Annotated in this window: 47 protein-coding genes (2 of these 47 cut by a window edge); 38 read left to right on the top strand and 9 right to left on the bottom strand. The window is 73.0% G+C overall.

The features are described 5' to 3' along the window. A protein-coding gene (locus BLT97_RS02040; protein ID WP_093606883.1) for a lactate utilization protein B crosses the window boundary here: on the bottom strand, positions 1 to 431 show its 5' portion. Its footprint begins 1,054 nt before the window's first position; the window shows 431 of its 1,485 coding nt (coding positions 1-431); the start codon lies at positions 429 to 431; its stop codon lies beyond the left edge, outside the window. Then, positions 428 to 1,204: a (Fe-S)-binding protein gene (locus BLT97_RS02035; protein ID WP_093606882.1), complete on the bottom strand. Its 777-nt coding sequence runs from the start codon at positions 1,202 to 1,204 to the stop codon at positions 428 to 430. The genes BLT97_RS02040 and BLT97_RS02035 overlap by 4 nt, the downstream gene beginning before the upstream one ends. Before the next feature lie 207 nt (positions 1,205 to 1,411). On the opposite strand from BLT97_RS02035, the gene BLT97_RS02030 reads away from it, so the two are divergent. The 4 genes from BLT97_RS02030 (at position 1,412) to BLT97_RS02015 (ending at position 5,251) form a co-directional block, all read left to right on the top strand. Further along, a complete protein-coding gene (locus BLT97_RS02030) occupies positions 1,412 to 2,152 on the top strand; it encodes a PIG-L deacetylase family protein (protein WP_245769092.1) in 741 nt (246 codons plus the stop codon). Between the two features lie 100 nt (positions 2,153 to 2,252). Then, positions 2,253 to 3,086: an enoyl-CoA hydratase/isomerase family protein gene (locus tag BLT97_RS02025; RefSeq protein ID WP_093606881.1), complete on the top strand. Its 834-nt coding sequence runs from the start codon at positions 2,253 to 2,255 to the stop codon at positions 3,084 to 3,086. A gap of 170 nt (positions 3,087 to 3,256) precedes the next feature. Beyond that, entirely contained in the window at positions 3,257 to 4,741 is a 1,485-nt protein-coding gene (locus BLT97_RS02020; RefSeq protein WP_093606880.1) for a GMC oxidoreductase, read from the top strand. A 27-nt stretch (positions 4,742 to 4,768) separates the two neighbouring features. After that, positions 4,769 to 5,251 (top strand): GNAT family N-acetyltransferase, encoded by a 483-nt coding sequence (locus BLT97_RS02015; RefSeq protein ID WP_093606879.1) that lies wholly within the window; start codon positions 4,769 to 4,771, stop codon positions 5,249 to 5,251. 40 nt (positions 5,252 to 5,291) lie between these two features. Here the strand turns inward: BLT97_RS02015 and BLT97_RS02010 are convergent, their stop codons facing one another. Together BLT97_RS02010 and BLT97_RS02005 are read right to left on the bottom strand one after the other, a co-directional pair. After that, positions 5,292 to 6,212: an SDR family oxidoreductase gene (locus BLT97_RS02010; RefSeq protein WP_093606878.1), complete on the bottom strand. Its 921-nt coding sequence runs from the start codon at positions 6,210 to 6,212 to the stop codon at positions 5,292 to 5,294. A 376-nt stretch (positions 6,213 to 6,588) separates the two neighbouring features. Next, positions 6,589 to 7,623, bottom strand: a complete 1,035-nt coding sequence (locus BLT97_RS02005; protein WP_093607705.1) for an NAD(P)/FAD-dependent oxidoreductase — start codon at positions 7,621 to 7,623, stop codon at positions 6,589 to 6,591. Between the two features lie 113 nt (positions 7,624 to 7,736). Here BLT97_RS02005 and BLT97_RS02000 point away from each other — a divergent pair, with 113 nt between their 5' ends. The 12 genes from BLT97_RS02000 to BLT97_RS01945 all read left to right on the top strand — a co-directional run bounded on the left by BLT97_RS02000 (position 7,737) and on the right by BLT97_RS01945 (position 19,600). After that, entirely contained in the window at positions 7,737 to 8,318 is a 582-nt protein-coding gene (locus tag BLT97_RS02000) for a helix-turn-helix domain-containing protein (protein ID WP_093607704.1), read from the top strand. 136 nt (positions 8,319 to 8,454) lie between these two features. After that, positions 8,455 to 9,423, top strand: a complete 969-nt coding sequence (locus tag BLT97_RS01995; RefSeq protein WP_093606877.1) for an NADPH:quinone oxidoreductase family protein — start codon at positions 8,455 to 8,457, stop codon at positions 9,421 to 9,423. After that, positions 9,420 to 10,604 (top strand): acyl-CoA dehydrogenase family protein, encoded by a 1,185-nt coding sequence (locus BLT97_RS01990; RefSeq protein WP_093606876.1) that lies wholly within the window; start codon positions 9,420 to 9,422, stop codon positions 10,602 to 10,604. The genes BLT97_RS01995 and BLT97_RS01990 overlap by 4 nt, the downstream gene beginning before the upstream one ends. Next, entirely contained in the window at positions 10,601 to 11,701 is a 1,101-nt protein-coding gene (locus tag BLT97_RS01985) for an acyl-CoA dehydrogenase family protein (RefSeq protein WP_093606875.1), read from the top strand. Before BLT97_RS01990 ends, BLT97_RS01985 begins: the two co-directional genes overlap by 4 nt. Before the next feature lie 297 nt (positions 11,702 to 11,998). After that, a complete protein-coding gene (locus BLT97_RS01980) occupies positions 11,999 to 12,862 on the top strand; it encodes a LolA-like protein (protein ID WP_093606874.1) in 864 nt (287 codons plus the stop codon). 220 nt (positions 12,863 to 13,082) lie between these two features. Next, positions 13,083 to 14,675 (top strand): ABC transporter substrate-binding protein, encoded by a 1,593-nt coding sequence (locus BLT97_RS01975; protein ID WP_093606873.1) that lies wholly within the window; start codon positions 13,083 to 13,085, stop codon positions 14,673 to 14,675. A 32-nt stretch (positions 14,676 to 14,707) separates the two neighbouring features. Beyond that, the gene (locus BLT97_RS01970) at positions 14,708 to 15,673 is read left to right on the top strand and encodes an ABC transporter permease (RefSeq protein WP_093607703.1); all 966 of its coding nucleotides are present in this window, start codon (positions 14,708 to 14,710) and stop codon (positions 15,671 to 15,673) included. A 28-nt stretch (positions 15,674 to 15,701) separates the two neighbouring features. Then, complete coding sequence (locus BLT97_RS01965; protein ID WP_425442655.1) at positions 15,702 to 16,577, top strand: ABC transporter permease; 876 nt, start codon at positions 15,702 to 15,704, stop codon at positions 16,575 to 16,577. Continuing rightward, on the top strand, positions 16,577 to 17,608 hold the full coding sequence (locus BLT97_RS01960) for an ABC transporter ATP-binding protein (protein ID WP_093606871.1): 1,032 nt from the start codon (positions 16,577 to 16,579) through the stop codon (positions 17,606 to 17,608). Before BLT97_RS01965 ends, BLT97_RS01960 begins: the two co-directional genes overlap by 1 nt. Then, entirely contained in the window at positions 17,601 to 18,257 is a 657-nt protein-coding gene (locus BLT97_RS01955; protein ID WP_093606870.1) for an ABC transporter ATP-binding protein, read from the top strand. Before BLT97_RS01960 ends, BLT97_RS01955 begins: the two co-directional genes overlap by 8 nt. 136 nt (positions 18,258 to 18,393) lie before the next feature. Then, positions 18,394 to 19,263 (top strand): phosphatidylinositol-specific phospholipase C/glycerophosphodiester phosphodiesterase family protein, encoded by an 870-nt coding sequence (locus tag BLT97_RS01950; RefSeq protein WP_093606869.1) that lies wholly within the window; start codon positions 18,394 to 18,396, stop codon positions 19,261 to 19,263. 142 nt (positions 19,264 to 19,405) lie between these two features. Continuing rightward, positions 19,406 to 19,600 (top strand): hypothetical protein, encoded by a 195-nt coding sequence (locus BLT97_RS01945; RefSeq protein WP_093606868.1) that lies wholly within the window; start codon positions 19,406 to 19,408, stop codon positions 19,598 to 19,600. 36 nt (positions 19,601 to 19,636) lie between these two features. On the opposite strand, the gene BLT97_RS01940 is transcribed toward BLT97_RS01945, so the two are convergent. Then, the gene (locus tag BLT97_RS01940; protein WP_093606867.1) at positions 19,637 to 19,996 is read right to left on the bottom strand and encodes a DUF779 domain-containing protein; all 360 of its coding nucleotides are present in this window, start codon (positions 19,994 to 19,996) and stop codon (positions 19,637 to 19,639) included. Between the two features lie 339 nt (positions 19,997 to 20,335). Here BLT97_RS01940 and BLT97_RS01935 point away from each other — a divergent pair, with 339 nt between their 5' ends. The 4 genes from BLT97_RS01935 (at position 20,336) to BLT97_RS01920 (ending at position 25,256) form a co-directional block, all read left to right on the top strand. Beyond that, positions 20,336 to 21,568 (top strand): hypothetical protein, encoded by a 1,233-nt coding sequence (locus tag BLT97_RS01935; protein ID WP_245769170.1) that lies wholly within the window; start codon positions 20,336 to 20,338, stop codon positions 21,566 to 21,568. Between the two features lie 154 nt (positions 21,569 to 21,722). After that, complete coding sequence (locus tag BLT97_RS01930) at positions 21,723 to 22,976, top strand: AAA family ATPase (protein WP_093606866.1); 1,254 nt, start codon at positions 21,723 to 21,725, stop codon at positions 22,974 to 22,976. Continuing rightward, a complete protein-coding gene (locus BLT97_RS01925) occupies positions 22,973 to 24,220 on the top strand; it encodes a vWA domain-containing protein (protein ID WP_093606865.1) in 1,248 nt (415 codons plus the stop codon). The genes BLT97_RS01930 and BLT97_RS01925 overlap by 4 nt, the downstream gene beginning before the upstream one ends. Positions 24,221 to 24,323: 103 nt before the next feature. Further along, on the top strand, positions 24,324 to 25,256 hold the full coding sequence (locus BLT97_RS01920; protein WP_093606864.1) for a GNAT family N-acetyltransferase: 933 nt from the start codon (positions 24,324 to 24,326) through the stop codon (positions 25,254 to 25,256). Positions 25,257 to 25,283: 27 nt separating this feature from the next. Here the strand turns inward: BLT97_RS01920 and BLT97_RS01915 are convergent, their stop codons facing one another. Further along, positions 25,284 to 27,113: an ABC transporter ATP-binding protein gene (locus BLT97_RS01915; protein ID WP_093606863.1), complete on the bottom strand. Its 1,830-nt coding sequence runs from the start codon at positions 27,111 to 27,113 to the stop codon at positions 25,284 to 25,286. Then, complete coding sequence (locus BLT97_RS01910) at positions 27,110 to 28,972, bottom strand: ABC transporter transmembrane domain-containing protein (RefSeq protein ID WP_093606862.1); 1,863 nt, start codon at positions 28,970 to 28,972, stop codon at positions 27,110 to 27,112. The genes BLT97_RS01915 and BLT97_RS01910 overlap by 4 nt, the downstream gene beginning before the upstream one ends. A 265-nt stretch (positions 28,973 to 29,237) precedes the next feature. On the opposite strand from BLT97_RS01910, the gene BLT97_RS01905 reads away from it, so the two are divergent. From BLT97_RS01905 to BLT97_RS01895, 3 genes are all read left to right on the top strand, one after another. After that, positions 29,238 to 30,521 carry an amidohydrolase family protein gene (locus tag BLT97_RS01905; protein ID WP_093606861.1) on the top strand — a complete coding sequence of 428 codons (1,284 nt, stop codon included), beginning with the start codon at positions 29,238 to 29,240 and terminating at the stop codon, positions 30,519 to 30,521. Positions 30,522 to 30,633: 112 nt separating this feature from the next. After that, positions 30,634 to 31,962: an amidohydrolase gene (locus tag BLT97_RS01900; protein WP_093606860.1), complete on the top strand. Its 1,329-nt coding sequence runs from the start codon at positions 30,634 to 30,636 to the stop codon at positions 31,960 to 31,962. A gap of 111 nt (positions 31,963 to 32,073) precedes the next feature. Beyond that, the gene (locus BLT97_RS01895) at positions 32,074 to 32,733 is read left to right on the top strand and encodes a TOPRIM nucleotidyl transferase/hydrolase domain-containing protein (RefSeq protein ID WP_176953601.1); all 660 of its coding nucleotides are present in this window, start codon (positions 32,074 to 32,076) and stop codon (positions 32,731 to 32,733) included. A gap of 6 nt (positions 32,734 to 32,739) precedes the next feature. Here the strand turns inward: BLT97_RS01895 and BLT97_RS01890 are convergent, their stop codons facing one another. Next, positions 32,740 to 33,612 (bottom strand): endonuclease/exonuclease/phosphatase family protein, encoded by an 873-nt coding sequence (locus BLT97_RS01890; protein WP_425442630.1) that lies wholly within the window; start codon positions 33,610 to 33,612, stop codon positions 32,740 to 32,742. 406 nt (positions 33,613 to 34,018) lie between these two features. Here BLT97_RS01890 and BLT97_RS01885 point away from each other — a divergent pair, with 406 nt between their 5' ends. From BLT97_RS01885 to BLT97_RS01870, 4 genes are all read left to right on the top strand, one after another. Beyond that, entirely contained in the window at positions 34,019 to 35,524 is a 1,506-nt protein-coding gene (locus BLT97_RS01885; protein ID WP_176953600.1) for a xanthine dehydrogenase small subunit, read from the top strand. Between the two features lie 3 nt (positions 35,525 to 35,527). Continuing rightward, positions 35,528 to 37,984: a xanthine dehydrogenase molybdopterin binding subunit gene (gene xdhB / locus BLT97_RS01880; protein WP_245769091.1), complete on the top strand. Its 2,457-nt coding sequence runs from the start codon at positions 35,528 to 35,530 to the stop codon at positions 37,982 to 37,984. Between the two features lies 1 nt (position 37,985). Further along, positions 37,986 to 38,795, top strand: a complete 810-nt coding sequence (gene xdhC / locus BLT97_RS01875) for a xanthine dehydrogenase accessory protein XdhC (protein WP_093606857.1) — start codon at positions 37,986 to 37,988, stop codon at positions 38,793 to 38,795. 256 nt (positions 38,796 to 39,051) lie between these two features. Continuing rightward, complete coding sequence (locus tag BLT97_RS01870; RefSeq protein WP_093606856.1) at positions 39,052 to 39,396, top strand: DUF8129 domain-containing protein; 345 nt, start codon at positions 39,052 to 39,054, stop codon at positions 39,394 to 39,396. Positions 39,397 to 39,587: 191 nt separating this feature from the next. On the opposite strand, the gene BLT97_RS01865 is transcribed toward BLT97_RS01870, so the two are convergent. Further along, a complete protein-coding gene (locus tag BLT97_RS01865) occupies positions 39,588 to 40,613 on the bottom strand; it encodes an NAD-dependent epimerase/dehydratase family protein (RefSeq protein ID WP_093606855.1) in 1,026 nt (341 codons plus the stop codon). 167 nt (positions 40,614 to 40,780) lie between these two features. On the opposite strand from BLT97_RS01865, the gene BLT97_RS01860 reads away from it, so the two are divergent. The 11 genes from BLT97_RS01860 to BLT97_RS01810 form a co-directional block, all read left to right on the top strand. Continuing rightward, positions 40,781 to 41,590 carry a class I SAM-dependent methyltransferase gene (locus BLT97_RS01860; RefSeq protein ID WP_093606854.1) on the top strand — a complete coding sequence of 270 codons (810 nt, stop codon included), beginning with the start codon at positions 40,781 to 40,783 and terminating at the stop codon, positions 41,588 to 41,590. 306 nt (positions 41,591 to 41,896) lie between these two features. Beyond that, positions 41,897 to 42,613 (top strand): methyltransferase domain-containing protein, encoded by a 717-nt coding sequence (locus BLT97_RS01855; protein ID WP_093607701.1) that lies wholly within the window; start codon positions 41,897 to 41,899, stop codon positions 42,611 to 42,613. Between the two features lie 460 nt (positions 42,614 to 43,073). Next, a complete protein-coding gene (locus tag BLT97_RS01850) occupies positions 43,074 to 44,552 on the top strand; it encodes a sugar transferase (protein WP_093607700.1) in 1,479 nt (492 codons plus the stop codon). 72 nt (positions 44,553 to 44,624) lie between these two features. Then, the gene (locus BLT97_RS01845) at positions 44,625 to 45,950 is read left to right on the top strand and encodes a nucleotide sugar dehydrogenase (RefSeq protein ID WP_093606853.1); all 1,326 of its coding nucleotides are present in this window, start codon (positions 44,625 to 44,627) and stop codon (positions 45,948 to 45,950) included. Between the two features lie 34 nt (positions 45,951 to 45,984). Continuing rightward, entirely contained in the window at positions 45,985 to 47,259 is a 1,275-nt protein-coding gene (locus tag BLT97_RS01840; RefSeq protein WP_093607698.1) for a glycosyltransferase family 4 protein, read from the top strand. Further along, positions 47,249 to 48,616: a YveK family protein gene (locus tag BLT97_RS01835; RefSeq protein WP_093607699.1), complete on the top strand. Its 1,368-nt coding sequence runs from the start codon at positions 47,249 to 47,251 to the stop codon at positions 48,614 to 48,616. The genes BLT97_RS01840 and BLT97_RS01835 overlap by 11 nt, the downstream gene beginning before the upstream one ends. Continuing rightward, the gene (locus tag BLT97_RS01830) at positions 48,613 to 50,166 is read left to right on the top strand and encodes a Wzz/FepE/Etk N-terminal domain-containing protein (protein WP_425442629.1); all 1,554 of its coding nucleotides are present in this window, start codon (positions 48,613 to 48,615) and stop codon (positions 50,164 to 50,166) included. The genes BLT97_RS01835 and BLT97_RS01830 overlap by 4 nt, the downstream gene beginning before the upstream one ends. 2 nt (positions 50,167 to 50,168) lie before the next feature. Beyond that, the gene (gene asnB / locus BLT97_RS01825) at positions 50,169 to 52,085 is read left to right on the top strand and encodes an asparagine synthase (glutamine-hydrolyzing) (RefSeq protein ID WP_093606852.1); all 1,917 of its coding nucleotides are present in this window, start codon (positions 50,169 to 50,171) and stop codon (positions 52,083 to 52,085) included. A gap of 67 nt (positions 52,086 to 52,152) precedes the next feature. Further along, a complete protein-coding gene (locus BLT97_RS01820) occupies positions 52,153 to 54,345 on the top strand; it encodes a bi-domain-containing oxidoreductase (RefSeq protein ID WP_093606851.1) in 2,193 nt (730 codons plus the stop codon). Beyond that, a complete protein-coding gene (locus BLT97_RS01815; RefSeq protein ID WP_093606850.1) occupies positions 54,342 to 56,288 on the top strand; it encodes an alginate lyase family protein in 1,947 nt (648 codons plus the stop codon). Before BLT97_RS01820 ends, BLT97_RS01815 begins: the two co-directional genes overlap by 4 nt. A 19-nt stretch (positions 56,289 to 56,307) precedes the next feature. Then, a protein-coding gene (locus tag BLT97_RS01810) for a right-handed parallel beta-helix repeat-containing protein (protein ID WP_245769090.1) crosses the window boundary here: on the top strand, positions 56,308 to 57,671 show its 5' portion. It continues 202 nt past the right edge of the window; the window shows 1,364 of its 1,566 coding nt (coding positions 1-1,364); its start codon is at positions 56,308 to 56,310; its stop codon lies beyond the right edge, outside the window.

The raw sequence follows: 57,671 nt of genomic DNA, 5'->3' as shown, positions 1-57,671 counted from the left end.
ACGATGAGTTCGGCGAGGTCCGTCTCGTACGCGCGGATCCCGGCCTCCTCCAGCGCCTCGTTGAGCCCGATCTCCTGCGTGGCCATCGACTTGACCTTGACGACCTCGCGTTCGCCGGTCGCCCGCACGAGCTCCGTCACGATCGCATTGGCCTCGTCCGCGTCGGCCGCCCAGTGCACGGTGCCACCCGCGGCCGTCACCGACTCCTCCAACTGCACCAGATACGTGTCGAGATGACGCAGCGTGTGGTCCTTGATGCGCCGGCCGGCCTCGCGCAGCGCGGCCCAGTCGTCGAGTTCCGCGACTGCGCGGGCCCGCTTGTCGCGGATGGTGTGCGTGGCGTGGCGCAGATTGGCGCGCAGCGTCGCGTCGCCCACCGCTTCGCGCGCCGCCGCAGGGAAAGCCGGCATGCCGACGAACGTCCCGCTCATACCCCTGCCTCCTCGATGTCGCCGCCCGTGTCCGCCGCCGTGCCCGCCAGGATCTCCGCGAGGTGCACGGGCTCGATCCCCGTACGCAGCCGGCTCATCGTGCCACCGAGGTGCATCAGACAGGAGTTGTCCGCTGCACACAGGCGCTCGGCGCCCGTGGACTCGGCGTTGCGGACCTTGTCCAGGCCCATCGCCGCCGAGACGTCCGGGTTCTTGACGGCGAAGGTGCCGCCGAAACCGCAGCACTCCTCCGCCCCCGGCAGCTCCACCAACTCCAGCCCCCGCACCGCTTCCAGGAGACGCCTCGGCCGGTCGCCCAGGCCGAGGGAGCGCAGCCCGTGACAGGTCGGGTGGTACGTCACGCGATGCGGGTAGTACGCGCCCACGTCGACCACACCGAGCACATCGACCAGGAACTCGGTGAGTTCGTAGGTCTTCGGCACCACCGGGGCCAGCACGCGCGCGAGTTCACCGCCCCGGCCCTCGGCCGCGGCCCGCGCGCCCAGCCGCGGATACAGCTCGCGCACCATCGCCGCACAGGAGCCGGACGGCGTCACGATCGCCTCGTACCCGCCGAACACCTCGGCGTAGTGCCGCGCAAGGGGCTCTGCCCCGTGCCGGTACCCGGTGTTGTAGTGGGCCTGGCCGCAACAGGTCTGCGCCATCGGGAAGTCGACCTCGACACCGAGCCGCGTCAGGAGCTTCACCACCGCCCGTCCGGTGCCGGGATAGAGCGTGTCGTTGACACACGTCAGGAACAGGGCGACGCGCATCGCGGCTCCTCCTCAGTCGGCCGGTCGGCCGGTCCGTGGTCGTTCGGTCGGACGGTCGGGTGCAGCGTACGCGTCGCGCGCCTCGGGGCAGGGACGGAGGCGTCGTGCGGCAGACGGGCGCGCAGCCGTCCGCGGGCCGGCCTGAACGGTTCCCACCGCTTGCGGAATCACCGGTGCCCTGTCGGTGGCGGGCGTTACATTGCGGCCATGGCCGAAGAGACGCAACAGCTCGCTCCCATGCCCGAGGACTGGCAGCGCGCCCTCGCGGTGGTCGCGCACCCCGACGACCTGGAGTACGGGTGCGCGGGTGCGATCGCCCAGTGGACCGATGCCGGCAAGGAGGTCGTGTATCTGCTCGCCACCCGGGGTGAGGCCGGGATCGACACCCTGGAACCGGACAAGTGCGGTCCGCTGCGCGAGCAGGAGCAGCTGGCGAGCGCGGCGGCCGTGGGTGTGCAGACGGTCGAGTTCCTCGACCACAAGGACGGCGTCATCGAGTACGGCACGGCGCTGCGCCGTGACATCGCGGCCGCCATCCGCCGCCACAGGCCCGAGCTCGTCATCACCCTCAACCACCACGAGTCGTTCGGCGGCCGCTTCCTCAACACCCCCGACCACCGCGCCGTCGGCCAGGCCGCCATCGACGCCGTGGGCGACGCGGGCAACCGGTGGATCTTCCCCGAGCTCGGCGAGCAGGGTCTGGCCCCGTGGGGCGGCGTGAAGTGGATCGCCATCGCGGGCTCGGACACGCCCACGCACGCCATCGCCGCGGAGCCCGGCTTCGAGCGCGCGGTCGCCTCGCTGCTCGAACACCGCGCGTACATCGAGGCGTTGACCGACGAGGACCCCGAGGCGTACGCGCGCGGGATCATCACCATGACGAGCAGCTTCGTCGGCGACCGCTTCGGCGGGAAGCCCGCGATCGGGTTCCACGTGTACGAGCGCTGAGCGCCGCGAACGGGGCCCGGGCGCAGTGGCGTCCGGGCCCTTCATAGTCCGACTCCCGCCCCCTACCCTGACGCGACGTCAGAAACGGTAGGGGGCGCGGATGATCGACACCACGAGCACGGAGATCGCCGAGGGCGAGGAGCGGATGCGCCTGGAGGTCGAGGACGGCCTCGGCATCCTCACGCTCTGCCGGCCCGACAAGCTCAACGCCTGGAGCTGGGAGTCCACGCGCCAGCTCGGCCTGTTCGCCGACCGGATCCGCTTCGACGACTCCATCAGGGCGGTGCTGCTGCGCGCCGAGGGCCGGGCGTTCTGCGCGGGCATCGACATCACCGCGCCCGGCGGCGCGATCACCGGCCGCTCCGGCGCCGAGCGCGCCCGCAACTACTACGAGGGCATCCGCTGGGTGCACGAGCGCATGCGGGTGTTCGCCGGACTGCCCCAGCCGGTCGTGGCCGCCGTGCAGGGCTACTGCCTCGGCTTCGGCTTCGAGCTCGCGCTCATGGCCGACATCCGCGTGGCCGCCGATGACGCGGTGTTCGCCCTGCCCGAGGCCCAGATCGGGGTGGCCGTGGACGCGGGCGGCGATCTGCGGATCGCGCGGGACGCGGGCGCGGGCTGGGCGAAGTTCCTCGCCCTGACCGGCCGGAGGATCGACGCGGCCACCGCCGAGCGGCTCCGGCTGCTCCAAATGGTCACTCCGCGCGAGGAGTTGGAGAAGACCGCACGGTCCGTCGCCGCGGAGATCGCTGCCAACGCGCCGCTCGCCGTCCAGGGCATCAAGCGCGACATCGACCTCTTCGCGGACGCGGGCCTCGCGGACGCGCTCGAACGCACCGCGTTCGCGGCAGCCCTCACCCTGACCTCGGAGGACTCCCGCGAGGGCTACACGGCGAAGGCGGCGCGGCGGGCGGCTCAGTTCGAGGGGAAGTAGCGGAGGGGCGGGAGGCGGAGTTCGAGGGAGGTGTCGGAGCGGCGGTAGGCGGAGTTCGGGGGAAGTGGCGGAGCGGCGGGAGGCGGAGTTCGAGCTCGGCTTTGTTACGTTTCGTCCGCATCTGCGGACCGGCCTGCCGGCGCCGGGCCGCCCGACCCCGGAGCGGACGTATGTCACCAGCCCCTCTTCGTCCGTACGGACGCCGTGAGCTCTTCGGCCTCGCCGCGACCGGCACGCTCGCCGGTATCGCGGCGGCCACCCTGCCCGCGTCCGACCGTGCCGCGGCCGCCGTCGCCCGCCGCACGCGCTTCCCCGCCGTGGTGATCGGCTCCGGGTTCGGCGGCGCGGTGGCCGCCCTGCGCCTGGGCCGGGCCGGCCTCGACACCCTGGTACTCGAACGCGGCGCGGAGACACCGGGGAAGGACGGGGGAGTGGAGGAGCACCGCGAGTCGGGACTCGGCATGCTCGCGGGCGCGGCGGTCGGCGGGGGCTCCGTCGGCTACTTCGGCGTCACGCTCGGACCCCAGCGCCGGTACTTCGAGCGCCTCTACCCCAAGGGCCTGCGCTACGACGAACTCGCCCGCACCTGGTTCCCGCTGGCGCGCCGCATGCTGCGGGCCACGCCCCTGCCGCGCGACGTCTACGCCTCCGCCCCGTACACGCATGTGCGGTCCTGGGACGCCCGGATGCGGCGCGCCGGGTTCGCCACGGCGGCCGTGGAGGCGGCCTTCAACTGGCAGGCGGTACGCGACGAACTGGCCGGCCGCACCCGCTCCGTCGTGACGGCGGGCGACCCCGTCGGCGCCACCACCTCCGGCGCGAAGCTCACCCTGCGCCGCACCTACCTGTCCGAGGCGCTCGCCACCGGCCGGGTCCAGCTGCGCGCCCGCGCCGAGGTCGTCCGCATCCAGCGCGACAGGCGCGGATACGTCCTCGAAGTCCGCCGCCGCGCCGCCGACGGCACGGTGACCGGGACCGAAGCGATCACCTGCGAGCTGCTGTTCCTCGCCGCCGGCACCCTCGGCACGAACCGGCTGCTCGTCGCCGCACGCGAGACCGGCGCGCTCCCCGACCTGCCGGCCGCCGTCGGCAGCGGATTCGGTGACAACGGCGACCAGTTCACCGGCTGCATCGTGCCCGCGAGCGACTCGGGACCCACACAGGGCGGGCCCATCGCCTCGACGGCACGCGTGCACAGCGGCTTCGGGCTGCCGCTCACCCTCGAATGCGGACACTTCCCGCCGACCGCGGACCGCACCCTGTCGGTGACCTTCGCGATGACGGTCGACACCGACCACCGCGGCACCTTCCGCTACGACCCGGTCACCCGCACCGTCCGCCTGACCGACTGGTCCCCGGAGAAGACGGCCGCCGCGCGCCGGGCCGCGCTCGCCGCCAACACCCGTATCGCCGAAGCCTCCCCGGGCTGCGAACCGGTGCCGTACACGCTCTCCTTCCTGCCCACCGCGCATCCCGTCGGCGGCTGCGAGATCGGGCGCGTCACGGATCTGGAGGGCCGGGTGCGCGGCATGAAGGGCCTGTACGTCGTGGACGGCACGCTGCTGCCCGGCAACGCGGCCGGCGCCAACCCCTCCCTGACCATCACGGCCCTCGCCGAACGCGCCCTCGCGGGGATCATCCGGGCGGGCGGCTGAAGGCAGGGCGTCGGGCATACTCGCCGGATGATCGTGAGACTCGCGCGGGACGAGGACTTCGGCGGATTCCTGCACCTCGCCGGACAGGTGGAGCAATGGTTCGGGCCGATGGTCGAGGAGCCCGGCTTCCACCGCGCCCTGCGGGAACACATCGGTCAAGCGGCGGCACTCGTCGCCGTCTCCGTCTCCGGGACGGGGTCCGGCGAGGAGCAGCTCCTCGGCGGTCTGCTCTTCGGCGCCGCGGCCCCCGCGTACCACGTGCACTGGCTGGTCGTCGCGCAGCAGGCGCGCGGGACCGGTGCCGGCCGGGGGCTGATGGCCGAAGCCGAGCGCAGGTTCGTCACCGGCCCCGGCACCCTCGAGGTGATCACCTTCGGCGCCGACCATCCCGGTGCCGTGGAGAGCGGGGCCCGCGTGTTCTACGAGCGTCTGGGCTTCACCCCCGCCGAGGCCGCCGAACCGGGCCCGGAGGGGGGCTCACGCCAGGTGTACCGCAAGGCGATCGCCTGAGGCCCCCCTGCTGCGTTTCACGGGATGGTCCCGCCGCGGTTCACGGGGCGGCGTCGAACCTGCCGCGGCCCAACTGCTCCCGGATCGGCACCACTTCGGGGGGCACCAGATCGCGCCGCTGCCAGTTCGCGCCGTCCACGACCAGCGTGTGGCCGCTGATGAAGCGGGCGTAGGGCGAGGCGAGGAAGGTGGCCGCCCAGCCGAGCTCGCGCGGCCGGCCCACCCGCAGCGCGGGCTGGCGCAGGCCGGCGGCCCGAACGCGGTCGAGGTTCGCGCGGATGTCGGCGGTCATGTCCTCGTGCGGCATCAGGCCGGGGACGAGCCCGTTGACCTGGATCCCGTACGGGCCCCACTCCACCGCGAGGGTCTCGACCAGGTTCTTCACGCCGGCCTTCGCGGCGGCGCTGTGCGCGTAGCCGGGTCCGCCGGTCCAGGCGTACGAGGCACCGACGTTGACGATCGACCCGGGAGTGCCGGCCGCCAGGTGGCGGCGGCCGAACTCGCGGGCCATGAAGTAGGTGCCGTTGAGCGTGATGTCGACCACCGAGCGCCAGGCGTTCGGGGACATGTCCTCGGCGGGGACGGGGAAGTTGGCCGCCGCGTTGTTGATGAGGACGTGCGGGAGGCCGTACGTCTCCTCGGCCAGGTCGAAGACCTCAGCGATGCGGTCCGGGTCGCGGATGTCGCAGGCGGCGGTCAGCACGCGCCCGCCGAGCGCGGACAGCTCGTCCTCGGCGGCCTTCAGGTGCTCCGCCTTGCGGCTGGCGACCACCAAGTCGGCTCCGAGCCGGGCGAATTCGGCCGCGACGGCCTTCCCCAGGCCCGTGCCGCCGCCGGTGACGAGGACGACCGTGCCTTCGTACGTCCCGGGCGGCAGGGCGCTCGCCCCGAGCGGGGCGGGGGCAGGCAATCCGGGTGGTCCGCGGTGTCCTTCGGGTCCGGGCGTGGCTGTGTCCGTCATGCGCGCATCGATACACGGACGGACCGCAAAGCTCCATAGCCGCGGCCCGCCCGGTCGTGGCGGCGCGCAGGACGGCGGCGCCCTCCGGACGGAGGCGTGCAGCCCGGCAGCACAGCGGTGTTCCGGCTGACCCGTGCTTCGCGCCCGAGCCCGCCGTCCTCAGCCGCGGCCACCCTCCGCCGACATCCGGACCGCCCGAGGCGCGCCCGCCTTCTGCTGTGGGCCGGGCCTGCCTCAGCCGGTCACGCCGTCCTCAACCGACCCGCCTCAACCGACCCGCCCCCACGATTCGCCTCAACCGCCCCCGCCCTCCGCCGCGAGCGAGCCGGACCCGCCTCTCAGGCGCACCCGGCCCCCGCCCTCAGCCGCCCCGCCCTCAGCCCAGCCCGTGCCGCCGCTCCGCCAGGATGGCGGTCGCGGTCGCGCGTTCCGCCTCGGCGGTGAAGCCGGCCGCGCGGCGCTCCTCGGCCGCGCGGGCCAGATCCGCGAAGACCAGCTCCGCGTTGATCTGCGTGGCCGCCCGGTAGCCGGCGCTCGCCGCGTTGACCACCATCTCCGCCGGGCCCATCGCATTGCCCACGATCCACACCCCGGGCGTCTTGCTGCGGCCCACCGCGTCCACGGCCGGGAACGGACCGAACGGCGTCTGCTGCACCGCGTCCCCCGTCAGCTCGGGCAGCATCTCCGTACGGGCCACCGGACGCGTCGCGGTGAACAGCACCTCGCGCGCGAAGAACTCCCCGCTCGCCAGGCGCACCCCGGTCAACCGGTCGTCCTCGACGACCACTTCGGCCACCTCGCCGGTCACCACCCGGACCCCCGCGGCGGCCAGCTGCTGCCACTGCTCGTCCGGGAGCTCCTCGACCTGGTGCAGGAAGAAGGTCACGTCCTTCGACCACTGCGTGACCAGGAGCGCCTGGTGCGCGCCCATCTCCGGTCCGGCGATCACACCGAACGCCCGGTCGCTCACCTCGTAGCCGTGGCAGTACGGGCAGTGCAGCACATCGCGGCCCCAGCGCTCCGCAAGGCCCCGGATCCGCGGCAGTTCGTCCACCAGCCCGGTCGCGATCACCACACGCCGCGCGTGCACCACCGCACCGTCGGCGAGCGTCACGTCCACCTCGCCCTCGGGATCCGGCTCCACCTTCGCCACCCGCCCGGAGACGATCTCCACGCCGTACGCCTCGACCTCCCGGCGCGCGACCGCCAGGAATTCCGCGGGCGGCATGCCGTCGCGGGACAGGAAGCCGTGCATATGGGCGGCGGGGGCGTTGCGCGGCTGCTCCGCGTCGACCACCAGGACGCTGCGCCTGCTGCGCCCGAGTCCGAGTGCGGTGCTCAGCCCCGCCGTCGCGCCTCCGACGACCACCACGTCGTACGACTGCCGCTGTGCCTTCGTGCTTCGGGTCATCTCGACCACCTCCGCTGCGAGCATGCGGCGCATCCGGCAGAATAGGCAAACATACTTGCCGGAATCGCAAAACTTGGGAGGCGGCCGTGGCCGGACGCGAAGGGACCGAGGAGATGGACTCCGTCCTCGCCGAGGTGGGGGCGCGGCTGCGCAGCATCCGCAGGGAGCGCGGCACCACCCTGGCCGGTCTGTCCGAGGCCACGGGGATCTCGGTGAGCACGCTCTCGCGGCTCGAATCCGGGCAGCGCAAGCCGAGTCTGGAGCTGCTGCTTCCGATCGCGCGCGCCCACCAGGTCCCGCTGGACGAACTGGTCGGCGCGCCGGAGGTGGGCGATCCACGGGTGCGCTCGAAGCCCGTCGTGGTGCACAACCGGACCCACGTGCCGCTCGGCGGACAGCCCGGCGGGCTCCAGGCGTACAAGATCATCATCAATGGCCCGGACCCCAAGCGCGAGCACGCCGATCAGCGCACGCACGAGGGCTACGAGTGGCTGTACATCATCTCCGGCAAGCTGCGCCTCAAGCTCGCCCATCACGATGTCGTGCTCGGTGCGGGGGAGGCGGCCGAGTTCGATACGCGCGTGCCGCACTGGTTCGACGCCGTGGACGGACCGGTCGAGATGCTCAGCCTGTTCGGACCGCAGGGCGAGCGGATGCACGTGCGCGCCAAGCCGAAGCGGGCTTCGGGGGAGTGACCGGGGCGCTGGAGTGCGGGGTTCGGGGCGGGGCAGCGTGAGCGGCGCGGAAAGTCGGCGCCGGGCCGTTCCCAGGAGGCAAGCGACCGCTTAGTATGCGCGGGAGACAGTCCCACCCCCTCTGTGGAGGCCCCGCATGCAGGCATGGCGAGTGCACGAGAACGGTGAGCCGGGCGAGGTGATGCGTCTCGACGAGGTGGCCACCCCCACCCCCGGTGAGGGACAGCTGCTCGTCAAGGTGCGGGCCGCCAACATCAACTTCCCCGACGCGCTGCTCTGCCGCGGCCAGTACCAGATCCGGCCGCCCATGCCGTTCACGCCGGGCGTCGAGATCTGCGCCGAGACCGAGGACGGCCGGCGCGTCATCGCCAACCCGGCGCTCCCGTACGGCGGTTTCGCCGAGTACGCCCTCGTGGACAAGGCGGCCGTGCTGCCCGCGCCCGACGCGCTCGACGACGCCGAGGCCGCGGCGCTGCACATCGGCTACCAGACCGGCTGGTTCGGCCTGCACCGCCGGGCGAATCTCCAGGCCGGCGAGACGCTGCTCGTGCACGCGGCCGCCGGCGGCGTCGGCAGCGCGGCCGTCCAGCTCGGCAAGGCCGCCGGTGCCCGGGTCATCGGTGTCGTCGGCGGGGCGGAGAAGGTGCGCGTGGCCGAGGAGCTCGGCTGCGACGTGGTGATCGACCGGCGCAGCGACGACGTCATCGCCACCGTCAAGGAGGTCACCGGCGGCCGCGGCGCCGACGTGATCTACGACCCCGTGGGCGGCGAGGCGTACACGCAGTCCACCAAGGTGGTCGCCTTCGAGGGGCGGATCCTGATCGTGGGCTTCGCGAGCGGCGGCGTGCCCGCGCCCGGCCTCAACCACGCGCTCATCAAGAACTATTCGATCGTGGGCCTCCATTGGGGCCTGTACAACACCAAGGACCCCGCCGCGGTGGCCCGTTGCCACGAGCAGCTCACCGAACTCGCCGCCAAGGGCGCCATCAAGCCGCTCATCAGCGAGCGGGTGCCGCTCGCGGGCGCGGCCGAGGCCGTGCAGCGCGTCGCCGACGGGGTCACCACCGGCCGAGTGGCCGTCGTACCGGAAGGGGTTCAGGCGTGAGCGACGCAGCCGAACTCGTCAGGCGCACCCAGGAGTTCCTCGCCGCGCACCCGCCGGCGAGCACCGCGGCCGAAGCATTTCTGGAGGCCCGCTTCGACGCCGGGCTCGCCTGGGTGCACTATCCCGAAGGCCTCGGCGGCCTCGGGGCCCCGCGCGCCCTGCAGGCCGTGGTGGACGCCGAGCTGGAGGCCGCGGGCGCGCCGCCCGCCGTCGGCCCCTCCCTGAACGGCATCGGGCTCGGCATGGCCGCCCCGACCATCCTGGCGTTCGGCACCGAGGAGCAGAAGCGGCGCTTCCTGCGGCCGCTGTGGCTGGGCCAGGAGATCTGGTGCCAGCTGTTCAGCGAGCCCGGCGCCGGCTCCGACCTCGCGGCGCTCGGCACCCGGGCCGTACGGGACGGCGAGGACTGGATCGTCACGGGCCAGAAGGTCTGGACCTCGGGCGCGCACAACGCGCGCTTCGCGATCCTCATCGCGCGCACCGACCCCGACCTGCCCAAGCACCGCGGCATCACGTACTTCGTCTGCGACATGACGGACCCGGGCGTCGAGGTCAGGCCGCTGCGGCAGATCACCGGCGAGGCCGAGTTCAACGAGGTCTTCCTCACCGAGGTGCGCATCCCCGACGCGCACCGGCTCGGCGAGGTGGGCGAGGGCTGGAAGGTGGCCCAGACCACCCTCATGAACGAGCGTGTGGCGATCGGCGGCGCACGGCTGCCGCGCGAGGGCGGCATGATCGGACCGATCGCCGCCACCTGGCGCGAGCGCCCCGAGCTGCGCACCCGCGACCTGCATCAGCGGCTCGTCGAGCTGTGGGTGGAGGCCGAGGTCGCCCGCCTGACCGGCGAGCGGCTGCGCCAGCAGCTGGTGGCCGGCCACCCCGGCCCCGAGGGCTCCGGCATGAAGCTCACCTTCGCCCGCCTCGCACAGCAGATCAGCGGCCTCGAAGTCGAACTCCAGGGCGAGGAAGGCCTGTTGTACGACGACTGGACGATGCGCCGTCCGGAGACCGTGGACTTCCTGGGCCGCGAGGCCGGCTACCGCTATCTGCGCGCCAAGGGCAACAGCATCGAGGGCGGCACCAGCGAGGTGCTGCTCAACATCGTCGCCGAGCGTGTCCTCGGACTGCCCTCCGAGCCGCGTACCGACAAGGACATCGCCTGGAAGGACCTGTCCCGATGACGACACCGAGCGATCTCCTCTACTCCGAGACCGAGGACGAACTCCGGTCCGCCGTCCGCTCGTTGCTGACCGACCGCTGCGACGCCACGCAGGTCCTCGCCCGTGCGGAGTCGGACGCGCCGCACGACGGCGACCTGTGGAAGACCCTCGCCGCCGACATGGGGCTCGCGGGCCTGCTCGTGCCCGAGTCACTCGGCGGGCAAGGTGCCACGCACCGCGAAGCGGCCGTCGTGCTCGAGGAGTTGGGCCGCTTCGTCGCGCCCGTGCCGTATCTGACCAGCGCGGTGATCGCCACCGAGACCCTGCTCGGCTGCGGCACCCCCGCCGCCGACGAGCTCCTCGGAGCGCTCGCCTCAGGTCGCTCCATCGGCGCGCTCGCGCTGCCTCTGTCCACCGGACCCTCCGCCTCGTACGCGGAGATCGAGGAGAAGGACGGCCGGCTCACCGGACGGGTCACCGCGGTGGCGGACGCGGCCGCCGCCGATGTGCTGCTCGTGGTGGCGGGCGGCGGTCTGTACGCGGTGGAGACCGCGTCCGACGGCGTCACCGTGACCGCGCAGACCCCGCTCGACCTCACCCGCCCGCTCGCGGCCGTCACACTGGACTCGGCCCCCGGCCGGCTCCTGACCGCGGACGCTTCCGCGGCCGTACGGCGCGGTCTGCGGGCGGGCGCCGGGCTGCTGGCCTCCGAGCAACTGGGGCTCGCCGACTGGTGCTTGACGGAGACCGTCGCCTATCTGAAGACCCGGCACCAGTTCAACCGGCCCGTCGGCTCCTTCCAGGCGCTGAAGCACCGGCTGGCCGAGCTGTGGCTGGAGACGGTGCACGCCCGCGCCGCCGCGCGCAACGCCGCGGACGCCCTGGCCACCGCTTCGGACGAGGCGCCGCTGGCGGCGTCCCTCGCGCAGGCCTACTGCTCGCCCGTCGCCGTCCATGCGGCCGAGGAGGCGCTGCAGCTGCACGGCGGCATCGGCATGACCTGGGAGCACCCGGTCCACCTCTACCTGAAGCGCGCCAAGGCGGATGCGATCGCTCTGGGCTCGGCCGGGGCGCACCGCGAGATCGTGGCGGAGCTGGTGGATCTGCGGGCGCCGTAACGCACGCCCGACGCCGTAACGCACGCCGGACCCCGGTGGCCGCTTGCCGGCGGTCTCCGGGTCCGCCCGCACCCGCGGGAGACGAGCGCGCCCTTCCCTCTGCGCCGGCGAGAGGGAAGGGCGCTTCTCCGTGTGCGGGGACCTGCCGTCCACGTACGGGGGCGCCTGATTCCATGCGGTGAAAATCTGGCCAATGGTTACGTTTGCGTCGGATAGGGTCATGGGCCGTGCCCGGTCGGCCTCCGGCGGGGCGCTGTGTCCGCCGCGGCGAGCTGCCGTCCGTCCCAGGAGTTCCCCATGCGCCGCTCCCTCGCCCTGACCGCCGCCGCCCTCGTCCTCGCCACGGGATGCTCCACGGCGGAACCGGGCGGATCCGGGCGCGCGGACACCGGGTCGGCGCGTGCGGCGGAGGGCCGGGGCACGGAGGACCAGAGCCCTGAGGACCGGGGCGCGCCGAAGAACGGCGAGGGGATACCGGCCGAGATCGTGCGCACGGCGCTCGACGGTCTGGGGGACAGCGCGGTCCGCGTGGACGAGAGCGTGGAACTCGGCAACGGCACCACCACGTACGAGCTCACGGTCGAGGGCGCCTTCGATTTCGCGGCCGACCGCGGCCGGCTCACCGTCCGGCTGCCGGGCGGGGCGGTGGACCAAGTCGAGGAGGTCTTCGCCGACGGCAAGGTCTACGTCAAGGGCGCCGCCGGCGTCGGATCCGGCCGGTGGGGCGTGATCGGACGTACGGACGCGGAGGCGCACTACCTGCTGCGCGCACCCGTCAACGACCCGGAGCACGTGCTGACCCAGCTCGGCCGGATGACGAAGATCACCAAGGCGGGAGCGCGGAAGGTCGGCTCCGTCGAGACCGTCCAGTACACGGGCCTGCTCGACCATGAGACGCAGATGCTGCGCATGGCCGACGAGCGTCGAGCCTCGATGGACGACGCGGTCGAGGCCATGGGGCAAGGGCTGCCCGTGCTCGGGGACGTGTGGATCGACGGCGAGGGCCGCGTGGTGCAGTGCCGCTTGCGGGTGAACGCGGGCGGGGGCAAGGCGACCGTCACGCTGAAGTTCGCGGAACTGTCCGAGCCGGTCGAGGCCGAGGCTCCGCCCGCCACGAAGACCACTCCGGTCCACGAGCTGACCGGGATCCTGATCGGCTGACGGGCGCGCCCCGGAGCACGTGCTCCGAATCCACCTGTTGCGGCCCCCGGAGCGCGTGCGCCGGAGTCACCCGCCGCGGCCCCGGAGCACGTGCGCCAGAGCCACCTGCCGTGAAGGAATCCCCCCTGTTTCGTAGGACCCCCTGGCCATACACACCCATTACCTGGGGCATAATTGCGAACGGTTCGCAATAACAGTCGATCTTGAACAGGGGTGTGGCATGCGAGGCGCGGCGATACGGGGAGCGGGTGCGCTGGCTGCGCTGGCGGTCGGAGCGGCCGCCTGTTCTGCGCCCGGCGAGGGCGGCTCCGGCAGCGCGGGCGCCGACGACTCGGTGGTCGTGGGCATCGCGTACGAGCCCGACACCCTCAGCCCGCTGCTCGGCTACGGCAAGGACGGCAACGCGAAGATCTTCGACGGGCTGCTCACGCACGACGCGGACATGAACCTGAAGCCCGCGCTCGCGACCGGGCTGCCGGAGAAGAGCGCCGACGGACTCACGTACACCTTCAAGCTGCGCAAGGGCGTGAAGTTCAGCGACGGCAAGCCGTTCTCGTCGAAGGACGTCGTCTACACGTACGAGACGATCCTCGACAAGAAGACCAACAACGCCTACAAGACCGAGCTCGACGCCTTGAAGAGCGTCGAGGCGAAGGGCGAGGACGAGGTGGTCTTCCACCTCAAGTACCCGTACGCGCCCTTCGCCGAGCGCACCGTGCACGCCATCGCCCCCGAGCACATCGGCGCGAAGCAGGACGTGAACACCGGCGACCTCACCACCAAGCCCGTCGGCACCGGACCGTACGAGCTGGTGAAGTGGTCCAAGGGCGAGAAGCTCACCTTCAAGGCCAACCCCGACTACTGGGGCGGCGCGCCGAAGGTCAAGAACTTCACCATGGCGATCATCAAGGACGACGACGTGCGCGCCACCCGGCTGCGCAGCGGCGACCTCGACGGCGCCATCCTGCCGCCGAACCTCGCCAAGACCTTCGCCGGCGACAAGGGCCGCAAGACCTACGAGGCCACCAGCTTCGACTACCGCGTCGTGACCCTGCCCACCGGCAACAAGGTCGCGGGCGACACCGACATCCGCCGCGCCCTCGACGTGGCCGTGGACCGCAAGGCCATGGTCGACTCCATCCTCGACGGCGCCGGCAAGGAGGCCTACGGGCCGGTGCCGACCGACAGCGAGTGGTTCACCAAGGGCACCGAACGCAAGCACGACCTGAAGCAGGCCGAGAAGATCCTCGACGAGGCCGGCTGGAAGAAGGGCTCCGACGGCATCCGCGAGAAGGACGGCGTGCGCGCCAGCTTCCCGCTCTGGTACCTCTCCGGCGACAAGCTCCGCCAGGACCACGCCCTCGCCTACGCCTCCGACGCCAAGAAGGCCGGCATCGAGGTCAAGGTGCAGGCCGGCACCTGGGAGGTCATCCAGCCGCGCATGGACCGCGATGCGGTGCTCGCCGGCGGCGGCGCCCCGGCCGACCCCGACTTCGACCAGTTCACGATGCTGCACTCGCAGTTCGTGGGCGGCAACGACTTCAACAACATGGGCTTCTACGAGAACCCGGCCGTCGACAAGGCCCTGGAGAAGGGCCGTGAGAGCGACGACAAGGCCGAGCGCAAGGCCGCGTACGACACCGTGCAGCGCGAGCTCGTGAAGAACCCGGGCTACACCTTCCTCACCCACATCGACCACATGTACGTCGTGAACGACAGCTTCGGCGAGCTCACCACCCAGGTCGAGCCGCACGACCACGGCTTCGCCACCGGCCCGTGGTGGAACGTCGAGGACTGGCAGCCGAAGAAGTGACCTCCCGTACGTCCCGGATGCCCTGGGCGGCGATGGCGCGCATGGCGGGACGGCGGCTCCTGGTCGCCGTGCCCGTCCTGCTCGCCGTGACCTTCGGTGTCTTCGCGATCGCCGCGGCCTCGCCCTTCGACCCGGTGAAGGCGTACGCCGGCACGGGCGGGCTCACCGCGTCCGAGCAGACCCTGGACCAGCTGCGCGCCAACCTCGGCGTGGACCAGCCGCTGGTCGCACGCTGGTGGGACTGGCTGACCGCCGCCCTGCACGGCGACTTCGGCACGTCGCTCGTGATGCGCCAGCCCGTCGGCCAGGTCATCGGGGAGCGGCTCGGCTGGTCGGTGCTGCTCGCCGCCACCGCGTTCCTGCTCGCCATCGTGCTCGGCACCACGCTCGGTGTGCTCGCCGCGCGCCGGCCCGGCGGCTGGCTGGACCGGGGCGTCACCTCGCTCGCGTACGGCCTCGAGGCAGCGCCGCCGTTCTGGCTGGGCCTGCTCGCGGTGTGGTTCTTCGCGCTCAAGCTCGACGTGCTGCCCGCCGGCGGACTCACCGACACCGGCTCGACCGTGGTCAGCGCCGGACAGGTGGCCACTCATCTCGTGCTGCCCGCCTGCGTGCTGGCCGTCTCGCAGCTGCCCTGGTTCGTGCTCTACGTGCGTCAGGGTGTCGGCGACGCCCTGGAGGAGGACCCCGTGCGCGGTGCGCGGGCGCGCGGGATCGCCGAGCGGACCGTGCTGCTCGGGCACGCCCTGCGCTCCGGACTCCTGCCCGTCCTCACGCTGATCGGGTCGCGGGTGCCCGAACTCATCACCGGCGCGCTCCTGGTGGAGACCGTCTTCAGCTGGCCCGGGATCGCCGCGGCCACCGTCGAGGCGGCCACCTCCGTGGACTTCGCCCTGCTCGCCGCGCTCACCGCGCTGGCCACGGCCGCGGTGCTGCTCGGCAATCTCGTCGCGGACCTGCTCTACGGGCTCGCCGACCCGAGGGTGGGATTCGATGGCTGAGGTCGCTGAGAAAGCCGTGAAAGCCGAGATGTCAGAACAGCCCGCGGTCGCCTGGCGGGTACGCGGAGTGCGCCGCCGCTCCACGAGGACCTGGCGGCTCCGCACCTCCGCGGCGATCACCCTGGCCGTGGTGGTCGCCGTGCTGCTCGTACCGCCGCTGGTCCAGCTCGACGAGCAGGCCGTCGACCTCGCCTCCAAGCTTCAACCGCCGTCCCTGGCGCACCCGTTCGGCACCGACGACGTCGGCCGCGACCTGCTGCTGCGGTGCGTCTACGGGCTGCGGGTGTCGCTGCTCGTCGGCGTGGTCGCCGCGGTGGTGGCCACCGTGATCGGCACGGCGGTCGGTGCCGCGGCCGCCGCGGCGGGCGGCCGCGTGGACCGCTTCGTCATGCGGCTCGTCGACCTGTTCTCCTCCGTGCCGCACCTGCTGCTCGGCATCTTCATCGTGGCGATGTTCCGCCCCGGCGTATGGCCGGTGGTGGTCTCGGTGGCGCTCACGCACTGGCTGTCCACGGCCCGCATCGTGCGCGCCGAGGTCCTGTCGCTGCGCTCGCGCCCGTACGTGGACGCGGCGATCTCCGGGGGAGCGTCCCGGTGGCGCGTCACCGTCCGGCACCTGCTGCCGGGAGTCCTGCCGCAGGCCGGACTCGCCGCCGTCCTCATGGTGCCGCACGCCATCTGGCACGAGTCCGCGCTGTCCTTCCTCGGCCTCGGCCTGCCCACCCACCAGGCCAGCCTCGGCACCCTCGTGCAGTCCGCGCGCGGCTCGCTGCTCGCGGGGGACTGGTGGCCGACGCTCTTCCCGGGCCTGTTCATCATCGTGCCGACGCTGGCGATCGCGGGACTCGCGGGCGCCTGGCGTGAGCGGCTCAATCCGCGCCGGCGATCGGAGTTGATGCTGTGATGACCGATGCCGCCACGAGGCCGGCGGACGCCGCGACGACGGCGCCCGTGCTCGATGTCCGCGGTCTGTCCGTACGGTTCCGGATGCGCGGCGAACGCTACGTACGGGCGGTGACCGACGCGCACTTCACCCTGGAGGCCGGGCAGCGGCTCGCCCTCGTCGGGGAGTCGGGGTGCGGCAAGTCCGTGCTCGCCTCCGCGCTGCTCGGACTGCTGCCGGAGAACGCCGAGACCGCCGGTTCCGCCCTGCTCGGCGACGGCACCGACCTGCTCGCCGCCGACGAGCGCACCCTCGCGCGCACCGTCCGCGGCCGCAAGGTGGGACTCGTCCCGCAGTCACCGGCCGCGCACCTGACCCCCGTACGGACGATCCGGTCCCAACTGGAGGAGACCGTACGGGAGTTGCTGCGCACCCCGCGTGCCGCCGTGCGCAAGGCCGCCGAGGAGGCGGCGGGGCGCGCTTCGTTCCCCGCGGACCACCTCGACCGCTACCCGCACGAACTCTCCGGCGGCCTCGCCCAGCGCGCCGCGACCGCGCTCGCCCTGATCGGCGACGCACCGCTGCTGCTCGCCGACGAGCCCACCACCGGACTCGACCGCGACCTCGTCGAGCACACCGTGGACGAACTCGCCCGGCACACCGGCAGCTCCCGCGCCCTGCTGATGATCACGCACGACCTGGCGGCGGCCGAACGGATCGCCGACCGGATCGCCGTGATGTACGCGGGACGGATCGTCGAGATCTGCGACGCGGAGGACTTCTTCGGCGCGCGCGGACCGCGCCACCCGTATGCCAGGGGGCTCCTGAACGCCCTGCCCGAGCGGGAGTTCGCGGCCATCCCCGGCATGCCGCCCGAACTCGGGGCGCTCCCCGAGGGCTGCGCCTTCGCCGCGCGCTGTGGGCGGGCGAGCGAGGCCTGCCGGGTGCAGCCGCCGTTCGCGGACCTGCTGGCCTGCCACCACCCGGTCTCGGACCGGCCGGCCGCCGACCCAGCCGACCCCGCCGAAGCCCTGGAGGCCGAGCATGCTTGAGGTCGACGCGATCACCGCCGGCTACGAGCGGCACAAGCCCGTCGTGCGCGGTGTCTCGCTCACCGTGCGACCGGGCGAGTCGGTCGGTCTGCTCGGGCCCAGCGGCTGCGGCAAGTCCACGCTGGCCCGGGTCGCCGCCCTGCTGCACCGGCCCGACGCGGGACGGGTCGTCGTCGACGGCACCGCGGCGGCCGGGTGGCGGCACCGCGCCCCGCGCGCCCAGCGCACCGCGTTCGGTGTCGTCTTCCAGCAGCCCCGGCTCTCCGCCGACCCGCGCCTGACGCTCTCCGCCCTGATCGCCGAGCCCCTGCGGGCGAACGGCCGGGCCGATGAAGTGCCGGAGAAGGTACGGGAGTCCGCCGCGCGGGTCGGACTCGGGGACGAACTGCTCGGGCGGCGTCCGCACGAGGTCAGCGACGGCCAGCTGCAACGGGCCTGTGTAGCCCGTGCGTTGATCCTCGAGCCGCGCTGGCTGGTCTGCGACGAGATGACCGCCATGCTCGACGCCTCCACGACGGCGGCCCTCGTCCGGGTCGTCGAGGACTACCGCGCCGACACCGGCGCCGGGCTGCTCGCCGTCGGTCACGACAAGGCGCTGCTCACGCGGTGGTGCGACCGGACCGTGCACTGGTCCGAGCTGGAGGCGTGACCCAGGGGGCCGATCGCCCGCGGGCGTGATCGAGGGGTGAACGACCGGCCAACTCCCGGCAGGACCCTGCCCCTTCGCACGGGCGGGACCGCATACTCGTTCCCGCCCGTCCGTCGTCCCGGGAGGTATCGCAGGCATGGCCTCACCAGTGACCCGCCGCACCGTCGTCACCACGCTCGCCGCCGCAGCCGCGGGAGCGGTCGCCGTCCCCTCGTCCGCGCAGGCGCACGCGGCCGGTGGCCGCACGCGCAGAAAGCCCCTCCGGCGCGCCCACGCCCACAACGACTACCTGCACACCCGCCCGCTGCTCGACGCCCTCGACCACCGCTTCAGCAGCGTCGAGGCCGACATCTTCCTCGTCGACGGCGAACTCCTCGTCGCCCACGACCCGGTGGACCTCGACCCGTCCCGCACCCTCGCCTCGCTGTACCTGAAGCCCCTCGCCGAGCGCGTCCGGCGGAACCACGGCTCGGTGCACCGGGGCCACCACAAGCCCCTCCAGCTCCTCATCGACATCAAGGCCGACGGAGTGAACGCCTACGCCGAGCTGCACCGCCAACTCCACCGCCACCGGCGCCTGTTCACCACGTACGCGCACGGCAAGGTGCGGCCGGGGGCCGTGACCGCGGTGATCTCCGGCGACCGGTCCGCGCGAGCGCCCATGGAGGCGCAGCACGTGCGGTACGCCTTCTACGACGGCCGGATGACCGACCTCGGCGGCCCCGCACCCGCCTCCTTCATCCCGCTGATCAGCGACAACTGGAACAACCACTTCACGTGGAAGGGCGCAGGGCCGATGCCGGAGGCCGAGCGCGCCAAGCTGAGGCAGATCATCGCCACCGCCCACGGCCGCGGCCAGCGCGTGCGCTTCTGGGCCACGCCCGACCTGCCCGGGCCCGAACGCGGCGCGATCTGGCTGGAGCTGATCGCCGCCGATGCGGACCACATCAACACCGACGACCTCGTCGCGTTGGAAGCCTTCCTGGACGCCTACGACCGCCGCTGAGCCGGTCCCGCGGGGACCGTCACTCCCCGTAACACACGTTCGGAGTACATGTCAGTCGACCGGACGGTCCCTCCGTCACGCCACACTGACGGCGAAAACGCCGCGGTGTTGACGTGGCGGAGGCGCGTAGGGAGTCCGGACGATGGCCATTTCGGTGTCAGTTGTACTGCTGCTGCTCATCCTCGCGATCGTGTTCCTGCGCAACGGGGCGCTGAAGATCACCCACGCGATCGTCTGTGTGCTGCTCGGCTTCTACCTCGCGAGCACCAGCATGGCGCCGACCATCCAGAACGGTCTGACGGCCACCGCGAACATCGTCAGCAACCTCAATCCGTGACCCGGGGCACCTGCGGAGCCCTCACCCGTACGTGGCTCAAGTGCCGAGCATGCGCGAGCGGATCAGGAACCTGACCCCCTCCGGTGCCTCCAGGGAGAAGCCGCCGCCGCGGCCCTCCACCACGTCGACGATCAGCCGGGTGTGCGCCCACACCTCGTACTGGCTCTTCGACATCCAGAACCCGATGGGCTCCGCGACCCCGTCCACGGCGAGCGAGGCGAGCAGCACATCGGAGTCACCGGTGCGGAACTCGCCCTCCGGGTAGCACATCGGCGCACTGCCGTCGCAGCATCCGCCGGACTGATGGAACATCAGCGGTCCGTGCGCCGCCCGGAGCTTCCGGAGCAGTTCGACGGCCGCGGGCGTGAGTTCCACACGTGGCGCTTCGGTGGTCATGCGGGCCTCCTTCGACGGCCTGCCGCTTCGAGGTGTGCACCCCGGCCAGTCTTGCCGGTACGGCTTGGGATGGCCACGGGCCGCCGTCCGTTAATTCGCTGTCGCCCGCGGCCGAGGCCCGGTTATGCTCCCCGCGATGACTACTTACGCTGCCCCTTCCACTGGCAGATGGGGGGTCCGGTCGACTCGCGGTGAGTGCTGATGCTCACGGAGACCACGACTGATCCCCGATCCGTATCCCTGTCCGGTCACGCGCCGCCCGGCGCCTGCCGGCCCCCGGACGACGACCCCTGGCTCGCGCTCTGGCTGCGCGTACGCGAGTTCGCCGTCCCCGCCTCCATGATCGACACCGCGACGGCCCGGCGTGCGTCCGGTGACTGGGCCGGAGCGTGCGCGGCCGCACGCGTGGACGTGGACCTCGATCTGCGCCGCATCTCCCGCGCGCACGGGCGAGAGATCGCGGCCCAAGTCCGGCGCGATCTACGGCACTTCGCCCCCGACCTGCTGCGCTGGCACCTGCCGCGCGTCGGCCCCGACGGGCTGCTCAGGCCCGGCGTCACCATGACGCTCGCGCGCTATGAGGTGGGGGGTGAGGGCCGTCGGCTGCATCTCGTCGTGCGCACGCCGCCCGCTTGGGCCGACGCGGGCCAGCGGATCAGTCTCACGGTGTGGGACGGCTCCGGCTCCGCGTACGAGGGGCCCTGGCATCCCCACCCCCGTCCCAGCGCTCGTTTCCGGCTCGACCTGCACCGGCATCTGTGGGATGCGCGCAGGGCGGGGGAGCTCGGGGAACGGGCGGGCGGCCGGGGTGACTCCGAAGTCCTGTGGGAGGGCGGGGAGTTGGAGCCGCGCTGGGCCGTGGACCGGTGGATTCCCGAGGCCCACCATGTGCTCGGCCGGGACGGCCGGATCGGTGTGCACGTGGGCGCGGGGCGCCGCCTCGTCCTCGACACCCGGACACGGCGTATCGGCGAGGGCGGTCACGAGCTGCCGCCGCTGCCCGACGCCGCCACCTGGGTGCCGCCCGACCTCCGGCTGCTGCGCGCCGGGCTGATCGACGCGGAGCGGCTCCACCCGCTGGTGGCCGCGGCGCTGACCGACGGGCCCGTACGCGGGATGTCCTCGGCGCGCCGGGCCGGGCAGCCGCATCTCGTCGACTGCCGCGGGACACCACACCGGATCGGGTTCGTCGACGGGCGGCTCTCCGCGCTCGACCACGCGGCGGATGAACTCCGGCGCGAGGAACTTCTCGTCGCGCTCGGCGGACCACCGCTGCCGTGTCTGCAGGCCATCGACGCCGTCCACCGCCGTCCCGACGCTCTGCCCGCCGTGCGTGAGCGCCTCGCGCACGGCGATGTGCGCGGTGCCTTCGACGTGCTCGAAGGTCTGCTCGGACCCGAAGCCCTGCTGCGTGACGGCCCGTTGCGCGACGCGCTCGAGAACGCCTGGCTGCGCCGGATCGACCACGGCCGCTACCGGGCGGGACTCGCCAACCCGGGTCCGCCCGGCACTCCTGTCCTGCGGACGCGCCGCGCCTTGCACCTGGTCTCGCGCCGGGCCCTCGTGCCCTGACCTGACCTCACCTGCTCAGACCTGCACGGCACTGCGCTGCCCTCACTTGGGCCGCGCCGTCCTGACTTGCGCTGCTGACGCAGCACAGCTCCACCGAGACGCCCGCCGGGCGGACTTCGGCGACTCCTCCACGTACAGACAAAGGTGATGACTCTTGACCCTGAACCCGCAGAAGCCGCAGAACCCGCAGAACCCACAGTCTTCCGAACTCGACGTAGCGGCCGACCTGTTGAAGCTCCTCGCCGACACCGCCACCGAGCCGCGCCCCGACGACCAGCTCGCCGCCCTGACCCTCGCCGTCGCGGCCGACCTGCCGGTGCTGCTGTGGGGCGAGCCGGGAATCGGCAAGACGGCCGCGCTGACCCAGCTCGCCGAGGCGCTCGACCTGCCTCTGACCACCGTGATCGCGAGCGTGCACGAGCCCTCCGACTTCGCCGGGCTCCCCGTCGTCGGCGACGACCCCGCTGTCCAGGGCGTGCCCATGGCCCCGCCGGACTGGGCCGTGCGCCTCGTCCGTGCGGGCAAGGGCCTGTTGTTCCTGGACGAGTTGTCGACCGCGCCGCCCGCCGTGCAGGCTGCGCTGCTGCGCGTGGTCCTGGAGCGGCGGATCGGCGCGCTGCGGCTGCCTGACGGCATCCGTATCGTCGCCGCCGTGAATCCGCGCGCGTCGGCCGCCGACGGCTGGGAGCTCAGCGCACCCCTGGCGAACCGGTTTGTGCATCTGCTTTGGGCCCACGACCAGGAGGTCGTCGTACGGGGTCTGGGCGGCGTGTGGCCGCGGGCCACGCTGCCCAGGCTCGACCCGGCGCTCCTGACGGATGCGGTCGCCCACGCACGCCGTGCCGTCTGCGGACTGCTCACCGCTCGTGCCTCCCTGGTGCACCGCCTGCCGACCACCGAGACCAAGCGCGGCGGTGCCTGGCCCTCGCCCCGCAGCTGGGAGATGACGGTGCGGCTGATCGCCTTCGCCACCGCATCCGGTGCCTCCCGTGAGGTGCTCTCGCTGCTCGTACGGGGGACCGTGGGCGACGGACCCGGTTTCGAACTCCTCGCGAGCATGGACCGGATGGACCTGCCGGACCCCGAACTGCTGCTCGCCGCACCGGAGTCGGCCGAGCTGCCGGACCGCGGCGACCTGCGGCAGGCCGTCCTCGACTCCGTCGTGGCGGCCGTGCGGGCCCGGCCCGACCGGGCACGCTGGGACGCGGCCTGGGCCCTGCTCGTGCGCGCCCTGGAGACCGGTGCGCCCGACCTCGTCGTCGTACCGGCGACCACCCTGGCCACCCTGCGGCGCACGGACTGGGACGTGCCCGCGGCCATCGAGCAGCTCGCCGGCGTGGTCACGGTGTCGCGGGACGCGGACCGGGCGGCGCCGCGCGTGGCGGCGCAGGCCAAGGCGGGTCGATGAGCGCGGGGACGGAGGCCGCCGCGGACACCCCCGCACTCGACACTGCCAAGCTCTACGCGGCCAGGCTGCACGCCGTCCGTGCCCGTCCGTACCTGGCCACCGCGTTGTTCGCCCTGCGGGTCGTGCCCTCGCGGCAGGTGCCCACCATGGGCGTCGACCGGTACTGGCGGTGCTACGTCTCCCCGGCCTTCGTGGAGCGCATGTCCGTCGAGGACCTCGCCTCCGTGTGGGTGCACGAGGTCTCGCATCTGCTGCGCGACCACCACGGGCGCAGCGACCGCTATGCGCACAAGCACGGACTCACCGGCGAGGGCGATCGGCTGCGGATGAACATCGCGGGGGACTGCGAGATCAACGACGACGCCTTCGGGGACGGACTGCCCGTGCCCAAGGGGGCGGTCCGGCCGGACATGCTGGGCCTGCCGGCCGGTGAGCTGATGGAGGACTATCTGCGGCAGTTCCGCCTGGGCCGGCTCACCGAGAGCTTCGCCTGGCTGGACTGCGGCAGCGGTGCCGACGGCCGCACCCGGCCCTGGGACCTCGGAGCGGACGGAGCCCACGGACTGACCCCGCAGGAACGGGAGTTGGTGCGGTTCCGGGTGGCGCAAGGCATCAAGGGGCGGCCCGGCAGCGCGTCCGAGGCCTGGGAGCGCTGGGCGGAGGAGGCGCTCCATCCGCCGCAGCCCTGGCGGGAGTTGCTGGGCGCCGCCATCCGCTCGGCAGCCTCCGCGCCCGGGGTGGGCGAGAACTACACGTACGGGCGTCCCGCACGCCGTTCCGTGAGCCTGCCCGGCATCGTCCTGCCGAGCCTGCGCCGCCGGCCGCCCCGCGTCAGCATTGTGATCGACACCTCCGGCTCGGTGAGCGACGCGGAGCTCGGCTCGGCCCTGCTCGAAGTCGCCGCGATCTCAAAGACGTTGGGCGGCCGGCGCGATCTGGTGAACGTGGTGCCCTGCGACGCCTCGGCACGCCTGGTCCACCCGCTCTGCCGCGGTCAGGGCATTCCGCTGCTCGGCGGCGGGGGCACCGACCTGCGGGCCGGGTTCGCCAAGGCCCTGCACAGCGGGCCCGCGCCCGACGTGATCGTCGTGCTCACGGACGGGCAGACGCCCTGGCCGCAGCGCCAGCCGCCGTGCCGGACCGTGGTCGGGCTCTTCCCGCGCCCCGGCTACGCGGAGGACGACGACACGGAGTACGAACCGGACCCGGTGCCGCACTGGGCCAGGGTGGTGGAGATCGGGTAGCCGCGGGCCCGTCGAACCTCCGATGCGGGCCCGCCGATCCTCCGTTGCGGGCCCGCCGAAACTCCGTTGCGAGCGCCCCGGCCGCGGCCCCACAGTGGGCCCCATGACGAACCTGACCGTGCGGCCCGCCACCCTCGGCGACGCGGCCGCGGCCACCGCGCTGGTCAATGCCGTGGACGTGGCCGAGGGCGGCCGGGCCGAGACCGACGTCGCCGAGATCCTCGCCGACTGGAAGCATCCCGAGGTCGACCTCGCCCGCGACTCCTGGCTGCTGCACGAGGACGGGGAGCTGGTCGGCTACGGGCTGCTGTGGGACGAGTCCGGCGGCGAGCGCATCGACATGGACCTCTACCTGCTGCCCGGGAACCCGGACCGGGCGCGGCGGATGCTGGAGCCGATGGAGGCGCGCGCCCTCGCGTGCGCCGCCGCGAACGGCGCCCGGCAGGCCGTGGTCCACCAGGGCCTGCACGTGTCCACCTCCGTCGACCGGGAGGTGCTGCGCGAGCGCGGCTGGCGGACGGTGCGGCGCTACCACGTGATGGACCGTCCGCTCTCGCCCACCGCCGACACCATGCCCGCGCCCCTGCCCGGCCTGTGCCTGCGCCCGTGCACCCAGGAGGCGGACCGCCGGATCGCGCACGCCCTGCTCCAGGAGTCCTTCGCCGACCACTTCGACTTCCAGCCGCGCACGTACGAGCAGTGGCTGCACGACATCGACGCGGAGAACGCCGACTGGTCGCTGGTCTGGATCGGCCGCCTGGAGGGCCAGGGCGACGTCGCCGCCCTGCGCACCCGCAACGACCGCGTCACGACGGGATGGATCAGCAACCTGGGTGTGCTGCGCGCCGCACGCGGCCGCGGGATCGCCGGCTATCTGCTGCGTTACGCGTTCTGGTACTACGCGGGACTGGGACGCGAGCGGATCAGTCTGGGCGTGGACACCGACAACGCTTCGGGTGCGCTCGGCCTGTACGAGCGGCACGGGATGACGCTGGACACGGCCGTGGACACCTGGGAGCTGATCCGCCCGGTCTGACCGCGCGTGACGCGGGCCCGGCGACCGTCACTCCGAGGCGGCCGGTCCGCGCGTGCCCGACCAGGCCGCCCACAGCCTCGCGTACGGGCCGCCCGCGTCCTTGAGCAGCTCATGCGGACCGGACTCCACGACCCGGCCGTGTTCGAGGACCACGACCCGGTCGGCCGTCGCGGCCTGGGTGAGGCGGTGGGCCACGATCAGCGCGGTGCGCCCATCGAGAGCGGCGCGCGCGGACTGTTCGAGGACCCGTGCGCCTGCGCTGCCGGCTTCCGCGGTGGCCTCGTCGAGCACGGCGACCAGCGGGTCGGCCAACACCAGCCGGGCCAGGGCCAGTTGCTGCGCCTTGGCCGCGTCCAGGCTGTGCGCACCCTCGCCGACGACCGTGTCCAGGCCGTCCGGCAGGGTCTCGGCCCAGGCGAGCGCGTCGACCGTGGCGAGCGCCGCACGCAGCTCCTCGTCGCTCGCGTCGGGACGGGCCAGGCGGAGGTCCTCGGCGAGCGTGCCCGCGAAGACGTGCAGTTCCTGCGAGACGAGGACCGCGCCGGGCCTGCCGTTCTCATGCGCGGGCATCGTGACCCCGCCGCTCGTGGGGCGCTGCACCCCGGCCAGGATCCGCGCCAGCGTGGACTTGCCGGCGCCGCTGGTGCCGACCAGCGCCACATGCTCGCCCTCGTGCAGGTCGAGGTCCACCTCGTGCAGGACGGGGGAGCCGTTCCCGTACGCGTGGGTGACGCCCCGGACGTGCACGAAGGCATCGGCACTGGTGGCCGCCGCGGGACGCGCCGGCTCCTCGGGCAGATCGGTCACGCCGACGAGCCGCGCGAGTCCGGCCGTCGCCGACTGGGCGTCGTCGAGCAGGACGAGCGCCGCGTTGATCGGGCCGAAGAGGTTGTGGAAGTACAGCGCGGCCGCGGTGGCCGTACCGATCGACACCGCATCCTCGCGGACCAGGATCAGCCCGGCGAGCAGCACGCCGACCAGGCCGATGTACTCGCCGATGTGCAGCCGTCCGTAGAAGCCGAGCACCAGGCGCACCCCGCGCTTGCTCAGCTCCACCGCCGCGTTCGACCGCTCCTCCACCCGCCGCGTGTGGTCCTCCTCCAGGAGGTGGCCGCGCACCGTGTCCGCGCCGCCGATCGTCTCCAGGAGCTGTTGCTGCTGCGCCCCGGTCGCGATGCGCTGCTTCGCGTACAGCGGCACGGCCCTGCGCACGTACCAGCGCGCCGTCCACGCCTGCACCGGCACCGCGAGCAGCGCCGCCACGAGGAAGCGCCAGTCGAGCACGGCGAGCGCGCCGAGCGTGAGGACGATCGTGAGGCTGGAGCGGGCGAGTTCGGGCAGCGCGGAGCGCACCGCCTCCGACACCCGCGCCACGTCGCCGGTCACGCGCGCGGTCAGGTCGCCGGAGCCGGCCCGCTCGATCCGGTCCGCGGGCAGGGCCAGGGCGCGCTCGACGAACCGCTCGCGCAGCCGGGCCAGCACCGACTCGCCCAGGCGCGCGGTCATCCCGAGGCCGAGCGCGGTCGAGGCGCCTTGCAGCACGGCGACCACGACGAGGAGCACGACGGGCAGGGTCAGGGTTCCGGTCGACACCGTGCCGGCGCCGCGTGCGCCTTCGGCGACGAGGTCGACGATGCGGCCGAGCAGGGGCTGGGTGAGCAGGCCGATCGCGGTCGCCGCGACCAGCACGAGGGCCGAGCGGACGGCGAGGCCCCGGTCGGGGCGCAGAAGTTCGAGGGCGGCGGCGCGGGTGCGCTTGCCGGAGGCGACCGGCAGCAGGTCGGAGTTCCGTGCGTCCGCCGCGTCGGGCGCGGGGCATCCGGTGGTCTCCTCGACGAGGTCGGGCGTGGTCGTCATGCCAGTACCGCCGTCCGGTAGCGAGCGTTGCGTTGGACGAGCTCCTCGTGGCGGGCCTCGTCGGTGAGCCGGCCGCCGTCGATCAGGACGACGCGGTCGGCCGCGGCGAGCAGCGCGGGGCTGCTGGTGACCAGGACGGTCGTACGGCCCCGGCGCACCTCGCGCAGACCGGTGGCGATCCGGGCCTCGGTGGCGGCGTCGATGGCCGTGGTCGGGTCGTGCACGACGAGCACCTCGCGGTCGGCGGCCAGCGCACGCGCGAGCGCGATGCGCTGGCGCTGTCCGCCGGAGAGCGCGCGCCCGCGTTCGCCGACGGGTGCGGCCATGCCCCCGGGTACGGAGGCTGCCACCTCGTCGGCGGCCGCGGCACGCGACGCGGCCTCGTGGGCGGTGCCGCCCGCGGCGGTGATGTTCTCCTCGATCGAGCCGGTGAACAGGTCGGCCGCATGGGCGGCGACGAGGAGCCGGGCCCGCAGCTCGCGCGGCGGCAGCGCGGTGAAGGGCACGCCGTCCAGGGCCAGGGTGCCCGCGTCCGGGTCGGTGCGGCGGGCCAGGCAGCGGACCAGGGTGTCGGCGTGGGCGGGGTCGGTGACGACCACACCGAGGAACTCGCCCGGGGCGACGGCCAGTTCGAGGTCGGTGAGGCCTTCGTGGGTGAGGCCGGTGAGCCGGAGGGCCGGGGGAGTCGCTTCGGTGCGTGCGGCGGGCACGCGGTCGTCTGCGGCCGGTGTGCCCGCGCTGCCTGCTCCGGCCGAGGCCCCCGCGCTGCCTGCTCCGGCCGGGGTCTCCGCGCTGCCCGCTCCTGCCGAGGTGCCCGCGCCGCCCGTGACGGCCGACGTCCCCGCGCTGCCTGCTCCGACCGGCGTCCCCGCGTCGCCCGCCACGGCTATGTCCCCGGGTGCGGCGAGCACCTCGCCGACCCGTCCCGCCGAAGCCCGCGAGCGCGCCACGTCCGCCGCCATCCAGGCCACCGTGTGCAGCGGCCCGGGCAGGAACAGCGCGAGGCCCACGGCCGCCACCAGCTCACCGAGCCCGATGGCGCCGGACAGCACCAGGTGCCCGCCCACCAGGGCGACGAGCGCGATGAACACACCCGTGAGGGTCTGCATCATCCCGGTCTGCACCCCCTCGGCCCGCGCCGCCCGCACCGTCGCGTCGAGCGCGGCCCGGCTGGTGCGCCGGTAGCGGTCGGACGCGGCCCGCTGCGCGCCGAGGCCCTGGAGCACCCGGACGCCCGCGACCAGGTCGGCGGCGACGCCCGAGGCGTGGGCGGCACGTTCCTGCTCCGCGTGACTGCGCTGCTCCAGCGGACGCGCGAGCAGCTGGCCGAGGCCCATCAGGACCGGTGTGCCCAGAAGAATCAGCAGGCCGAGCGGCACCGAGGCGCGCAGCAGCAGCACCGCACCCGTCGCCAGACCGACCACGGCTCCGAAGCCGAGCGGAAGCGCCATCGTCACCGCGCCGGCCCGGCGGGCGTCCTCGGTGGTGACGGAGACGAGCGCGCCCGGAGGACGGCCGCGCTCGGCCCCGCCGTACGGGTCGAGGACCCGGCGGATCAGGCGCAGGCGCAGCGTGTGCCCGGCGTGCTCCTTGGCGTATTCGGCCGCGCGGGCGCCCAGCTGGAAACCGCCCGAGAGGAAGACGTAGACGACCGCGAGGATCAGTGCCCAGCGGCCGAACGCGGCCAGGTCGGGGCGGACGATCGCCCGGTCGACCATGAAGCCGATGAGGACGGGGATCAGGGCCTCGCCGATCTGATGCGAGGAGTTCAGGACGCAGGCCGCGGCCACCCGCCGCCGCTCGTCCTTGATCACCGTACGCAGGACCTCACGCCCGTCGTGCCGCGCGGCGTCCCGCATGTTCGCTCCCCACCAGGCTGTCTTCAGAGTCAGGTAAGGCTAACTTGGCCCGCCGGTGAGGGGGAGAGGGGCCGGTCCGTCACTGATCACATGCGGCGGCGCTCTGGCTTTGTATACCAACACGACGGAGACATTGGCGGCAGTTCGGGTAAATGTGCAGCTCTGTCAAGGAAGTTCAGGGGCTTCGGCGTAACACCCTTGATCGCGTTCTCCAATTTGGTATACAAAAAATCCGTCGCGTCCCCCGACCCACCGAGGAGCCCTCATGTGCGTGGAAGCCGCACCGCCTCCCCCCAGCCGGATGACCCGCCGCGGGGTGCTCGCCGCGGCCGCCGCGCTCGCCGGCACCGCCACCGTGGCCACGCCCGCCGTGGCGGCGGCCCAGGACCGTGGCGACAAGGCGAAGGCGGGCGCAGCCCGCGGCGGTGACCTCGTGGTCGAGGGCGGGGCGCTGCTCGACCCGAAGACCGGCGACGTCACCGATGACGCCGTCGTCGTCATCGCGAACGGCGTGGTCCGCGCCGCCGGCGCCCGCCGTGACGTGTCCGTGCCGCAGGGCGTGCAGGCCGTCGACGCACACGGGAAGTGGATCCTGCCGGGGCTGATCGACGCCCACATCCACCTCAACACCGCCGCCGAGGCGCGCGACGCCGTACGGCAGGGCGCCACCAGCGCCCGCAGCGGCTCGACGAACTTCTACCAGGACATCGCCGTACGGGAGCTGGCCCGCCAGGTGCCTGCCCTCGCACCCCGCCTCCGGGCCGCCGGCGTCTTCGTCACGCCCGACCTCGGCGACACCGTGCTCGCCGACCCCGACCTCACCGAGCTGGCCCGCCTGAAGGACGGGGTGCGCTCCGCCGAGGCGCTGTGGCGCGTGGTCGAGGTGAACCTCGCCCGCGGTGTCGACTGCGTCAAGACCCGGGTCAACGAGCGCGCCGGCCTGCCCGAGCAGGACCCGCTCGCCCAGGTCTACTCGTACGAGCAGCTGCGCGAGATCGTCACCGCGGCCCGCCGCGGCGGCAAGGGCGTGCTCTGCCACAGCTACGCCGAGCAGGGCTGCCACGACGCCGTGACCGCGGGCATCCGCTCCCTGGAGCACGGCGTGTACGTGGGGGAGCGCACGCTGGCGGAGATGTGCCGCCGGGGCACGTACTTCACGCCGACACTCTCCGCGATCGCCGGTCTCGCCGAGTCCTCGAACCCCGTCCTCGCCGAGCGCGGCCGCACCTATCTGCCGGTGCTCAAGCAGGCCGTGCTCGCCGCGCACGAGCGGGGCGTCCCGCTCGCGGCCGGCACCGACTCCTCCGGTGGCACGGTCAAGCCGATCGGCCGGGAGATCGAGCTGATGCGCTCCGCCGGACTGTCCGCCCTGGACGCGATCCGCACCGCCACGACCGGCGCCGCCCGCCTGCTCGGCCTCGAGCGCACGGCGGGCCGCCTGGTGCGCGGCTTCGCCGGCGACGTGGTGATCGTCGACGGTGACCCGCTGGCCGACGTGACCGTCCTCAAGCGTCCGGCCCAGGTCGTACGGGCGGGAATCGCGCTCTGAGCGCGCTGCCACCCGTACGGGACGACCGCCCAGCGCTGCCACCCGTGCCGGCCCACCGCCCCGCACTGCCACCCGCACCGCGCAGCCCCCTCATACGCACGCAAGGAGCCCGATGACCCCCTCGCATTCCTCCGCCGTCTCGCGCCGCAACGTGCTCGCCGGAGCGGCCGCCCTCGCCGGTGCCGCCACGGTCGCCGGCGGCGTGCCCGCCCAGGCCGACGAGCACCCCGGCCGCGGGGACGGGCACGGCGTCCACGACGGCAAGGCCGTCGTCTTCCGCGACGTACGGCCTTTCGGCACGGGCAGGTCGGTGGACCTCGTCGTCGAGAACGGCAGGATCTCGGACCGTCCCGCGCCGCGCGGTGCCAAGGTCGTCGAGGGCCGCGGCCGCGCCGTGCTGCCCTCCCTGATCGACGCCCACATCCACCCCGACAAGACCACGTGGGGCGGCAAGTGGGTCACCCGCAAGCCGGCGAACTCCATCGCCGACTACGTGGCGCAGGACGTCGAGCTCTTCAACAGCCAGACCCGTTCCGTCGCCGAGCGCGCGTACGGACTCATGGGGCACGCCGTCGCCCGGGGTACCCGCGCCATGCGCGCCCACGCCGATGTCGCCCCGGCCTACGACCTCGCGGGAGTCGAGGGCCTCGGGACCGCGCGCGAGAAGCTGAAGCACGCGCTCGACGTGCAGATCGTGGCCTTCCCGCAGCACGGCGTGATCCGCACGCCCGGTACCAAGGAACTCCTGGAGGAGGCCGCGCGCACCGGTGCCGTGGACTTCATCGGCGGCATCGACCCGGGCGGCTTCGACCAGGCGCCGGTCGAGCAGCTTGACGTCCTGTTCGCGATCGCCGACCGGCACGGCGTGGGCCTCGACATCCACCTGCACGACCGCGGCGAGCGCGGCCTCGCGGCCCTGCGCGGCATCATCGAGCGCACCCGCGCCCTGTCCCTGCACGGCAAGGTCACCGTCAGCCACGTCTTCTGCGTCCCGGAGCTCGACGACGCCCAACTCGCCCAGTACGGCAAGCAGATGGGCGAGCTCGGCATCTCGCTGACCACGGTCGCGCCCTCCGCCGACCTCGTCCTGCCGATCGCCAAGCTGCGCGAGTACGGGGTGCACGTCGGCCTCGGCTCCGACGGCATCCGCGACTCGTGGAGCCCGTTCGGCAACGCGGACATGTTCGACCGCGCCCACAAGATGGGCTGGGTCACCGACGTACGCCTCGACGAGGAGCTCACCGCCTGCTTCACGGCAGCCGCCGACGGCGGCGCGGACGTCATGGGCCTACCGCACGCCGACCTCGCGCCGGGCGCCCCGGCCGACTTCGTGGTCCTGGACGCCGAGTGCGTGCCGCAGGTCGTCGTCGACACCCCGGCCCGCGATCTCGTCGTGCACGGCGGCGTGATCGTGGCCCGCGACGGCGAGCTGGTCCGCTAGGCCCGCGTCCCGGCAGGCCTGCGCAGGGCCGCGGCCCGCCAGGCCTGCGAAGCGCCAAGCCCGGCGAAAACTCCTTGCCCCACCGGGTGATCGCACTGCGAGACTGGCCCCATGAACGAGATGGGGCAGTTCCGCAGCGCGGTCACCCGGTGGGCCGCGCAGCGGACCGGGGAGCCGGCGGCCGGTGCACAGGCGAAGGAACTGGCCGAGCGGATCGGCCTGCGCACCGTCGTCCTCGTCGAGGGCGACAGCGACGTACGCGCGCTCGACGCCCTCGCGGCCCGGCGCGGCCGCGATCTCGAAGCCGAGGCCGTCGCGGTGATCCCGCTCGGCGGTGCCACCAACATCGGCCACTTCCTCGCCCGCTGCGGACCCCGCGGCCTCGGCGCCCCCACGACCGGACTGGTCGACATCGGCGAGGTGCGGCACTTCCAACGCGCCCTGGAACGCGAGGGGTTCGGGTCCGCGGGCACCCAGGACGACCTGGAGAGCCTGGGCTTCTACGTGTGCGACGCGGACCTGGAGGACGAGCTGATCCGCGCGCTCGGACCCGCGGGGGTGGAGCAGGTCATCGAGGCGCAGGACGAGCTGCGGCCCTTCCGTACCTTTCAGAACCAGCCGTTCCACCGCGAGCGCACCATCGACCAGCAGCTGCGCCGCTTCATGGGCACGCACAAGGGACGCAAGGCGCAGTACGCGCACGCGATGGTGCAGTCACTGGACATCGACCGGATCCCGCGCCCGCTGGAGCGGCTGCTCGCGCGCCTCTAGACGGGCTCAGGCGTCCCGTCCGGCCTCCGGGGCGCCGGTCACGTCCAGGTCCGTGTGCACCAGGTTGTGGTCCGAGTACTCGCTCAGGTGCACACCGTTCTCGACGGGGGCGATGCCGCGGACGAAGGTGTAGTCGAACTTGCTCATCCAGTCCGTGGTCGGCTCGCACACCCCGCCGGTCCCGGCCGGGTTGCACGCCGGGTCCCCGTCCTCGGCCAGATCCCACATCCGGGCGAGCTCGGGGGTGGTCGGCTCGGCGTTGAAGTCGCCCAGCACGATGGCGCGTTCATGCCGCGCGACGGCCCGCGCGAGCACCGCCGCCTGCTTCTCGCGTACGTCCGCCTGCTGCCGCTGGGCGAGATGGGTGGCGAAGACCCGCACCTGACGGCCGTCCACCTCGGTCGTGACCGCCATATAGCCGCGGTCCTCGGACCCGCCCTCGGGGTACTCCACGGTCTCCAGGTCCGTCATCGGCGCGGCCGACAGGAGCGCCTGGCCGAAGCCGCCGGGGTTCCACGGTGCGCCGCCGCAGCGGTTCCAGCTGCTCAGGACCGACCCGTACTCGACGTGGTACGTGATCCCGTACAGGTACTCCAAGTGGTCCCGGATCGCCTGGACATCGCGGACGCAGGCCTCCTGAAGAGCGATCACCTGGGGCGCGAACCGGGCGATCTCGGCGGCGCGGCCCACGTTGAACCCGGTGGCATTGCACGGGTTGCAGATGTTCCAGGTCATCACCCGGTTCGGGACGACCTCCCGGATCTGGTCGGGCGGCAGGGGCCGCGACGCCAGGGTCCCGCCCGGTGCGCTGGGGCCGACCAGGCCCACGCACGCGAGGACCATGGCACCGGCGAGCCAACGCGCGCCTGATCTGATCACCGTCGCCTCCCGGATGCGGAGACACACGACGTCACCGAAGGTCTCCTCTCCTACGAGGTTATGCGACGGTCCGCGCGCACCGTAGGGGTGCCCCCGATCTTGAGCGGTGATCCGGTGGCGTCCCGGCGTCCGGGCGGCTCTTGACCCCTGCCGGGAGGAGCGATTACGTTGCGGGCCTCTGACCTGTGAGACCTGTGACGGCGTAAGGAGGCCACCCGCGGATGAACACCTTCTCCGACCTCGGCCGCCTCGCCCAGCTCACCGTCTGGGTGCCGGGCCGCATCGCGCACGGCTGCTGACCGCGCCGCACCTTAAGTCTTCCTGCCCCGGCACGCCTCTGCGCGCGTGCCGTTCCCCTGCCCGCGGCCGGACTCCCGCGCGGGTGAACACAGAAAGCTGCCCTGCCTTGGCGCATCAGACAGAGCCCTGTATCTCCGTCAACGGAAGCGACACCCCGCTCGCACCCGCCGCCCCGCACACCACAGCCCTCGACTTCCTGCGCGAGCGCGGCCTGACCGGCACCAAGGAGGGCTGCGCGGAGGGCGAGTGCGGCGCCTGTTCGGTGCTCGTGGCCCGCCCCGGTGTGGACAAGCCCACCGACTGGGTGGCGGTCAACGCCTGCCTCGTGCCGGCCGCGGCCCTCGACGGCCAGGAGGTGATCACCTCCGAAGGACTCGCCACCGTGGGCGAGCCCGGCACCGCACCCGCCCTGCACCCGGTGCAGGAGGAGATGGCCACGCGCGGCGGATCCCAGTGCGGTTACTGCACACCGGGGTTCATCTGCAGCATGGCCGCCGAGTACTACCGTCCCGGCCGCTGCGAGCACCCGGCCGGTGACGCAGACGCCCAGCACCCGGCCGGTGACGGCGAAGCGCAGCACCCCGCCGATGCGGAGCACGGTCCCAACGGTTTCGACCTGCACGCCCTGAGCGGCAACCTCTGCCGCTGCACCGGCTACCGCCCCATCCGCGACGCCGCCTTCGCCGTCGGCGCCCCCGCGGAGGACGACCGCCTCGCGCGCCGCCGCGACGAGGCCCCGCCCGCGCCCGCCGCGACCACGTACACCCGGGACGGGCAGACCTTCGTACGGAAGAACTCCCTCGCCGAGACGCTCCAGTTGCTGAACGAGCGGCCGGACGCCGTGGTCGTCGCCGGGTCCACCGACTGGGGTGTGGAGGTGAACATCCGCTCCCGCAGGGCGGATTGCGTCGTCGCCGTGGACCGGCTGCCCGAACTGCGCGGTCTGGACCTCGGTTCCGAGCGCATCGAGATCGGTGCCGCGCTCACCCTCACCGAGATCGAACGTCGCCTCGACGGTGAAGTGCCGCTGCTCGCCGAGCTGTTCCCGCAGTTCGCCTCGCGGCTCATCCGCAACGGCGCCACCCTCGGCGGCAACCTCGGCACCGGGTCCCCGATCGGCGACAGCCCGCCGGTCCTGCTCGCCCTGGAGGCCTCGGTGGTGCTCGCCGGCACCGAGGGCGAGCGCGAGGTGCCGCTGGCCGAGTACTTCACCGGCTACCGGCAGAGCGTGCGTCGTCCGGGCGAACTGATCCGCGCCGTCCGCATCCCGCGCCCGCTGTCATCCGTCGCCGCCTTCCACAAGATCGCCAAGCGCCGCTTCGACGACATCTCCAGCGTGGCCGTGGCCTTCGCGCTCGACCTCGAGGACGGGCGCGTTCGCAAGGCCCGGATCGGACTCGGCGGCGTGGCCGCCACCCCGATCCGCGCCCTCGCCACCGAGGCCGCTCTGGAGGGCGAGCCGTGGTCGGCGGAGACCGTCGAGGCCGCCGCGCGCGTGCTGCGCGGCGAAGGCACGCCGATGGACGATCACCGCGCCTCCGCCCTCTACCGCAGCGCGATGCTCGGCCAGAGCCTGAAGAAGCTGTACGCACAGACCACGAAGGGGGCCTGAGCCATGAGCCAGCTGTCCGCACGCCCCGAGAAGCCCGTCGTCGGTGCGTCCCTGCCGCACGAGAGCGCCTACCAGCACGTCACCGGCACCGCCCTGTACACGGACGACCTCGTGCAGCGCACCAAGGGCGTGCTGCACGCCTACCCGGTGCAGGTCATGAAGGCGCACGGCCGGATCACCGCCATCCGCACCGCGGCCGCACTCGAAGTGCCCGGTGTGGTGCGGGTGTTGACCGGTGCGGACGTGCCCGGCGTGAACGACGCCGGCATGAAGCACGACGAGCCGCTCTTCCCCGACGAGGTCATGTTCCACGGCCACGCCGTCGCCTGGGTGCTCGGCGAGACCCTCGAAGCCGCACGGCTCGGCGCGGCCGCCGTCGAGGTGGACCTCGACGAACTGCCCTCCGTCATCACCTTGCAGGAGGCCATCGCCGCCGAGAGCTTCCACGGCGCACGGCCCGTGATGGTGACCGGCGACGTCGAGGCCGGGTTCGCGGACTCCGCCCATGTCTTCACCGGCGAGTTCCAGTTCTCCGACCAGGAGCACTTCTACCTGGAGACGCACGCCGCCCTCGCGCAGATCGACGAGGCGGGGCAGGTGTTCATCCAGAGCAGCACCCAGCACCCCTCGGAGACCCAGGAGATCGTCGCCCACGTCCTCGGGCTCAGCAGCCACGAGGTCACCGTGCAGTGCCTGCGCATGGGCGGCGGCTTCGGCGGCAAGGAGATGCAGCCGCACGGCTTCGCGGCCGTGGCCGCACTCGGCGCCAAGCTCACCGGCCGTCCGGTGCGCGTCCGCCTCAACCGCACCCAGGACCTCACCATGTCCGGCAAGCGGCACGGCTTCCACGCGCAGTGGAGGATCGGCTTCGACGCAGAAGGCCGGATCCAGGCCCTCGACGCGACCCTGACCTCCGACGGCGGCTGGAGCCTGGACCTGTCCGAGCCGGTCACGGCCCGCGCGCTCTGCCACATCGACAACACGTACTGGATCCCCAACGCCCGCGTCGCCGGCCGGATCGCGAAGACCAACAAGGTCTCCAACACCGCCTTCCGCGGCTTCGGCGGACCGCAGGGCATGCTCGTGATCGAGGACATCATGGGCCGCTGCGCACCCCTGCTCGGCCTGGACCCGACGGAGCTGCGCGAGCGCAACTTCTACCGCGAGGGCCACTGCACGCCGTACGGGCAGAAGGTCACCCAGCCCGAACGGATCGGCGCCGTATGGCAGCAGGTCAAGGACAGCGCCCGCTTCGCCGACCGGCAGCGGGAGATCGCCGCCTTCAACGCCGCGCACCCGCACACCAAGCGGGGCCTCGCACTGACCGGCATCAAGTTCGGCATCTCCTTCAACCTCACCGCCTTCAACCAGGGCGGCGCCCTCGTCCTGATCTACAAGGACGGCTCCGTCCTGATCAACCACGGCGGCACCGAGATGGGCCAGGGCCTGCACACCAAGATGCTCCAGGTGGCCGCAACCACCCTCGGCATCCCGCTGCACAAGGTGCGCCTCGCCCCGACCCGTACCGACAAGGTCCCCAACACCTCGGCCACCGCGGCAAGTTCGGGCGCCGACCTGAACGGCGCGGCGGTCAAGAACGCCTGCGAGCAGCTGCGCGAGCGGCTCCTCCAGGTCGCCGCCACGCAACTGGGCACGAACGCCTCCGACGTACGGATCGTCGAAGGCGTGGCCCGCGGCCTCGGCAGCGACAAGGAGCTGGCCTGGGACGACCTGGTGCGCACCGCGTACTTCCAGCGCGTCCAGCTCTCGGCCGCCGGCTTCTACCGGACAGAGGGCCTGCACTGGGACGCGAAGGCGTTCCAGGGCTCCCCGTTCAAGTACTTCTCGTACGGGGCCGCCGCGGCCGAGGTCGAGGTGGACGGGTTCACCGGGGCGTACCGGATCCGGCGCGTGGACATCGTGCACGACGTGGGCGACAGCCTCTCGCCGATGATCGACATCGGCCAGGTCGAGGGCGGCTTCGTGCAGGGCGCGGGCTGGCTGACCCTGGAGGACATGCGCTGGGACACGGGCGAGGGCCCGCAGCGCGGCCGGCTGCTCACGCAGGCCGCGAGCACGTACAAGCTGCCGAGCTTCTCGGAGATGCCCGAGGAGTTCCACGTCACGCTCATGGAGAACGCCACCGAGGAAGGCGCGGTCTACGGCTCCAAGGCCGTGGGGGAGCCCCCGCTGATGCTCGCTTTCTCGGTACGGGAGGCGCTGCGGCAGGCCGCTGCCGCGTTCGGCCCCGGCGGCGTGAGCGTGGAGCTGGCCTCGCCCGCGACACCGGAAGCGGTGTACTGGGCGGTGGAGACGGCCCGTTCGGAGAGGGCCGTCGGCTCGGACGGCTCCGACGGGTCGACCCGGTTGAACGGTGTGAACGGCACCGCCGGCATGGTCGGCTCAGGCGGGACCGACGGCCGGCTCCGCGGCGACACGGCAGCGCTGAGCGGTGCCTGACATGACGTGGATCGCCGCGGTCGCGCGGCTGCGGGAACGCCGGGAGCCCGGCGTCCTCGTGACCGTCGCGACCGTGCGCGGTCACGCCCCGCGAGAGGCCGGTGCCAAGCTCGTCGTGGGGCGCAGCGAGACCTGGGGGTCCATCGGCGGCGGCAACGTGGAGGCCGTCTCGATCGACCGCGCACGGGAGTTGATCGAAGCGGGCAAGACCGAACCGGAGCTGGTGGACTTCGCCCTCAACGACAAGGTCACCAACCGGCACGGCGTGCAGTGCTGCGGCGGCACGGTCCAGGTGCTGCTCGAACCGCTGCCGGTCGTCCGGGCGGTGGCGGTGTTCGGCGCCGGGCACGTGGGCCTGGAACTCGCCCGCATCCTGGCCCGCCAGGACCTGGAGCTCCACCTGGTCGACAGCCGCGCCGACCTCCTCGCGGAGGAACGGCTCGGGGCGCTCGCGGACGCGGTGGCGCGGGTGCACGTGCACCACACCCCGCTGCTGCCGGAGGAGGTGCTCGGCCAACTCCCGCAGGGTACCCACGTGTTGATCATGACCCACGACCACGCCGAGGACGCCGCGCTGTGCGACGCGGCGCTGCGTACCGGCCATCTCGGCTCGATCGGGCTGATCGGCTCGGCGGCCAAATGGGCCCGCTTCCGCAAGCGCCTGTCCACCGAGGGCGGCCACGAGGACGCCGTCATCGACCGGATCAAGACACCCATCGGCCTGACCGAAATCAGCGGCAAGGACCCGGCGACGATCGCGGTGAGCGTCGCGGCGGATCTGCTGCGCACCTTCGAGGCGGAGGGCGGCTGAGCGTCGGTGGGGCCGGGGTGCGCATGACGCGTCGGGGAGGTGCGGCGTGACGCGCGGGGAGGCTGCGGTCAGCGGGAGGGGTGTCGTCGGCGGGACGGGTGCGGAGAACGCGTGCGGGTGACCCGTTTCCGTATCCCGTGTGCGGGCACCCGACCGGTCCCGCGGCGCACCGGAGACACGGGCGTCCCGGCCGTATCGCGGCCGGGACGCGCCCGCCTTCGCCGCGGCACACCGACGACCCCGAAGGGAGCGACCGATGGCTGACGCACCACGCCAGACCCTCCCCCTGCCCGACTACGACGAACTCCCGCTGGGCACGCTGGAGCACCGCATCCGCGCACTGGACACGGACGCCCTGGAGCAGCTCATGACGTACGAGCGCGCCCACGCCCACCGCACGGCTGTGATCCAGCTGCTCGACAACCGGATCCAGCAGGTCGCGGCGGGCAGCGCGCTGTCGGGCGGCGACCCGGCGGCCGGCCCCGAACGCGCGCACGCCCGCGCGGGCTCGAAGGTCTCGCCCGCCACCTCGCCCGAACCCCGGAGCGCGCCGCCGCACGGCAACCCGGACCAGCCGGGCCGGCCGAAGGGCAACCGCTGAGCGCGTGACGGGAAGGTGAAAGGGCGGGGCGGCCCGGCGCCCGCACCGGCGGGACGCGGCGGCCCCACCGGCCGCGCGAGCCCGGCCGCTCCGCCCACTCACCCCACCGTGCGCCCGGCTCAACCGCGAGCCCGGCTCAACCGCGCGTCCGGATCACCCCACCGTGCGCCCGGCTCAACCACGCGCCCGGCTCACCCCACCGTCCGCCCGGCCAGCGGCGCCGTGTCGAGCCCCGAGCCCTGCCGCATGCCGTGCAGCAGCTCCTGCACCGCCTCGACGGCGCTGCGCTCGGGCTGCCAGCCGAGCTCGACCCGGGCCCGGGTGCAGTCCATCAGCGGGAGCCTGAGCACCGCGTCGAAGAGGTGCGGCGAGGCGGGCACGGCATGCACCCGCCATGCGGCGGCCAGGGCCGTTCGGGCCGCACGGCGCGGGAGCGGCAGCACGCGCGCACCGAACAGTTCGGCCAGCAGCTCCGCGTCCACGGGGGGCTCCGCCGCCAGGTTGAACGCGCCGCGCGCGTCACCGAGCGCGGCGATCCGGTACGCCTGCGCCGCGTCGTCGGTGTGCAGGGCCTGGACCCGCAGCCCGGGGATGCCGGGCAGCACGGGCAGCAGCTCGGGCCGGGCCAGCTGTCCGGGCACGAACCGTCCGGCGAACAGGCGGCGCTGCTCGCTCGCCGACTCCTGCTTGAACAGGAACGCGGGCCGCATCCGCACCACGCGCATCTCGGGATGCGCGGTCTCGAAGGAGTCGAGCACCCGCTCCAGATAGGCCTTCTCGCGGCAGTACGCCGCGTCCGGCCAGCCGTGCGTGGGCCAGGACTCGTCCACCGCCCGGTCCTTGGGGCCCGGTGAGTAGGCGCCCACGGACGAGGCGTGCACCAGCGCGCCCACGCCCGCGGCCGCGGCGGCCTCGAAGACCCGCAGACTGCCCAGGACGTTGGTGCGCCAGGTGACCACCGGGTCATGGGTGGGCTGGAACCGCCAGGCCAGGTGCACGACCGCGTCCGCACCCGCGAAATGCTTGCTCAGCTCGTCCTCCGCCGCCAGATCGGACGCCAGCCAGTCGGTGCCCGGCGGCCGGGTCCCGGGGAGCCTGCGCGCCACACCGAGCACCGAGTCCACACCGGGGTCCTCGCTCAGCAGCCGCACCACACTGGTGCCGACGTTCCCCGTGGCGCCGGTGACCACGATCCTCTTCCCGCTTGCCGTGCCCATGGCCTGCTCCTTCCGGGAGATCCGCCGTACCGCGGCCCGGGTCCCCGTTACGGGAGGCTGAAAACTCCGGCGGGCCACCGCGCCCCCGTACGCGCGTAGACAGGACCCGCACCACCTACGCATATGCGCTGATGTACGGGAAGTCCGGCTGGTCCTAATCTCCGGGCATGAACCCGAAACCCACTCTGGAAGGCATCAAGGCCAAGCAGCAGGCGACGTGGGCCAGCGGCGACTACGGCGTGATCGCCGCACTGATCCACCCCATGGCCGAGCACCTCGTGCAGGCGGCCGACCTCTCCCACGGCGCACGCGTCCTCGACGTGGCCTCCGGCACCGGCAACGCCGCGATCGCGGCCGCGCGGTGCGGCTGCCGCGTGACGGCCACGGACTATGTGCCGCAGCTCCTCGAACGCGGCGCGGCCCGTGCGCGTGCGGAGGGCCTCGACCTGGCCTTCGAGGAGGCGGACGCCGAGGCGCTGCCCTACGCGGACGGCTCCTTCGACGCGGTGCTCTCGGTGGTCGGCGTGATGTTCGCGCCCCACCAGGAGGCGGCCGCCGCCGAACTGACGCGGGTCTGCCGCCCGGGCGGCACGATCGCACTGGCGAACTGGACACCGGACGGGTTCATCGGCCGTCTCTTCAAGACCATCGGCCGGCATCTGCCGCCGCCACCCGGGATCCAGCCACCGCCGCTGTGGGGCGACGAGGCCAGGGTGCGCGAGCTGTTCGGCGACCGGGTGCGCCAAGTGACCTTCGCGCCGCGGGACATGGTGTTCCGGTTCGGCTCGGCGGCCGGGTTCGCCGACTGCTTCCGTACGTACTACGGGCCCACGCTCAAGGCGATGGAAGCGCTCGGTGAAGGCGGCAAGGCCCTGTACGAGGACATGGTCGCCCTCGCCGACGAGCACAACACGGCCACCGACGGCACCCTGAAGGTGCCCTCGCGCTACGTGGAGGTCATCGCCGTCAAGGCGTGAGCGGTCAGGACAGGTACTGGCCTTGGAGTGCAGGGCCCCGGCACCGTGATGCATGGCCTGAAACCGGCGCGGGGGCCCTGCTCGCCATGTCCTGAAACAGCCCCAACGCCCTTGTGAGGCAAAGGAGTTGGGGCGGAAGGCACTGCACCTGAATCCCTCCGTCCGCCTCCGCACCCCCACTACGCTGCCCGCTACGTCCGAGCTTCGGTGCCTTTCGGTGCCGGGCGAGCAGGCGACTTGGGGGGATGCTGCGTGGGGGCCGTGGGAAAGAGCAGGTCGGCGTTGAAGTCGGGGGTCAAACGGCTCGTGGCGCGGACCGGGTTCGACATCGTGCGCAGCACCGACAACCGGGGCGGGGTGGACGAGTTCATCCCCTTCGAGGCGACGATGCGGGCCGCACGGTCCGCCGGCCTGTCGGTCGGCGACTACATCGACGAGGTCATGAACGGGACGCCCGGGGCTACCCGGTCCACCATCGAGGAACTCGCCGCGCGCGGCGTCTTCGCGGCCGGCCCGGACACCGTCCTGGAGATCGGCCCCGGCTCCGGCCGCTACCTTGAGCTGACCCTCAAGGAGTGCGCGCCCGGGCGTTACGAGATCTACGAGACGGCGCAGCCCTGGGCCGACCATCTGGTCGAGACCTTCGGCGTCGTGGCCCGTCCCGTCGCGGGCTTCAGCCTCGCCCCCACACCGGACGCGAGCGTGGACCTCGTCCTCGCGCACAAGGTGTTCAACACCCTGACGTTCCTGGGCACTTCGCGCTACTTCCTCGAGATGGCGCGGGTCGTGCGCCCTGGCGGCCGCATCGTCTTCGATGCCATGACGGAGACCTGTCTCGGCCCGGACACGATGCGCGCCTGGGCGGCCGAGGGCGGCACGGGGCACGACTCGTACCCCGCGGCGCTGCCGCGCGGCACGTGTGTGGACCTCTTCGCGAGCCTCGGCTGCGAGCTGGAGGGGAGCTTCCTCGCGCCCATGGGTGTGGGCACCACCGAAGTCCTCGTCTTCGCAAAGGCGACTTGACGCAGGTCGCGCGGCATATGCCCGCCGTACAGGCGCCTACATGCGGGTAACGATCGGTGTAAGCAGCTTCAAAGGTTCCGCACAAATTACACACATCCTCTCTTCACCCGGCCCGCGATGGTCTAGATTGACGCTTCACGTGCCGGGAAACCAGGCGACAAATCATGATCTATCGACCTTGTCGCCAGGGGAGTAGACCTTTGGGAGCGGGGAGCCCCCGAAGGCTTCTGCGGTCTACGCGTGTTGTGCAACTGGCGCCGAAGGGCGGTGTGTTCGCGGAGGGTGTGGGCCTTCCGGCGGAGGAACAGCGCGGTGCGGGAGGCGGGGGCCTCCCGGGGGAGCGACAGGGCGGGGGGCGGGGGCCTCCCGGGGGAGCGACAGGGCGGGGGGCGGGGGCCTCCTGGGGGGAGGAACCGTGTCGGGCGAGCACGTGGAACCACCTGGGGACCTCGGCGGGGCCGTGCGGCAGGAGGAATTAGCCGGCCCGCTTCCACCGGCGCGCGGACGGCCGGCGGGCGGGGCGATCGATCAGTCCGCAACCGACTGGGAGCAGCGGTACCGCCGTACCGTCATCGTGAGCGACACCGCGGCCACCGCCTTCGTGGTGGCGGCGATCGGCGGCTTCTTCGGGGTGCGGGACGCGGCCGACTGGCACGAGAAGTGGCGCATCCTCGCCTTCCTCACCGAGCTTCTGGTCCTCGGGGCGCTCGCGGTGAGCCGGTCGTGGGCGCCGGCCGTACTCGGCCAGGGCGCCGAGGAGTTCCGCCGGCTCGGCCGGGCCCTGTTCACGGCGGCCGTGGTCCTCTCGCTCGGCGGGATCGCGCTCAGCTCCCGCAACATCAAACTCTGGATCTTCGTCGCGATCCCCGCGATCGCGCTGGTCACCATGACCGAGCGCTATCTGCTGCGCCGGTGGCTGCACAAGCAGCGCGCGGAAGGCCGCTGTCTGCGGCCCGTACTCGCCGCCGGAAGCCCGGACACCGTACGGGACCTGATCGCCCGGGCCCGCAAGTACCCGCATCTCGGCTGGCGCGTGGACGCGGTGTGCACCCCGAGCGGACGCGGACCCGGGAGCGACCACCTGGACGGGGTGCCGGTCGTCGGCCGCCTCGGCGACGTCGCCCTGCACGTCAGGCGCGACGGCTACCGCGTCGTCGCGATCACCCCGGACCCGCACTGGACACCGGACCGGCTGCAGAAGCTGTCGTGGAACCTCGAAGGCAGCGAGGCCGACATGGTCGTGGCCCCGGTCCTGATGGAAGTGGCCGGACCCCGGCTGCATGTGGACGCGGTGCTCGGCATCCCGCTGCTGCGGGTCAGCATGCCGGTGTTCACCGGAGGCCGCCGGGTCGTCAAGTCGGTGGCCGACCGGCTGGGGGCCGCGGTCCTGCTCGTGGTGTTCTCGCCCCTGATGCTGCTCGTCGGCCTGGTCGTGCTCGCGGACAGCCGGGGCGGGGTGTTCTACCGGCAGCGCAGGGTCGGCAAGGACGGCCGCGAGTTCACCATCTACAAGTTCCGCACCATGGTCTCGGGCGCCCACCAGGCGCGCGCCGCGCTGGCCGGGCTCGACGAGGGCGCGGGCCTGCTGTTCAAGGTCCGCAGGGACCCGCGGGTGACGCGCGTGGGCGCGGTGCTGCGGCGCTACTCGCTGGACGAACTGCCGCAGCTGTTCAACGTACTGGCCGGATCGATGTCGCTCGTCGGTCCGCGCCCTCCGCTGCCGGAGGAGTCCGCCGCGTACGGCCCGGACATCCGGCGGCGGCTCCTGGTGAAGCCCGGCCTCACGGGCCTGTGGCAGATCAGCGGACGCAGCGACCTGCCGTGGGAGGAGGCGGTCCGCCTCGACCTGCGGTACGTGGAGGACTGGTCGCTCGCCCTGGACGCGGTGATCTTGTGGAAGACGCTGCGTGCCGTGCTCCAAGGACAGGGGGCTTACTGACGCGCGGGGGTCGCCGTCCGGTCAGGCGCACGGAACGCGGGCCGCAAGGCCCATGCAGGGGGAGGGACAGGAATGAGGGTCAGCGTCTTGGGGCTCGGCTACGTGGGCTGCGTATCGGCCGCGTGCCTGGCCGGCCAGGGCCACGAGGTCGTCGGCGTCGACGTGAACCAGGCCAAGGTCGACCTGGTCAACGACGGCAAGGCACCCGTGGTCGAGGAACGGATCGGCGAACTGGTCGCCGACGTGGTCCGCACCGGCGCGTTACGCGCCACCCGCGACGTCCGCGAGGCGGTCCTGCACAGCGAGGTGTCCCTGGTCTGCGTGGGCACACCCTCGGAGCCCAACGGCAGCCTGTGCACCACCTACTTGGAGCGGGTCACCGAACAGATCGGCGCCGCACTCGCCGAGCGCGGCACGTCCGGCGGTCGGCACACCGTCGTCTTCCGCAGCACCATGCTCCCCGGCACCTGCCTCGACCTCCTCGTGCCGATCCTGGAGAAGTACACGGGCGGCACCGCAGGCGTGGACTTCGGCGTCGCGGTCAACCCCGAGTTCCTGCGCGAGGGCACCAGCGTGCGGGACTTCTTCGACCCGCCCAAGACCGTCATCGGCGAACTCGACGCGGCGAGCGGCGACGTGGTGGCAGGTCTCTACGAGGGGCTGCCCGGCGAGGTGTTCCGCGTCCACATCGCGACGGCCGAGGCGATCAAGTACGCGGACAACGCCTTCCACGGCCTCAAGATCGGCTTCGCCAACGAACTCGGCGCGATATGCCAGGCGTTGGGCGTGGACCCGCACCAGGTGATGGACGTGTTCCTCGCCGACCGCAAGCTCAACATCAGCCCCGCCTACCTGCGCCCCGGCTTCGCCTTCGGCGGCTCCTGCCTCCCGAAGGACCTGCGCAGCCTGGTGCACGCGGCCCGCCGGGCCGATGTCTCGGTGCCGATCCTGTCCCACGTGCTGCCGTCCAACTCCGACCATCTGCAACGCGCGGTGGAGCTGGTCGAGCGCACCGGCAAACGCCGCGCCGGCCTGTTCGGCCTCTCCTTCAAGCCCGGCACCGACGACCTGCGCGAGAGTCCGCTCGTCGAACTCGCCGAACGCCTCATCGGCAAGGGCTACGACCTCAAGATCTACGACGCCAACGTCAACCTCTCCCGACTACTCGGCGCCAACCGCGAGTACATCGAGACCCGGCTGCCGCACATCGCCCAGCTCCTGGTGGACTCCGTGGACGAGGTGCTCGACCACGCCGAGGTGTGTCTGATCGGCACCAAGGACCCGGCCGTCCTGGCGGCGCTGCCCCAGGGCGACGGCACCCTGCTCATCGACCTCGTCCGCATCCCCGACGCCGCGGCGCGCCGGGCCGAACCGGGGTACGTGGGCCTTGTCTGGTAACGCCTTGTCCGAGAACGCTTCGTCCACCCACGCTCTGTCGAACGGGGCGGCCGCCCACGCGGGGCGTCGGCCCCGGCGGGCGCTGATCCTCGTCGAGAACCTGTCCGTGCCGTTCGACCGGCGCGTCTGGCAGGAGTGCACCACCCTGCGCGACGCCGGCTGGGAGGTGCACGTCATCTGCCCGCGCGGCGAGAAGCGCGACACCGAACCGGAAGCCGTGATCGACGGGATACGGATCCACCGCTACCCGCTGCGCGCCGCCACCGGAGGGCCGGCCGGCTATCTGCGCGAATACGGAACCGCGCTGTGGCACACCGCCCGTCTCGCCCGCAAGATCGGGCCCGTCCACGTCGTGCACGCCTGCAACCCGCCCGACCTGCTGTTCCTGACGGCGCGGTGGCTGCAGCGGCGTGGCGCCCGCTTCGTCTTCGACCAGCACGACCTCGTACCGGAGCTGTACCTCTCGCGCTTCGACCGCGGCAAGGACCTCCTCTACCGGGCCGTGTGCGCACTGGAACGCCGCACCTACCGGGCCGCGGACATCGTCCTCGCCACCAACGAGAGCTACCGGGACGTGGCGCTCGCCCGTGGCGGGAAGCGCCCCGAGGACGTGTTCGTGGTGCGCAGCGCACCCGACACGAAGCGGTTCCAACCCGTCCCGCCGGAACCGGAGTTGAAGCGCGGCCGGCCCCATCTCCTGTGCTACCTGGGCGTGATGGGCCCGCAGGACGGCGTGGACTACGCGCTGCGCTCCCTCGCGAAGCTCCGCGACGAACTCGGCCGCACCGACTGGCACGCCGTGTTCATCGGCGGCGGCGACACCTTCGACGCCATGGTGAACCTCTCCCGCAGCCTCGGCCTCGACGACCGGGTCGAGTTCACCGGCCGGATCCCCGACGCCGACCTCGCCCGCCACCTTTCCACCGCGGACGTGTGCCTCTCGCCCGACCCGCACAACCCGCTCAACGACGTGTCGACCATGAACAAGGTCCTGGAGTACATGGTGATGGGCCGCCCGATCGTCTCGTTCGAGCTGAAGGAGGCGCGGGTCTCGGCCGGGGAGGCCGCCCTCTACGCGCCCGCCGACGACGAGAGCGCGTTCGCCCGGTGCATCGCCCAGCTCCTCGACGACCCGGACCTCAGGGCCCGGATGGGCAAGACCGGGCAGGAGCGGATCGGCGGGGAGCTGTCCTGGTCCCACTCCCAGCGCGCCCTGCTCGCCGCCTACGAAGCCGCGTGCAGAAGCCGCACCGCGCCATCGGCAGGCGATGCCGTCCGGGTGCACAGGGGGCCGCGCCGTGCACGATGAAGCGATACACCTCGCCACGGTCGGGCGGGTCGTCCGGCGCCGCCTGCGGCTGCTCGCCGTCCTCACCCTCGTGGGCGCACTCGTCGGCCTCGGCCTGTCCGTGGTGTTCCCGCCGCGCTACACCACCTCCGCGTCCGTGCTCCTGTCCGGCCAGTGGGAGGAGCGCGAGCTGCTCACCCAGGCGGAGATCGCGACCAGTTCGGCGGTCCTCGACCGCTCGGCGGCCGCACTGCGCCGGTCCGGCGGCAACGGCGGGGACCTGAAGGACCGGGTGGCCGCCAAGGTCAGCGAAGGCAACATCATCAAGGTCTCGGGCACCGCGGAGACTCCGGAGCGGGCCCAGCGGCTGGCCGACCAGGTGGCCAAGGACTACGTCGCGTACGCCGCACGCCTCGCCGGCGACACCACCGACCCCGACGCCGCCCTGCAGCCCGAGGCGCTCAAGAAGCTGGTCGTGCAGACCAGCCGGCGCATCACCGAACTGGCGAAGGCCGCCGACCCGGGCCAGAGCGTGGAGAGCGTGCAGGGCCGCACCGAGCTGGAGAAGCTCCGTACCGCCCTTCAGGAGTCCATCGAGAAGCTGGACGAGGTCGACCCCGCGCTCAACCGGGCCAACATGGTCGTGATGGGTCCGGCCGCGCGACCGGCGGGCGAAGCACCGCCGACGCGCGTGCAGTTCATCGCCGGCGGGGCCCTGCTCTTCCTGCTCGTCGCCGTCGTGGGCCACCTCGCGGCCGCACGCGTCGGCCGGCGGCCGCGGACCGAGGCGGAGATCGCCGCGGCCCTCGGCTGCCCGGTCCTCGGCACCGTCGACGTGCCGGGGGAGCGCTCCGCCGAGGAGACGGAGCACGGCGGGGCACGGGCCCGCACGCGCCGCATCCTCGGCCTCGACACCCGCTGGGACCTCCCCACCCTTCAGGCGTCGGGCGGCGAGGAGGCCCGCCGGATCCGCTACGGGCGGGTGTGCGGACGGCTGCGGGACCGACTGCCAAGCTCCGGGCGCCCGTTGCTCGCGCTCGTACCGGACGGCGACGGTGTGGCCAGCCGCGCCGCCCTGCGGCTGGCCGCCGAGGCCGGGGACGACCCGCTGCTGCACGTCACCGGTGTCTCGATGGTCCGGCCGCTGGTGCCGGACCGCGGCACGGAGGCCGGCGCGGTGCTCGTGCTCGGCGCCGGCACCTGGACCGCGGGCGATCTCGCCGCGGTCGCCGAGTCCTGTGCGGACGCCGGGCACGAGCTCGTCGGCGCCGTGGTGGCCGCGGCGGTCCGCTCCCGTACGGCCGGCGCGGACGGCCGCGCACCACAAGGCGCCGCACCCGTCGCGGTCGGCGCGGACACGAGGGGAGGCGCCTCGTGACGACGCGCAGGACGCACCCGACCGGCACACCGGACACGACGCGCGTGCCGCCCGAGCCGTCGGACGCCACGCCGCTCATCGACCTCCAGTCGCTGGTGGTGGCGGTGCGCAGGAGGCGCCGCTTCTGGTGCTTCGTCGCCCTGCTCGGGCTGGTCGCCGGTGCGGCGGTGGCGGTCCTGATGCCGCCCCCGCCCACCGCGGTGACCACCGTGCTCGTGGCCCACGAGGCGGACCAGCCCAACGATCCCGGCACCCTCATCCGGACCGACGCCGCCCTCCTGAAGACCACGCGCATCGCGGACGCGGCCCTTGCCTCGCTGGACTCGGCCGAACGCCCCGAGGACTTCATGGCGGACTACGAAGGACTCGGCCTCACCAACAACCTGCTGCAGATCAAGGTGACGGGCGCGAGCGACGCCGAGGCCGTGACGCGGGCGAAAGCGCTGGCCGAGGCGTTCGTCGCGGACCACGTACGGCGCATACGGGAGGCGGCGGAGGCCGAGGCGGAGGCGCTGCTGCGCCAGCGCGACCGGATGGGCGACCGCCTCGCCGAGGTCAACGAGGAGATCGGTGACGAGACGCCGGAGACCGGGCCCGAGCAGGAGTCGCTCTTCGCGCGCCGGGCCGAACTCACCTCGCGCATCGCCGACTTCGACCAGCGCGCGGAAGAAGCACGGCTGGGCACGCCCCGTCTCGTCGCGGGCACCCAGATCGTGGACGCGGCGCGCGCGGTGGAGCACTCGCTGCCCAGGACCGCCGCCACCAACGCCGGGATCGGCCTCGTCCTCGGGCTCGTCCTCGGCATCGCGCTCGCGGCGGTCACCGCGGTGGTCGCGGACCGGCCCGTGCTGCGCCGGGCGATCGCCGCCCACCTCGGCGCCTCGGTCATCGCCGAACTGCGCCGCCCCTCCTTGCGGCCGTCCAGGCCCTGGCAGCGCGCCCGCACCCGCACGGCGCGCGCCCGGCTCACCACCACCCTCGCCCGCACGGTACGCGGCTCCGCGGAACCGGTGTCGCTCCTGGAACTGGGCAGCGCGCGCGGCACGGGAGTGATCGCCCGCGACCTCGCCGACGCCCTCGCACCGGACAGACCGGTCGTGCTCGTCGACGACCTGCCCGGGCGGCAGCTCGCCGCCCGCCGGCACAAGCCGGGCGGTCCCACCGTCGTCGCCGGCGACCAACTCGCGACCGTGCCGGAGCAGATGCGCACGATCGGCGTCGGTTCGGTGGCCCCCGGCACCGCGTGGACCGACCTGCGCCACCTCGGCACCCGGGCCGTGCTCGTCGTGCGCGCCGGACACGCCAGTGCCGCCTGGCTGCACACCGTGGCCCGGCAACTCGCCGACCAGCGCATCCCGGTGCTCGGCGTGGTGCTCATCGACCCCGATCCGCGCGACCGGACCGACGGCACGCTCTGGGACGCCGAACAGACCGCGCTGCGGGCGCGCGGCACGATTCCGCCCGCCCGGCGCAACGGCACCGGCCTGCCGCACGCGGAGCGGCAGCCCTGGGTCGTACGGGTGCCCGACAGCGACCAGGAAGGGCGGTAACCATGTGCGGCATCGCGGGCACCTACCGCTGGCCGGACGGCAAGGCCGTCACGGACCGGCTCACCGAGACCCTCGCGCACCGCGGCCCGGACGGCTCGGGCACGTACAGCCACAGCGCGGGGGACGCCGAAGTCCACCTGGGACACCGGCGGTTGGCGATCGTCGACCTGTCCGGGACGGGCGCGCAGCCGATGGCCAAGGACGCCCTCGTCCTCACGTACAACGGAGAGCTCTACAACGCGCCCGAACTGCGCGCCGAACTCGAAGCCGCCGGGGTGCGCTTCCGCGGCACCTCCGACACCGAGGTGGTCCTCGAGGCCTGGCGGCGCTGGGGCACGGACTGCCTGCCGCGGCTGCGCGGCATGTTCGCGTTCGGGGTCTACGACGAGCGCACCGGTGAACTGGTGCTCGCCCGCGACCAGTTGGGCATCAAGCCGCTGTTCCTGCTGCGGCGCGGCGAGGGCCTGGTGTTCGCCTCCGAGCTCAAGGCGCTGGCCGCCGTCACGGAGTTGAGCCCGGACCCCGCCGCCCTGGTGGCCTCGCTGCTCTACTACTGGGTGCCGGACTCGCGGTGCGCCTACCGCGAGGCGGAGAAGCTGCCGCCCGGCAGCTGGCTGCGGATCCGGCCCGACGGCGGCGTGGCGCGCGGCCGCTACTGGAACCTGCGGGATGTCGCGCTCGAGGCGAGCCACACCGCGGCGCCCGACCTCGCGGCCGTCGTCGAGGAGTCGACACGGAAGCACCTGCTCGCCGACGTCCCGGTCGCGACCTTCCTCTCCGGCGGCCTCGACTCCAGCTATCTGACCGCCCTGGCCGCCCGCCACCGGCCCGGCATCGCGGCCTACACGATCGGATTCCGCGCCGAGGACGCCCGCTTCGAGGCGATGCCCGACGACCTGCGATACGCCCGGCAGGTGGCCGCGCGCTTCGGCGTGGAGCTGCACGAGATCGAGATCGCCCCGGACGTCCTCGATCTGCTGCCGCGGATGACCTACGCCCTGGACGAGCCGATCGGCGACCCGGCCGCGATCAACACGTATCTGATCTGCACGGCCGCCCGCGAGGCCGGGGTCAAGGTGCTGCTCTCCGGGATGGGCGCCGACGAGCTGTTCGCCGGCTACCGCAAGCACCTGGCCAACCTGCTGGCCCTGCGCTACCAGCGCGTCCCGCGCCCGCTGCGGCGCGGGGTGTCGGCGGTGGTCGGCAGGCTGCCCGTCGCCACGCGCCGGCGCGGGCTGCGCTCGGTGCGCTTCGCGAAGCGGTTCCTGTCCTTCGCCGAACTGCCGGAGGAGACCGCGTTCCGGCGCAGCTACACCCTCTACGGCCGGCAGGAGCTGCTCGACCTGCTCGACCCGGAGCTGACGCCGGCCGTGGACGACGTGCTCACCGAGCACGCGGACACCTACCGGGACAACGAGCTCGACGACTTCGTGAACCGCATGTGCCTGGGCGACGCCCGGATGTTCCTGCCGGGCCTCAACCTCGCGTACACGGACCGCTCCAGCATGGCCGCGTCCACCGAGGTGCGGGTGCCGTACGTGGACACGGAAGTGGTCAGGGCGGCCTTCGCGTTCCCGGGCGGGCGGAAGGTCGCCGGGCGGCAGGGCAAGGCCGTCCTGAAGGAGGCGGCTCTGTCGGTCCTGCCCAAGGAGATCGTCTACCGGCCCAAGGGCCTGTTCAGCGCGCCGCTGCGGGCCTGGATGAGCCGGGATCTGGCGCCGCTGGTGCGGGAGGTGGTCGAGGACGGGCTGCTGGTGAAGTCCGGGTTCCTGCGGCGCGAGGCGCTGGCACGGATGGCCGCCGCGGACGCCGCCGGGCAGCACGACTTCTCCAAGCATCTGTGGCACGTGCTGACCCTCGAGCACTGGTACCGCGACGCGACCTCCGGGGCCGCGGGGCGGACACGGCAACCGGCGTAGGAAACACGGCAACCGGCCTGGCCATGACGGCAATCGGCCGGGGAATCACGGGAATCAGGGGATCCGAGTGAAGCAGGTAGTGCAGAACTACAAGAGCGGCGAACTGGCGCTGCTCGACGTGCCGGTGCCGGGGTGCAAGCCGGGCGGGGTGCTCGTGCGCAGCGCGTACTCGCTGATATCCACCGGCACCGAGCTGATGAAGGTCTCCGAGGCCGGCATGTCGATGGTGGGCAAGGCCCGTTCACGTCCCGACCAGGTGGCCAAGGTCGTGCAGAGCGTGGCCACGAACGGTGTGCCGGCCACGTACCGCAAGGTCATGGGCAAGCTGGACTCGTACACCCCGCTCGGCTACTCGCTGTGCGGGGTGGTCGAGCAGGTCGGCGCCGGGGTCGACGACGTGGCCGTCGGCGACCTCGTGGCCTGCGCCGGCAACGAGCACGCGCTGCACGCCGAGGTGAACTGGGTGCCCGGGAACCTCTACGCCAAGGTGCCCGACGGCCTCGACCCCCGGCACGCGGCCTTCGGGACCGTCGGCTCGATCGCGCTCCAGGGGGTGCGGCAGGGCGAGCCGCAGCTCGGCGAGGTGGCCCTGGTGATCGGCCTCGGCCTGATCGGGCAGCTGGTGGCGCAGCTGCTGACCGCTTCAGGGGTACGGGTGGTCGGCGCCGACCCGGATCCGGCGCGCTGCGCGCTCGCCGCACGGCTGGGCGCCGCGGCCTGCGGGGACCCCGCCTCCGCCGCCGTCGCGAACGCGGTCGCCGAGCTGACCGACGGGCACGGCGTCGACCAGGTGTATCTGGCCGCCGGCGGCGGCAGCAACCAACCCGTGGAGCTCGCCGCCCAGTTGAGCCGCGACCGCGGCCGCGTGGTCGACATCGGCAAGTGCCGCCTCGACCTGCCGTGGAACGCGTACTACGAGAAGGAGCTCGACGTCCGCTTCTCGCGCTCGTACGGACCCGGGCGCTACGACCCGGAGTACGAGCTGGAGGGCCGCGACTACCCGATCGGCTACGTCCGCTGGACCGAACGCCGCAACCTCGCCTGCTTCCTCGACCTCATGGCCCGCGGCCGCGTGGACGTGGATCCGCTCGTCTCCCATGTCGCCGCCTTCGACGACGCCGTGGAGACGTACGAGAGCCTGAAGGAGGGCGAGTTGAAGGCCGTCGCCGTCCTGTTCCGGTATCCCGGGCAGGAGGTGGCGAAGGCCGAAGCTCCCGTGGTCACCGTGCCCGCCGCGCACCCACAGCCGCGCCCCTTCCGCACCGCCGGCGCCCCGGTACGCCTCGCGTTCGTCGGCGCGGGCAACTACGCCACGTCGATGCTGCTTCCGCATCTGACAGGCCGCGACGGCGTCGAACTGTCCACCGTGGTGACCACGACGGCGCTGTCCGCCGCCAACGCGCAGCGCAAGTTCGGCTTCGCGCAGGCCACCACCGACCTCGACGCGGCGCTCGGCGACAAGGACATCGACGCGGTGTTCGTGGTCACCCGGCACAGCTCGCACGCCGACCTGACCCGGCAGGCGCTGCTCGCGGGCAAGACGGTGTTCGTGGAGAAGCCCCTGGCCCTCACCGAGGAGGAACTCGCCAGGGTGCTCGCAGCGGTGGAGGAGTCCGGCAACGACCGCCTGCACGTGGGCTTCAACCGCCGCTTCGCACCGCTCCTGACCGAGGCCAAGGAGCGGTTCGGCGCCCGCACCGGACCGGCGAGCCTGCGCTGTCTCGTCAACGCGGGCCGCCTCGAACACGGCAGCTGGTATCTGCGCCGGGGCAGCGAGGGCTCGCGGTTCGCGGGCGAGGGCGGGCACTTCATCGACACGGCCAGTTGGCTGCTCGGCGCCGACCCGGTCTCGGTGTACGCGACGGGCACCCCCGGCGGCAGGGGCGACGCGGGCCACGACGACCTGCAGCTGGTCCTCGGCTACCCGGACGGCTCCACCGCCACGCTCAGCTACGTCACCTCCGGCTCCTCCGCCTTCCCGAAGGAGACCCTCGACCTCGCCGCGGACGGCAAGGTGCTGCGCCTCGACGACTTCGTGCGCGCCTCGGTGTACGGCCGCAGGCGGTGGGTGAGTTCCCGCCTGCCGAAGGCGCGGGACAAGGGGCAGAACGCCCAACTGGCCGCGTTCGTACGGGCCGTGCGCACCGGCGGGCCCATGCCCGTGCCCCTGGAGTCCCTCGCCGCCACCACCGCGGCCACCCTCGCCGTGCAGACCGCACTGACCGCCGGAGCCCCCGTGACCCTGGCGAGGGCGCGATGACGATGAGTGCGGGCTGGTATCTGCGGCGCCTGTCCCGGATGGGGCCGCGGGAGGTCGCGGGCCGGGTGGGCGACACGGTGCGCAGACGGCGGTGGCGCGGCACGGTCCCGGAGGGACCGCGGGTGGCCGGCGCCCGCTTCACCGCGGTCCTGCCGCCCGGTTCGCTCACCGCCCTCGCGCCGGACGCCGTGAAGCGCCTGCTCGCCGAGGCGGACCGGCTGATGGCCGGGCACGCCGAGTTCTTCGGCGTCGTCCGCGACGACCTCGATGCACCGGACTGGTGGTACGACCCCAAGACCGGGCGCCGCGCACCCTGGGGCTACGCCTTCGGGCTGCCCTACCGCGACGAGGAGGCGGTCGGCGACATCAAGCAGATCTGGGAGCCGTCCCGCCACCAGTACCTCACCGTGCTCGCCGCCGCCTACGCCGTGACCGGCGACGACCGGTACGCCGAGCGGGTGGCCGCGCATCTGCGGTCCTGGTGGGCGGCGAACGCGCCCCTGCGCGGCGTGCACTGGATCAGCGGTATCGAGCTGGGCATCCGGCTCCTGTCGTGGGTGTGGATCCGGCGGCTGCTCGACGGGTGGCCGGGCGCGGCCGAGCTGTTCGAGCGCAACCCGGTGGCCCACCACCAGATCTGGCACCACCAGCGCTGGCTCGCCGCCTTCCCCAGCCGCGGATCCTCCGCGAACAACCACGTCATCGCCGAGGCCGCCGGGCAGTTCGCCGCGGCCTGCGCCTTCGACTGGTTCCCCGACTCCGCGCGCCGGCGCGCCGAGGCGTTGCGGTCCCTCGACCGCAACCTGCGCGCCAACACCTTCCTCTCCGGCCTCAACCGCGAACTCGCCACCGAATACCACGGGTTGGTCCTTGAGCTGGGCCTCGCGGCCCTGGCCGAGGCGGACGCCGCCGGGGTGGAGGTGCCCGCGACCGTACGGCTCGTACTGCTGCGGATGACCGACGCGCTCGCGGCCGTCGTGGACGACCGGCTGCGGCCCCCGCGCCAAGGGGACGCCGACGACGGCCACGGCTTGGTCCTCGACGGTGCGGGCACCGACCGGTGGGGGTCACTCCTGGCCACGGGGGCCGCCGTGTTCGGGCGGCTCGACTGGTGGCCCGAGGTGACGGGCACCGATGTGCGCACCCAGCTGCTCGCCGCGCTCATCGAGCCCGTGGACCTCGGGGTGCGGCGGCCGCGCGAACGGCCGGCGCACTTCGCCGACGCGGGCCTCACCATCCTGCGCGGCCCGGAGGGGATCTGGTGCCGCTGCGACGGCGGACCGCACGGCTTCCTGTCCATCGCCGCGCACGCCCACGCCGACGCCCTGTCCGTGGAGGTGCGGCAGGACGGCGTGGACGTGCTCGCCGATCCGGGCACGTACTGCTATCACGGCGAGCCCGCCTGGCGGAGCTACTTCCGCTCCACACTCGCCCACAACACCCTGCGGCTCGACGGCGCCGACCAGTCCGAATCCGGCGGCCCGTTCCTCTGGCTGCGGCAGGCCGCGACCCGGGTCCTGTCCGTGCGGACCGAGGATCCGTCCGTGGTGCGCTGGAGCGCCGAGCACGACGGCTACCGGCCCGCCATGCACCGGCGCCACGTCGAACTGGTGGCGGAACGCCGGGAGTTGACGGTGACGGACGAGGTGCACGGCGGCTCCCGGCATGACGTGCACCTGGCATTCCACCTCGGTCCGTCCGTCACCGCGGACCTCGAAGGCCACCGGGCCCGTCTCACCTGGACCCGCGACGGCGAGGACCGCTCGGCGGTGCTCGACTTGCCCGCCCAGCTGCGCTGGAGCGCCCACCGAGGCAAGACCGACCCGCCGCTGGGCTGGTACTCCGCCGGCTTCGGCCGCAAGGAGCCGGCCACCACGCTGATCGGCACCGGCGCCGCCGACGGCAAGGGCGCGTTCACGACCGTACTCAGGTTCCAGGACTAGGGAGACAGAGGACGTGGGGATGACGTGGTGGCGCCCGATGCGAGGGGCCGCACCGAAGAGGTGGCGCCGGACCTGGCCGGCCGCCCCGCTGGTGCTGGTCCTGCTCGCGGCGGGCGGCTGCACCGGCACGCCGGAGGACTCGGCCGAGCCGGCCGGGGCGCCCACCACCTCCGGTGCGCCCGCCGCCGCGCGCGCCCGCGTGTGCGCCGAGCCGGAACCCGGTCCGAACGAAGCTCCCGCGGGCGCCGTGACGGTCGACCCCGGCGTGGTCGGCGACCTCTCCGCGAAGACCAAGGGGAGCCCGGCCGGCACCACCTTCTGGCTGCGCCCCGGCAAGCACACCCTTGAAGCGGACCGGTACGCCCAGGTCATCCCGAAGAAGGGCAACACCTACCTCGGCGCACCGGGCGCCGTGCTCGACGGCGCGCGGACCAACCAGTACGCGTTCGGCGGCACCGCGTCCGATGTCACGATCCGCCACCTGACCGTGCAGGGCTTCGTGGCCCCGCACGACCAGGGCGTGGTCAACCACGACTCGGGCGACGGCTGGGTGATCGAGCACGCCGTCATCCAGCGGAACTCCGGCGCGGGCCTGATGGCCGGCGCCCGCCAGGTGGTCCGCGCCAACTGCCTGCGCGACAACGGCCAGTACGGCCTCAACGCCTACAAGAGCGGCAACGCCGTCAAGGACCTGGTCGTCGAAGGCAACGAGATCACCGGCAACAACACCGACGACTGGGAGCGCAAGAAGGAAGGCTGCGGCTGCACCGGAGGCGCCAAGTTCTGGGCGGTCGACGGCGCCGACATCCGCGGGAACTGGGTGCACGACAACCGCGGCACCGGCCTGTGGGCGGACACCAACAACAACGACTTCCGCATCGAGGGCAACGTGATCGAGGCCAACGACGGTGCCGCGCTCATCTACGAGACCAGCTACAACGCGGTCATCCGCACCAACACGATCCGCCGCAACAACTGGGTGGAGGGCCGCAGAGCCGCCGACCGCGGCGACACCTTCCCGTTCGCCACGGTCTACCTGTCCGAGTCGGGCGGCGAACCGCGCGTCGCCGCCCGCACGGACCGGATCGAGGTGTACCGGAACGTCCTGGAGGACAACTGGTCCGGCCTCACCCTGTGGGAGAACGCCGACCGCTTCTGCAACAGCCCCGCCAACACCTCGTCGGGCGACTGCACCCGTCTGGTGAAGGACATCGGGCGCTGCGCCCAACCGGCCATCTCCAAGGACCCGTTGTACGCGGACTGCCGCTGGAAGACCCAGCGCGTCGTCGTGCACGACAACCTGTTCTCGCTCAACCCGTCGGTGGTCAAGTGCAAGGCGCAGTGCGGCCGGATGGCGCTGCTCGCCAACTACGGCACGTATCC

The sequence above is a fragment of the Streptomyces indicus genome, assembly GCF_900100315.1.
Classification (GTDB): domain Bacteria; phylum Actinomycetota; class Actinomycetes; order Streptomycetales; family Streptomycetaceae; genus Streptomyces; species Streptomyces indicus.
Note: the sequence above shows the minus strand (reverse complement) of the source record. Positions and strands in the feature narration are given on the sequence as shown.

Excerpts from the sequence above, each read along its gene's own strand:
- BLT97_RS01965 (WP_425442655.1), top strand. The coding sequence starts at position 15,702 with ATGTCAGAACAGCCCGCGGTCGCCTGGCGGGTACGCGGAGTGCGCCGC.
- BLT97_RS01845 (WP_093606853.1), top strand. The coding sequence starts at position 44,625 with ATGAGGGTCAGCGTCTTGGGGCTCGGCTACGTGGGCTGCGTATCGGCC.
- xdhC (WP_093606857.1), top strand. The coding sequence starts at position 37,986 with ATGACGTGGATCGCCGCGGTCGCGCGGCTGCGGGAACGCCGGGAGCCC.
- BLT97_RS01895 (WP_176953601.1), top strand. The coding sequence starts at position 32,074 with ATGAACGAGATGGGGCAGTTCCGCAGCGCGGTCACCCGGTGGGCCGCG.
- BLT97_RS01980 (WP_093606874.1), top strand. The coding sequence starts at position 11,999 with ATGCGCCGCTCCCTCGCCCTGACCGCCGCCGCCCTCGTCCTCGCCACG.
- BLT97_RS02030 (WP_245769092.1), top strand. The coding sequence starts at position 1,412 with ATGGCCGAAGAGACGCAACAGCTCGCTCCCATGCCCGAGGACTGGCAG.
- BLT97_RS02000 (WP_093607704.1), top strand. The coding sequence starts at position 7,737 with ATGGACTCCGTCCTCGCCGAGGTGGGGGCGCGGCTGCGCAGCATCCGC.
- BLT97_RS01925 (WP_093606865.1), top strand. The coding sequence starts at position 22,973 with ATGAGCGCGGGGACGGAGGCCGCCGCGGACACCCCCGCACTCGACACT.
- BLT97_RS02005 (WP_093607705.1), bottom strand. The coding sequence starts at position 7,623 with ATGACCCGAAGCACGAAGGCACAGCGGCAGTCGTACGACGTGGTGGTC.
- asnB (WP_093606852.1), top strand. The coding sequence starts at position 50,169 with ATGTGCGGCATCGCGGGCACCTACCGCTGGCCGGACGGCAAGGCCGTC.
- BLT97_RS01865 (WP_093606855.1), bottom strand. The coding sequence starts at position 40,613 with ATGGGCACGGCAAGCGGGAAGAGGATCGTGGTCACCGGCGCCACGGGG.
- BLT97_RS02035 (WP_093606882.1), bottom strand. The coding sequence starts at position 1,204 with ATGCGCGTCGCCCTGTTCCTGACGTGTGTCAACGACACGCTCTATCCC.
- BLT97_RS01960 (WP_093606871.1), top strand. The coding sequence starts at position 16,577 with ATGACCGATGCCGCCACGAGGCCGGCGGACGCCGCGACGACGGCGCCC.
- BLT97_RS01955 (WP_093606870.1), top strand. The coding sequence starts at position 17,601 with ATGCTTGAGGTCGACGCGATCACCGCCGGCTACGAGCGGCACAAGCCC.
- BLT97_RS01920 (WP_093606864.1), top strand. The coding sequence starts at position 24,324 with ATGACGAACCTGACCGTGCGGCCCGCCACCCTCGGCGACGCGGCCGCG.
- BLT97_RS02010 (WP_093606878.1), bottom strand. The coding sequence starts at position 6,212 with ATGACGGACACAGCCACGCCCGGACCCGAAGGACACCGCGGACCACCC.
- BLT97_RS02020 (WP_093606880.1), top strand. The coding sequence starts at position 3,257 with ATGTCACCAGCCCCTCTTCGTCCGTACGGACGCCGTGAGCTCTTCGGC.
- BLT97_RS01940 (WP_093606867.1), bottom strand. The coding sequence starts at position 19,996 with ATGACCACCGAAGCGCCACGTGTGGAACTCACGCCCGCGGCCGTCGAA.
- BLT97_RS01945 (WP_093606868.1), top strand. The coding sequence starts at position 19,406 with ATGGCCATTTCGGTGTCAGTTGTACTGCTGCTGCTCATCCTCGCGATC.
- BLT97_RS02025 (WP_093606881.1), top strand. The coding sequence starts at position 2,253 with ATGATCGACACCACGAGCACGGAGATCGCCGAGGGCGAGGAGCGGATG.
- BLT97_RS01905 (WP_093606861.1), top strand. The coding sequence starts at position 29,238 with ATGTGCGTGGAAGCCGCACCGCCTCCCCCCAGCCGGATGACCCGCCGC.
- BLT97_RS01900 (WP_093606860.1), top strand. The coding sequence starts at position 30,634 with ATGACCCCCTCGCATTCCTCCGCCGTCTCGCGCCGCAACGTGCTCGCC.
- BLT97_RS01995 (WP_093606877.1), top strand. The coding sequence starts at position 8,455 with ATGCAGGCATGGCGAGTGCACGAGAACGGTGAGCCGGGCGAGGTGATG.
- BLT97_RS01870 (WP_093606856.1), top strand. The coding sequence starts at position 39,052 with ATGGCTGACGCACCACGCCAGACCCTCCCCCTGCCCGACTACGACGAA.
- BLT97_RS01815 (WP_093606850.1), top strand. The coding sequence starts at position 54,342 with ATGACGATGAGTGCGGGCTGGTATCTGCGGCGCCTGTCCCGGATGGGG.
- BLT97_RS01935 (WP_245769170.1), top strand. The coding sequence starts at position 20,336 with ATGATCGACACCGCGACGGCCCGGCGTGCGTCCGGTGACTGGGCCGGA.
- BLT97_RS01985 (WP_093606875.1), top strand. The coding sequence starts at position 10,601 with ATGACGACACCGAGCGATCTCCTCTACTCCGAGACCGAGGACGAACTC.
- BLT97_RS01915 (WP_093606863.1), bottom strand. The coding sequence starts at position 27,113 with ATGACGACCACGCCCGACCTCGTCGAGGAGACCACCGGATGCCCCGCG.
- BLT97_RS01860 (WP_093606854.1), top strand. The coding sequence starts at position 40,781 with ATGAACCCGAAACCCACTCTGGAAGGCATCAAGGCCAAGCAGCAGGCG.
- BLT97_RS01970 (WP_093607703.1), top strand. The coding sequence starts at position 14,708 with ATGGCGCGCATGGCGGGACGGCGGCTCCTGGTCGCCGTGCCCGTCCTG.
- BLT97_RS01910 (WP_093606862.1), bottom strand. The coding sequence starts at position 28,972 with ATGCGGGACGCCGCGCGGCACGACGGGCGTGAGGTCCTGCGTACGGTG.
- BLT97_RS01975 (WP_093606873.1), top strand. The coding sequence starts at position 13,083 with ATGCGAGGCGCGGCGATACGGGGAGCGGGTGCGCTGGCTGCGCTGGCG.
- xdhB (WP_245769091.1), top strand. The coding sequence starts at position 35,528 with ATGAGCCAGCTGTCCGCACGCCCCGAGAAGCCCGTCGTCGGTGCGTCC.
- BLT97_RS01950 (WP_093606869.1), top strand. The coding sequence starts at position 18,394 with ATGGCCTCACCAGTGACCCGCCGCACCGTCGTCACCACGCTCGCCGCC.
- BLT97_RS02015 (WP_093606879.1), top strand. The coding sequence starts at position 4,769 with ATGATCGTGAGACTCGCGCGGGACGAGGACTTCGGCGGATTCCTGCAC.